Raw genomic sequence first — 57,671 nt, forward strand, 5'->3', positions numbered from 1 at the left:
AAGACCCAGTTCGCCGTCGTCTTCGGCGAAAGGTTCGTCAGCCAATGACGAAACCGGCCTCGCGCACAGAATTCCTGACAGTTCCGGCCACGGATATGATAATCCATCAAGAAGTGCTGCAGTGACGCCCGTCGATCCCGGGCTCCTACGCAACATCCATTTCGGGACCATCTCTCTATTATTCTGCAGGCGGACGCGTGCCGGTTCTCAAAGGACGTGTTGAGCGCGCCAATCAGACACTCCAAGATCGGCTTGTGAAGGCACTGCGCCTGCGCGTCATCAGCACGATCAAAGGAGACCAATGCTTATGCACCTGAGTTCATGGCGGACTTCAACGCTCGCTTTGGCAAGGACGATCCTGCCGGTGGCTTCGGCGAAGCGCCGGGCCGGTGATCTGAACATTCCCCTTTGCGGCGATATCTTCGGCATTCCACGAAACGAACGACGGGAGTTGGATATGAGAACGGAAATGTTGCTCGACGCAAAGGTCTCGCCAAGTCGGCCACAGGGCGAGTGTTCAGGTTCTGAGCAGCAGGCTTGAACTTCTGTACGACAACGAACTCAGCCTGATCATTCTCCCAATTGACTGCCGAAAATGACCGCCTTCTTACAACTAACCGCCAAGCCACATTTGGCACTTGCAACTCGCGCTGGGGGTGTCGACCGCTTCTCTCACGCTCCCCCCATATAGATTTCCATGATCTGCCGGTCGTCGCGCACGTCACGACGCGTCCCCTCGAAGCGCTTTTCGCCGGCCGCCAGGATGTAAAGCTTGTCCGCAATCGGCATCGCCTCGCGGATGTTCTGCTCCACCATCACAATGCCGATGCCGTGCGCGGTGAGGGTGGTAATGCGTTCGAGCGTCTCGATGACCATGGCCGGCGACAATCCGGCGGAAGGCTCGTCCAGCAGAATGAAGCGCGGTTCCGAAACCAGTGCCCGCGCCAGCGCAAGCATTGCCTGCTCGCCGCCCGAAAGCGAACCGGCCGCGGTACGCCGCCGCCGTGCCAAAGAGGGATATTGCTCGATCAGCGCCTCGATGCGCTGCTCGACTAGCCGCCGGTCCGCGATGGCGTAGCCACCCATGCGCAAATTCTCCATCACTGTCAGGCGCGGAAACACACCGCCGCCCTGCGGCATCAACACCAGCCCCTGGCGCACCACCTCATGGACGGCAAGGTTAGAGAGTGTTGATTCGCCCAGGCGCGCCGTACCGCTCCACACCGGCAGCGCGCCGACAATGGCCTTGAGCAGGGTCGACTTGCCACTGCCGTTCGGCCCGAAGATGCAGGTAATCTTGCCAGCTTCCGCGCTCAGCGAGACGCCATGGACGATCTCCTGCTTGCCGTAGCCGGTAACGATGTTGTCGGCGGTGAGCGTGGTGCTCATTGCGGCCGCCCCAGATAGGTCTGCATAACCTCCGAATTGCGAACGATGTCGTTGAAAGGCCCGGTGGCCACGACACGGCCTGCATCCATGACGATGATGCGGTCGCACACGTTCCGCACCATTTCCATGTCGTGCTCGATGACCAGGACAGTGGTGCCGCGCTCGCGCAGCCGCGCGATGGCCTCCACGATGATCTTGCGGATGTTGGGATGCACGCCCGCTGTCACCTCGTCGAGCAGAATGAGCGAGGCCTGGCGCATCACAACGCGCCCGAACTCCAGCAGTTTCTGCTGGCCGCCGGAAAGATCGGATGCGCGGTTGTCGGCGACATGCTCCAGCTTGAGCAGCGCCAGCGTATCGGCCGCCCGTTCGCGCGCGCCCTGCCAGTGGCCCTCGGCCGCAGCCGCCAGCAGGTTTTCGGTGACGCTCATATTGTCGAACATGGCCGGAATCTGGAAGGTGCGAGCAAGCCCCAGCCGCGCGATCGCGTGAGCCTTTCGGCCGCCGATTTCGTGACCGTCGAAGCGGATCTGGCCACGATCCGGCATCACCGTGCCCGATATCAGGTTGAACAGAGTCGACTTGCCAGACCCGTTAGGTCCGATCAGGCCGGCGATCTCGCGCCGACCGACGTCCAGGGAGACACCGTTGACGGCCTTGATGCCGCCGAAATGGCAGTGGAGTTCGCGCACGACGAGAATAGGCTCGCCGGTGCCAGCCGTTTTGCCCTCGGCGGCGCTCAACTGGGCCGTCCCGGGCCGCCGCCGACAAGATTGCCGACCGCCTTGTCCAGCACGGCGCCAGACTTGGCCACGCGCCTCGAAAACATGCCGGCGATGCCGTTCGGCAGGAACAGCACCACCAGCACGATGGCCGCGCCCAATATGGCGATATAGAAGGCGGTGTCACCCCAGTACATCCAGATGATGCGGTTTACGACAAAGAGCGCCACACCGCCCAATGCCGGCCCCCACAGGCTGCCCAGCCCGCCCAGCAGCACCATCACCACCATCTGATCGGTGATGTCGCCGCCGAAGACGCTTTTCGGATTGATGAACGTGACCCAGTAGGCGAAGATCGCGCCGAATACCGAGGCGGTGACGGCACTGAGCACGAAGGTCTGCAGCTTGACCAGCGAAGTATTGATACCGATAGCCTCGGCCGCCGGCTCATGATCGCGCAGTGCCTTGACCTTCAGCCCGAAACGCGAGCGCTCGAACAGCGCCCACGTAATGAGATAGGTGAGCGCAGCCGCGCCGAACATGGCGAAGTAGAAGAAGCGCTCGTCAAGAAAGGGCGGCAGCCCAATGCCGCCGATGCCGCCGGTGAAGTCCATCACCGAGGCGAACTGTATGAGCACCTCGGCGAAGGCCCAGTTGGCTATGGCGAAATAGGCGCCGCGCAGGCGCAGCGTCGGCGCGCCGATGATGATGGCAAACAGCGCCGTCACCACGATACCGGCCGGGAGGGTGGCGAAGAAGGGCCAGGCGAGCCTGTCGCCCATCAGCAGCGCCGTAACATAGGCGCCGAGCCCGAAGAAGGCCGAATGGCCGAAATTGATGTAGCCGGCATAGCCGCCGAGCATGTTCCAGGAGCAGGCCAGCCCCGCCCACATCAGCGCGCCGGTGGCAATGCGCAGCCAGTAGTTGTTGACCAGCATCGGCAGCAGCGCCAGCACAACGATTACGGCGATCAGCAGGAGGAGGACGGCCCAGCGTGGCTTCATGTCCCGCCTCACAAGCCGTGCCGCAGGATCCCGCGCGGAGACACGAGAAGGACGAGGAATAGGGTGCCGAAGATCGCCAGCAGCGAATAGCTCGACCCGACATAGGTCGCGACGAAGGCTTCGATGACGCCGAGCAGCAGCGCGGCGACGAGGGCACCGCCGACGGAGCCCAAGCCGGCAAGCACAGCCACGAAAAATGCGAACAGAGTATAGCGCAGGCCGACTTCCGGGTTCACTGAAAAGATTGCACCCATTAGTACGCCGGCCATGGCAGTGATGCCTGCGTAGAGCCCGTAAACAGTGGCGCTGAGGCGGCGGATGTTGACGCCCATCAGTGCGGCGTTCTGCCGGTTTTCAGCCGTCGCTCTGATCGCCAACCCATAGCGGGTGCGGTAGAGGAACAGGAACAGTCCGCCGGCGATGGCGATCGCGAAGACCGCCGCGGCCACGCGGATCAGTGGCACCGTCACGGGCCCGACGGCGAGGCTCTCGCCGCTCAACACGGTCGGCACGCTGTGGGTATTGAAGCCCCACGCGGTCAGCATGCCGCCGCGCAGCAGTGTGAACAGGCCGAAGGTCAACGCCAGCGCCATCAATTCCGGCCGCGCCGTGCGGCTGTTGCGGACATTGTAGAGGATCGGCCCAATCAGATAGCCGATGGCGCCGAACAGCATGAAGGCCACGGGGATCGCCAGGAATCCGTCGACACCAAGTCCGGCACCCATATAGTAGCCGAGATAGCCGCCCAGCACGACCCAGCCGCCCACCGCGAAATCGATGACATGCAGCACGCCGAAAGCGAGTTGGAAACCGATCGTAAAAGTGGCGATGACGCCGCCGATCAGAAGGCCGTTCAGCAAGGTCTGTAGGAATAGATCCAACGCGGGAACCGTCCGTCAGCCAACGAAAGAGCGGAGTGCCGCGGCAAAGCGGCCGTACACACGATAGCATGGTCCGTCATTTTCCGAGCACGCGCAACCACCGTCATTGCGCCGGGCAAGGGTGATGGCGACGAGGCCGCCCCCACCCTGTCCAGAACCGGCTATTTCCAAGCTGGCAGCGGGTAGGTGAGGTCCGCTGCCGCGGCCTCTTTCGGCCCCACCGCTACGGTCTTGCCACCCTGAATCTGGATCAGCACCGGCACGGGCTGGACGTTGTCGTGGTAGTGGTTGCCTTCCTTCTCGAACTTGATCGGTCCGTAGAAGGTCTGGATGTCGGTCGCGGCTATCGCGTCCTTAAGAGCCACCCTGTCTTCAGGCGTGAGCCCCGGCTTCTTGCCAAGCCGCTTGACGGCATCGCCGAAAACGAGACCGCTGGCCGCGCAGGCCGCTTCGGTATAGTCGGGCTCGTGCCCGGACTTCTTTTGCGCCATCTCGGCAAACTCCTTTGCGGTGCCGAAGAGGTCGTCCTTATATGGAACTGACGGCAGCCACACGGAGACGCCGCAGGTGCCGTCGGCGTCCGCGGCGAGCGCCTGGGCGAAGGCCGGGTCGGTGACGCCATAGTGCATTATCAGCGCCTTGGGCCGGAAGTTCAGCGACTTGGAGGTCTTGACGACATTGATCAGCGGCTCCTCATGGCCGCCGACGGCGAGGATATCGGGATTGAGCGCTGCGATCTTAGAGATGACGGGGGTAAGGTCGCCAGAGGCCGGCACCAATTCGTAGGCGACGACTTCCAATCCGGCCTCCTTGGCCCCGTCGCGAAAACCTTCGCCGGTTTCCTTCGAGAAGGGTTCGTTGACGCCGATCACAGCAATCGTCTTGGCCATGGGATTAGACAGTTTCGCCAGCACGGCCAGCGATTTACCCGCAGTGGTGTCCACAGCCGGGATGATGCCGAAGTTGAATTCCGGCTTGGCCTTCCAGACGTTTGGGGATTCAGCGGAGCCGGAAATCATCGGCACCTGGTACTTCTGGCAGATCGGCTGCACGGCGATAGTCGAACCGCTGGTGTAAGGGCCGAATAGCACGTCGACCTCATTCTGGACGATCAGGCGCTCGGCGGCATCGGCGCCGGTCGCGGGGTTGCTTTGGTCGTCACCGTAGAACATGTCGACCTTGAAGCGCTCGCCGGCGACTTCAACCCCGCCCTTGGCGTTGATGGCCTCCGCCCATAGGTCGTAACCGCGTTTGGTCAGGTTGCCGCCGAGGATGTTCTCGCCGGACAGCGAGGTGATAACGCCGGCCTTGAATGTCGTCACCTGCGCGCGTGCCGCTCGCACAAACGGGCCCAACGGGCCGGCTGCGAAGGCGCCGGCGCTGACGCCGAGGAACCGACGGCGCGAAAAACGTTTGCTGTTCGTGAACATCACTCAACTCCCTTCATCCGGTTGTCAGATTGGAGACCGACGATATCTCTTGTTTATACCACTGTATGCCTTTTGTGCGGACAGAGAAGATATGCCTGAGTCAACAGGCAATGCGTAAGGCGGCTTCGGGTCATCAACGCGTAGAGGCACCGCAGGCTGTGGATGCTCAATGCCTCGCCGTGCACCAGCTTCGTCGACGAATGCCTTTTGGGCGCCATTGGCGCCGCGAGCAGTTGCAGACGCGGCTCCTATTCTGCACCTAGACAAGTTTGCGAGGCATCAAGGAACGAAGGTCTAGTCATTAAGGCATTTATTTTTCTATTGATTTCTGTGTCTCGCGACGCTCCGTCGCATGGTAGACAAACCACTTTTTGAGAGGCACCAGGCGCGAGATAGCCCTTCGGGTCATGGCCGCGAAGGGGTGGGATTCGCCGATCATGGCCTCGTCGCCAAGATGATACCTTCGGCAGCCTTTTGATTTCTTTAAAACGGTCGCCGCAGTTTCGAGAATGGAGCCCCACGGAACCAAATCTGTCCACTCGCGTCCGGGTTGGCTGGGGAAAGCCGGCCCGGCGCCCGAAGGGGCAGGCCGAAGCGGACAAGCGTGGCAACAATGCTTTCATTCCAAATTGGGTTACTCGGGCCGTTCTGCGACAAAGAGAGTATCGGAGAGAAGCCCAAGCCGTTCGCGATCCGCGGCGGGTATACGATCTGAATTTATTCGGGTGACCGTAAAGCCAGCGTCCTCGATACGCTCCTTGATATCCGGTCCGTAGGCTCGCACGTGATCCGATCCACCAAAGCGCTCGTCCCGCTCGCTCAGTGACATAGATGGCGTCGCTTCGATCGTTTGGCGATAAATAAGCGGCACCTGGATCCAGACCTGCCCTCGGGGCTTAAGAGATGACCAAAGTTGCCGAAACACATGCCGATCGTCAGGTACATGTTCCATGACATGACTTAAGACGACGATATCGAGATCGCCGGTGCGACGCATGTTCATCAGGTCAATTTTCACGGTATCCGGCCCGTACCGTCCCGGCTCGAAATCGGCTTTGATTAGGTTGCCCGCTTGAGAGAGTCTCTTTGAAAGACCCTTCTCGCTTGGCGCAATCTGGAGAATTTCAAGCTGCCCCGCCGGCAACTTGATAAGCCTATGGTCTAGAGCACAAATCAAAAACCGCTCACGATCCACGGCATGACAAAGCGGGCAGATAAGAGTGTACGCTCCGAAACGGTAAAAAGCCGCTACATCGCGATCGCAGGCGTTGCAGTGATGAGCCTTGCTCGTCGGGAGGAGCGTCAGGGCAAACGCTCTGAGCCAATCTCGGTACGAATGAAGTTTGCGTGTGACCCGCCGCACTGTGATACGATCACCATAGCTGCGAAAAAGAGATAGAAGTCGGCTCTCTCGAACATTGTTCTTCCTTGATGGTTTCAGCATGTCGCCTCTAAGGTTTTTTCACCCAAGGGGACGATAATTAGCGCCAGCTGATATGAAGTCGAGTCTGCGGAGCAGCCCGTGCTCCCGATCGGTCGCTGACGATGGAGGGCGTGGGAGCCAGGCCCTCGCGCTAACGCTGGCACGGCGGCCAGCGGGACACGCGCTGGCGGGCTGCTGGTCCTATTGTCCTATTCGACAACCCAGCCTTTGAAGAGAAAATTCGATCATCGTCATTGCTGCGCCTTGTCCGGGCTTCTCGACAATGGCCCGCATCGTCAAATTCGCCGGCCACTCGCTGCGCGCTGGCCTCGCCTCGTCGGCCGAGGTCGACGAACGCGATGTGCAAAAACAGCTCGGCCATGCCTCCTCGGAGATGACCCGCCGCTATCAGCGCCGCAGACATCGCTTCCGCATCAACCTGACCAGGGCTTCCGGCCTCTAAGGAGGCAAAAACCCCTCCTCTGCCGTTATTCCGCCGCTCAGGTTCACGCGAACGCCTTCACCCTGAGCGTCAAGAGACTGGTTTTCTGCCATTCGGGCAGCCCCGGAGCCTCCGGGCCTGTTTCATCGCCAGGACAGCTGGTCTTTCGGCAGCTGACCGCTCGGATCGAACACGTTCACTTTGTGCGGAAGATCGCCAGTCCCACAGCACCAAATTGCGGTCTTCCGTCTCCGCGCCCGGACCAAAACTCGGCACCAGAATTCCAGCAATGCCTTCAGGCCGCAGCCGGTCGTAGATGGACCAGGATGCAGGTCGCTCTCCGTTGCCGAGAGCCGTGGCCCAGGCGCTGCCCATGTTCGCAAGCGTGCCAGAAGATTCTCCCCTGCTTGGTTGACAGATCAGTGATGTCCTCGCAGTCCACCTCATAAGAGCACAGCACGCAGGGATCGATGCGATGCGCGAAGCCCTGGTTGGCTTCCTTGACAGTCGTCATGACCGTCAGCGCCAAATATAGCGCGGGCACACCTTTGGGATTGAATCGAGCGCCCCTGATCGCCGCTCCATCACCGGAACTCGGCTTGAATGCCCAACGTGGATCATGCGTCCTGTAGCAGGTCCCGACAAGCCTCAAGCAAAGCCACCCAGGGCCATGTGATCGAGGTAGTCGCGAATAGCAGCGGCCTTGCCGTCCTTGATGATCCCGCGCTAATTCGGCAGCGGCATGGTCGGCCTTCAAAGTCCTTGGCCGGGAAGTCGGTACGGAATCAGGCAACACCCGTTTCCGAACTGGATTTTGAAGCCGTGGATAAGCGGCTATGATGAGCGTGCCGAATGCAAGTAAGGTCGAGGAGGCCTCGAACAATCGGCTTTAGAGGAGACTAAGTCGATGACGAACGTGCGTGCCCTTGTCCTTGAACGCCAGCACGAACTCAAGCTGCGTGACATCGATCTGCCACAGACCGTAGGCCCGGGCGAAGTTCGCATCAAGATCCATACGGTAGGCATCTGCGGCTCTGACGTGCACTACTACACGCATGGCCGCATCGGCCCGTTCGTGGTCGAGGCGCCGATGGTCTTGGGTCACGAAGCCGCTGGCACCGTCGTCGAAACAGGCGAAGGCGTCGAGCATCTAAAGGTCGGAGACCGCGTCTGCATGGAGCCGGGTATTCCCGATCCCAATTCGCGAGCGAGCCGGCTCGGTCTCTACAACATTGACCCGGCTGTCAGATTCTGGGCAACGCCGCCGATCCACGGCGTGTTGACACCCTATGTCGTTCACCCCGCCAACTACACGTTCAAACTGCCCGACAACGTCAGCTTCGCCGAAGGCGCCATGGTGGAGCCTTTCGCTGTCGGCATGCAGGCGGCTGCCAAAGCAAAGATCGCGCCGGGCGACACGGCGGTGGTGATTGGCGCAGGGCCGATTGGCACGATGGTGGCGATCGCTGCACTCGCCGGCGGCTGTGCCCGCGCCATTGTTGCAGATCTCGCCCAACCCAAGCTCGACATTGCCGGCGGCTATCAAGGCGTGATCCCGGTCAACGTCCGCGACAAGAACCTGGCGGCGGAGGTAAAGCGCCTGACCGATGGCTGGGGCGCCGACGTCGTATTTGAATGCTCGGGCTCGTCCAAGGCATGGGAGACCCTGCTCGATCTGCCGCGGCCCGGTGGCGTGGTGGTGGTGGTCGGCCTGCCGGTGGCGCCGATCGCATTCGATGTCGCCACCGCCTCGACCAAGGAAGTCCGCATCGAGACTGTGTTCCGATATGCCCACCAATATGAGCGGGCGATCGCCCTGATGGCGTCGGGCCGGGTCGACCTGAAGCCACTCATTTCGGCGACCTTCCCCTTCGAAGACTCCATCACTGCCTTCGACCGCGCAGTCGAAGCCCGGCCGGCGGACGTGAAGCTCCAGATCAGACTGCCGGATTGAGGCGAGTTCCCAAGAAGCCCGGGCGGTCCTCCCGAGCTCCTGGACGCGTTCCGTAGTTTCTTGGGCCGCCAAGTTGGCGGCGGCCCTGGTGCTTTTTATGCTGGTACACAGCATTGCCAGCGGCGTTCTACAAAAAGAACTCCATATCCGGCGATGACGGCGTCCCGTGGGACCGCGAGCAATCCCTTGAGCACTGATGGAACCGACTTGACAAATCGGCGGCCGTCCGACACGTTCTTAACAAAAGGCACAACAAACTTACAAAAGTTCAAGTTGGCACAATCTGGCCGATAGGGAGAAGGCCGATGCATCTCTGTCACCGAACGGAGATTTGCGCGTGAGCACCACAACCCTCACGCGGCCGAGTTCCAGGTGGGCCCTGCCCCGGTTCATGACGGCCGAGCATCCGTTTCCCTGGCTTGCGCCAATCACGGTGATGCTTCTCGTTTTCGGCATCTATCCTCTGGCTTATTCGGTCTGGCTGTCGTTTCACAAACGCAACGTCGTTTCCCGGCAGCTCGACTTTGCCGGGCTCCACCAATGGACGCGCGCATTCTCGGACGCGCGGATGTGGCATTCGCTGGAAACCACGCTGATCTACACCTTCGTCGCGCTTGCCGTTCAGCTTGCGCTCGGCATCCTTATCGCGCTTCTGCTTGACACCGACCGCAAAGGCTACGGGGTGCTGCGGGCACTGATGACACTGCCGCTGGTGGTGCCGCCTGCCGTGACCGGAATGATGTTCCTGCTGATGCAGGACGGCTCTTTCGGCGTCCTGTCGTTCTACCTCTATGCCCTCGATCTGATCTCGCCGGCACAGCCGATCCTGACGCAGCCGGGAACCGCATTGGCGGCGATCCTGCTGGCCGACATATGGCAATGGACGCCGTTCATGGTGCTCATCATCCTGGCAGGGCTCAGGGCACTGCCGAAGGAACCTTTCGAAGCCGCGGCGATCGACGGCGCCAATGGCATCCAGACGTTCTGGCGGCTCACATTGCCGATGCTGCGCAAGGTGATAGCGGTCGCGGTGCTGATCCGCGGCGTCGATCTCTTTCGCATCTACGACTACGTCTACATCATCACCGCCGGCGGGCCAGGCACGGCTACCGAGACGCTTTCATTCTACGCGGGTCGAATCTACTTCACCGGAGACTTCCCCTATGCCGCGACCCTGTCGCTGATCGTGCTCGTCGTCTTGATCGTCGTGTCGAACGTCTTCGTCAGGCTGTTCAAGGTGAGGTTCTGATGGAACCGTCGCGCGCCCAAACGATCGCCCGTGACGTGCTCGCCATCCTGGTGGTGGCGATCTTCATGTTCCCGATCGCGTGGTGGGCTCTGTCGTCTATCAAACCCTATTCGGCGATCTTCGATCGCAGTGGACCGGTTTACACCGGTTTCGCGCCGACGCCGGACAATTACCGCGTGACGTTGCTTGGCGTTTCGCGCGTCGACATCGGCATGGAACAGGGCGGCGAGGCGGCGGGGGTGATCAAGGGCGGCGCCAGCTCCTACGATTCGCGCCAGTCGTTGCTCGACAGCGCCATCATAGCCGTCGGATCGACGGCGCTGACGCTGCTGCTGGCCACTCTGGCCGCCTATTGCCTGTCGCGAATGCAGTTCAGCGGCCAGCAGTCCTTCCTGTTCTGGATTCTCTCGCAGCGCTTCATGCCGCCAATCGCGATCGTCATTCCGATCGTTTTCATGTTCCGGGATCTCGGCTTGCGCGATACCTATACGGGGCTCATCCTCGTTCACAGTTTGATTAACCTGCCGCTGGCGGTTTTGCTTTTGAAGTCGTTCTTCGACGATGTTCCGCGCGAGGTTGATGAGGCGGCGCTGATTGACGGAGCGACGCGCTGGCAGACGTTCCGACGCGTGGTCCTTCCCATGGTCAAGGGCGGCATCGCTGCGACGGCTGTGCTGTGCTTCATCTTTTCGTGGACCGAGTTCCTGCTCTCACTGTTCCTGACAACGTCGATCCGCACTGTGCCGGTGAAGATCTCGACCTTTGTCACCTCGACCGCGACCGAGTGGGGCTACATCACAGCGCTCGGCACGTCCGCGATCATACCCAGCTTCATCTTTATCCTGCTGGTTCAACGGCATCTGGTCCGCGGCCTCACCCTCGGATCCCTGAAGGAGTGAGGCGCAGACGAGAAGAACGACGACAAAAACGCAACGGAGGAACGATCATGAGCTTCAGTGAACACGACAAGAAGACATTCGTCACCGATACCTGCAATGACTTTACGGCGCGCCGAATAACCAAACGCGACTTCATGAGGAAGATGGCGCTCGCTGGTGTCGGCTTTTCCGCCTTCGGATCGGCCATGCTAGGTGGCGGCCGCACCAATCGGGGTATGCTGGGGCTCGGGGTTGAAGAAGCCCGCGCCCAGGACGCCGATATGCTGAAGTGGCTGGCCGATGTCGGCAAGCCATATGCCGGCACCAAAATCCGCTACACTTCAGAAGCGACGCCGCCAACGATCGTGGCCAACCAGCTTGTCGCGGGTGAATTCACCAAGGCAACCGGCATTGAGGTGGAAGTCGAGATCGTGCCGCTGGAGCAGGTTCTCGCCAAGGCTACGCAAGACGTACAGGGCCAGTTGGGCACCTACGACGTCTACTATCTCGACCAGTCCTGGATGGCGACATTTGCACAGGATGTCGTCGATCCTCGCGAGTATTATGACCAGAACAAAGCACTGGCGATGCCCAACTTCGACTGGGACGATTTCTCCAAGCCGCTGGTCGACGGCATTGCCATGTACAACGGCAAACAGTGCGGAATTCCATTCGATATTCCGATCTTCATCCTGATGTACCGCAAGGATCTTTTCGACAAACACAATATCGCGCTGCCGACAGACCTCGACGCCTATCTCAAGGCCGTGCAGGCGCTCACAGAGGCAGAAAAAAGCAACGGCATCTTCGGCACCGCGTGCCAGGCCAAGTCCGGCCATTATTCGCTGGAATGCGACTGGACCTTCGCTCTGTGGGGCCATGGCGGTTCGATCTTCAACAAAGACAAGAAGTTTGTCGGCAATGACGAGCGCGGCGTGGCCGGGCTGCAATTCTATCAGGAGTTGGTCAAGAACTCACCGCCGTCTGCAACGACTTGGACCTGGGACGGTCAGGGGCAGGCGCTGACACAGGGTCAGGCCGCCATGGCAATCACCTGGGGCGAAGATTTCCCCGGCTTCGACGCCAACGATTCCAAGGTCAAAGGCCTGTTCGAGGCCTTGCCGGCGCCCAAGGAGGTTCCTGGCCGTCGCGCCGCCGCCGATTGCGGCTTCAACGAAATCCCGGCCGTCGGCCACCAGGGTGGCTCAACGATTTCGTTGTCGCAATATTCCAAGAACAAGGAAGCGGCATGGCTGTTCATGCAGTGGGTCTGCTCGAAGGATGTGATGGCGCGCGTGTCGACGCTCGGCGGCGGGGCCTCGCCGATGCGCAATTCCTCTTTTACAGATCCTCGGGTCAAGGCGAAGGCCGTTGTCGGGCCCGGAACGACACGCCATTTCGAGGCGATCAAATACACTATCGACAACCAGATGGGATCGGAGCCGGACATGCCGATCTGGGCGGATCTGTCGAACAACGACATCCCGGTTGAACTCGGCAAATTGCTTACGGGCCAAGACTATGGCGGCGACGCCAAGGCATGCCTGGATGCCATTGCCGGCATTGTCGACGGCAAAGTCAAGGATGCCGGTCTTTAGCGGGTAGTCGGTGATTTGGGCGAAGGCGGCTTCGACCGCCCTCGCCCTTTGGCAATGTGGCGGCAATGGTTCCTGATCTCGTCATCGGCATTGATTCCTCGACCTCGGCAACCAAGGCGATCGCCTGGGACCGCAATGGTCTGGCCGTGGCTGAAGGTCGTGCACCGCTTGCGATGTCGAACCCGCGTTCGGGCTATTTCGAGCAGGATCCGGCCGAGTGGTGGACCTCGACGGTCGCAGCGCTGCGGGTCGTGGCGTCGACGGTTCCGCCGGCACGCATTGCCGCCCTTGCCATTGCCAACCAGCGCGAAAGCTTCGGACTTTTCGATGAGCAGGGCCAGGCAGTCGGGCCCGCAACGCTCTGGCTCGATGAGCGCGCCCGGCGGAAGGCACGCCGCTTCGGCGAGAGCTTCGGCGCGGCACGCGTCCACGCAATATCCGGCAAGCCGCTGGACGTCATTCCTTGCCTTTACCGCATGATCTGGTTTCGCGAGGAAGAGCCCGAGATTTTTGCCCGGGTGGAGCGAATGGCCGAAGTCCACGGCTACCTGGTGTTTCGGTTGAGCGGCCTGTGGGTGACGTCCACCGCATCCGCCGACCCGATGGGCATACTCGATATGCGAGCTATGGACTGGTCGAACGATATACTGAACGCGGCAGGCGTCCCCCGGCGCATGATGCTGGACCTGGCGCGGCCCGGCGCCGTGCTGGGCCAACTAACGTCGGAAGCGGCCATGCTGACGGGCTTGCGGGAGGGCACGCCGATCGTCGCCGGCGGCGGCGACGGTCAATGCGCCGGCACGGGCGCGGGTGTGTTGCAGCCGCGATGCGCCTACATCAACCTCGGTACGGCAGTCGTCTCTGGCAGCTTCGGCATCGACTACGTGCATGATTTGGCCTTCCGCACCGAAACGGCGGTCGCCGATGATGGCTATATCTACGAGACGTGCCTTCGCGCCGGTACTTTTCTTGTCGACTGGATGGCGCGCGAAATGCTTGGCGTCGATCTGCATGGCGCAAGCGACGCCCTGGAGGCGCTCGAGGCCGAAGCCGCTACCAGCCGGATCGGCGCAGGCGGCATAATGCTCCTGCCCTACTGGCAGGGCGTCATGGATCCGCACTGGGATAGTGCTGCCCATGGTGTCATTGCCGGGCTTTCCGGGTCGAGCCGCCGCGGCGACATCTATCGCGCCGTGCTGGAAGGCATAGCGCTGCATCAGGCCGCGACAAGTCAGCGGGCCGCTGCGGCTGCCGCCCAGACCATCGACCAGTTCATAGCCATCGGCGGAGGAGCGAAGTCCGACCTGTGGATGCAGATTCTGGCCGATGCACTCGACCGTCCCGTAATGCGTTCGACGACAGTGGAAGCCTCTTCCCTCGGCGCGGCGATGGCAGCGGCCAAGGGCGTGGGCTGGTTTTCCACCATCGCCGAAGCGTCGCTCGCAATGGCCAGCAAGCCGGCCAAAACCTTCGAACCGGACGCGAAACGGGCCGAGCTCTACGCCGAGCTTCTTGCGATCCATGCCGATCTTTGGCCTACGCTTTCAGCCTGGAACCAGCGACTCGCGGCCTTCATGGAGACCGATCATGGCTGAAACGACCAACTGGAACGCGTTGATCGAGGACGTTGTCGCGGAACGCTGGAAAGATCCTGAGACAGGCGCGGCTGCCGTCCTGCCGTTCCAGACGATCGAATTGCTGGAGACGACGGAGGGCCGCGAGGCGGATCTCGTTGCGCCCCTGGGGCTCGGCCGTCGCATCGCTGTTGTGTCCGATGTCAACACCGTCGATGTGATGGGCCGGCGCGTCGCGAAGGCGCTGCGCGCCATCGCCGACATCAGTGAAATCGTTCTGCCTGACGGCCTCGACTGCGACGAGGCAACGATCCAGATGGTCAGAGAGAAGACGCGTCATGCCGACGGGGTCGTGGCCGTCGGGTCCGGCGTCCTCAACGACAGCTGCAAGCATGCAACCTTCCTCGACGAGCGGCCCTATGCCGTCTTCGGCACGGCCGCCTCAATGAATGGCTACGGCGCCTCGACAGCGTCGGTGACGTTGGCTTCAGGGCTCAAGATCTCGCTGCCCTCGCACGCTCCGCGGGGCATCTTTCTGGATCTTGGTGTATCGGCCGCAGCACCCGCCTGGCTCAGCGCCGCTGGGCTCGGCGACAGCCTCTGTCGTCCCACCGCCCAGATCGATTGGTGGGCTTCGCATCGGCTGTTCGACACCTACTATTCTGCCGTGCCCTACCTGCTGCAGGCGGGCGATGAGGAACCGATGCTGGCCCATGCGCCTGGTCTTGCCAGGCATGACGTCACCGCTGTCGGGCATCTCCAGCGCGTCTTGACGCTGTGCTCGATGGGTGTGTGCTTCGCCGGCGTTTCCCATCCTGGATCCATGGGAGAGCACCAGATTTCCCATTGGGTCGACATGTTCGCGCAAGACCATCATCCCGGCACCACGCACGGTCAGCAGGTCGGGGTTGCCTCGCTGGTCATGGCGCGTCTGCAAGCGCGGCTGCTGGACAGGAAAGAGCCGCCGCAGGTGAAGCCGACCGCCATCGACGAGGCGGCGATGCTGGCCCGCTACGGGGCACAACTTGGACCACTTTGCATTGCCGAGATGAAGAAGACGGCACTCGACGCCAGCCAGACGGAAAGCTTCAACCGCAGGCTTGCGGAAATCTGGCCGGCCCTGCGCCAGGAGGTTCGGCCCATGGCAATGCCGATTGCACGCATGGAGGCAGCACTCAAGGCTGCCGGGGGGCCGGTCACTGGCGCGGAACTAGGCCTGCCGCGCGCGCTTTGGCACGACGCCATCCGCTATTCGCGAGAAATCCGCGGCCGATGGTCCTTTGTCAATCTGGCCGCCGATGCAGGGCTGCTGGAGGAGTTTCTGGAGAGCGAATGGTGAGAGCGCATCCGATCGCCAATGGCTCGCATGGCGACGTGGAACCCAACCGGCAAGAGCAATCGAAGGATAACAATTTATGGCGTCTGTCACCATCAGCAACATAAAGAAGGACTATGGCGCCCTCTCGATTATCCATGGACTCGATCTCTCTATCGAGGATGGCCAGTTCGTCGTTCTGTTGGGGCCGTCCGGCTGCGGCAAGTCCACACTGTTGCGCATGATAGCCGGTCTCGAGCCCATCACGTCCGGTGAGATCACGATAGGAGACAGGGTCGTCAACACGCTTCATCCCAAAGACCGCAACATCGCAATGGTCTTCCAGAATTACGCGCTTTACGCGCACATGACCGTCTTCGACAACATGGCGTTTTCCATGCAGTTGAAGAAACGCCCCAACGAAGAAATCAAACAGAAGGTGGGATGGGCGGCGTCGATCCTCAATCTGACGCCCTATCTGGAACGGTACCCTCGCCAGCTTTCGGGCGGCCAGCGGCAACGCGTCGCCATGGGTCGCGCCATCGTGCGAGACCCAACTGTCTTCCTGTTCGACGAGCCGCTGTCCAACCTCGACGCCAAGCTGCGCGTGCAAATGCGGACGGAAATCAAGGAGCTCCACCAGCGGCTGAAGACCACCACAGTCTATGTCACGCATGACCAAATCGAGGCCATGACCATGGCCGATGTCATCGTCATCATGCGCGACGGCCACATCGAGCAGATCGGGCGCCCGCTCGATGTCTACGATCGCCCGGCAAACCTCTTCGTCGCCTCCTTCATCGGCTCGCCCGCAATGAACATGTTCCATGGCGAGGTGGCTTCCGAGCGCGACGCCTGGGTGGTGCGGACCGACGAGCTATCCCTCCCGCTTCCGCCAGAGGCCGCGGTCCGGCCCGGCCAAAAGGTGATCTATGGCATTCGGCCCGAACATCTTCGACCTGTGGCAGACGGGCGCGGCATCCCGGCGAGGATTACGGTTGTCGAGCCGACTGGCCCCGAAATCCATATCTTTGCCGCCATGGGCAACATTGCGATCTGCTCGGTGCTGCATGATCGCATGGAGCTCTCTCCTGGAGCTGTGATCCACCTGGAGCCAGCGCCTGAGCGAATCCACCTGTTCGACCAAGGCAGCGGCGAGCGGCTGGACAAGGAAAGAAGCTGAATGGCGCAGATCATTATCCTCGGCGCTGGCGTCATGGGCTCCGCCATGACGCTTCCGGCCGCTCACGCCGGTAACCGCATCACTCTTGTCGGCACCCATCTCGACGAGGAGATCGTCAGCTCTGTGGCCGACACAGGTCATCACCCTCGCCTCAACATCACTCTGCCTGACGCGGTGGCCGCCTGTTCCTGGACCGAATTCGGGACGGCGATGAACGATGGAGCCGACCTGCTTGTACTCGGCGTCTCGTCGGCCGGCGTTCCTTGGGCGATCGACCGCATTGCTGAAAGCATCAAGTCGCCCGTGCCGATACTGATGATTACGAAAGGACTCGCCGCGAGCGACGAAGGCATCGAAATCCTGCCGCATCTGCTTGCCCGCGAGATTGAGCAACGTACTGGCTTGTCGATCCCGGTAATGGCCGTCGGCGGACCTTGCATTGCCGGCGAACTGGCCGCACAGCGCGATACCTCGGTGATCGTGGCCGGACACGATCCCGACCAGGTGGCCGCGGCGTCACGCATTCTGCGCGCGCCTTTCTATCATGCGCGACCATCATCCGATCTCATTGGCGTCGAGATCTGCGCCGCTTTCAAGAACTTCTATACACTCGCCGTTGGGGCTCCCGTCGGGCTGCTTGAGCGCGACGGCAAGGCGCCCAACGGTGCGCTCATGCACAACCTTGCCTCGTCGCTTTTCTCGCAGTCCCTCGCCGAGATGGCGATTCTGGTCGAAGCTCTGGGTGGAAAAATCGAAACAGTGCTGGGGCTGGCCGGCTCCGGCGATCTTTATGTGACCTGCCAGGCGGGCCGTAACGGTCGCATGGGACGCCTGCTCGGCCGCGGCCTGCCCTATTCCGTGGCGAAGCGCGAACATATGAGTTCGGACACGGTCGAGGGGGCGCAACTGGCGCTGGACCTTGGTCAGGCTTTGAAGAATATGATGGGCCGGGGTGTACTTCCCGATGATCGCCTGCCGCTGACGACTGCCATCATCGACGCGATTTGCCATGATGCTCCGCTGGTTTTGTCCTTCGACCGCTATCATCGAGGCTAGCGGAGCCGGGGAAACTCGATTGATGCCTCATATCGATGAGCACATGGCTCGGCCGAGCCCGCTCTGGACCCGCTGCCGCGGAGTGGACAGGATGATCTGATGGAGAAACCAGCACGAAAGAAACGCGACGGCCGCCAAGCCGTAACGAGTTCCGTCACGGCCGATCGCGAGGAAGGGCTGCTCGTGCGCGCCGCCTGGCTTGCTTATGTCGGTGACCTCACCCAGGCGCAAATCGCCAAGTCTCTTGGCCTGACCCGCCTCCGCGTCAACCGGATGCTGGCGCATGCGCGCCAGCGGGGGATCGTTCAGATTCGCATCAATTCCAAGGTGGCGAACTGCATCGAGTTGGAGAACCGGCTGCGGGACGCCTATGGTGTCTCGGATCCAATCGTGGTCCCGACACCGCCGGATCCTGCTCTGGTGCCACAGGTCATCGCAGCCGCCGCCGGCGAAGCCCTGTCGCTTAGAATCCGTGACGGGATATCGGTAGGCGTGGGATGGGGGCGGACGCTCCAGCTCAGTCTGCGGTCGGTGACCGTGCGCCCGGTCAAAGGAATGTCGATCGTTTCCCTGCTTGGCGGGCTCACACGTGGATCGGCGATCAACATCTACGAGATCGCTTCCCGGCTCGCGGCGCTCTTCGACGCGGAATGCTTCTACATCGCAGCACCGGTGTTCACGGATACCGAGGCCACACGCGATCTGCTTATGCGCCAGTCTATTCTGGAAGACGCCTTCACTCATGCCCGCGACGTTGACGCCGCTTTCGTTTCGGTGGGCGCGGTGCACAAGGACGCCACCATCTTTCGGATCGGACTGGTAGGAGACGATGATCTCAGATCACTCCGCGAAGCCGGAGCGGTCGGCGATATTTGCGGCCATTGGATCGGCGCCGACGGACAACTCGTCGATCATCCGCTAAACAGCCGCGTCATCGGCCTCGCCCCCGAACATCTGCGCGACGTCGACACTGTGATCCTGCCCTCCGGCGGCCTCGACAAGGTTCCGGTGCTGCGCGCCGTGTTGCGTCTGGGAGTCGTCGATGTGCTGATCACCGACGAGAAAACCGCTGAGGCTATTCTTGCGGAAAAGTCGTAGCGCAGACTGATCTCCACCAGCAGAGTGGCTCGCGAGTGATTGCTTCTTCACGTCACAGCACCTCGTGGATTTCCTCGATCGAAGTCTCGCCGATCGGCTTGTCCAGAACGATCTCTCCGCGCGCCATCGCCACGACCCGGTCACAGCATTCGAAAACATGATGCATGTTGTGGCTGATGAAGACGCTAGTGATGTTCTGGGCCTTGAGGCCACGAACGAAGCCGATCACCTTTCGCGTCTCCTTCACCGAGAGATGGTTGGTTGGCTCGTCGAGAATCATGACTTTCGACTTGAAATGCATGGCCCGGGCGATCGCCACGCCTTGGCGCTGGCCGCCCGACAGTTCGCCGACCAGCGCGTCGGGCGACCGCAGATGCAGGTCGACATCGGCGATCGCCTTGACGCTTTCGTCACGCATGCGCTTCTGGTCCAGGATGCCGATACCGAAAACCGAACCCTTCACCGGCTCGCGTCCGATGAAAACGTTGCGGGCGATGGTCATGGTCGGGACCATGGAATTGTACTGGTAGATCGTCTCGATGCCGCGTTCCATGGCATCGCGCGGGTTAGAGAAGCGGACCGGTTCACCTTCGATCCTGATCTCGCCGCCATCGGGCTTTTGGGTGCCTGAGAGGATGTTGATCAGCGTCGATTTGCCGGCGCCATTGTCGCCGACGAGGCCCAGTGCCTCGTCGGGATAGATATCCAGCGTAACGTTTTTCAAGGCGTGGACGCCGGAATACCATTTCTGGAGTCCCTTGATCGCGATGATGGGGGCCGCCATGATCAGGTCTCCACCTTCATTGCCCTGCCCCGCTTTCGAAGCCATGCGTTCATGACGACCGCGAAGATAGTCAGAAAGCCGATCGCCATCTTGAACCAGTTGGCGTCAACCTGGCTCAGCACCAGTCCGTTGTCGATGACGCGGATAAGAGCAGCCCCGATGATGCCGCCGAAGATGGTGCCGATGCCACCAGCCAGCGAGGCGCCACCGATGACGGCGGCCGACACGGCCTGCAGCTCCAGCCCCTCGCCGATCGACGGCAGCGGGGCGCCGAGCCGCATCACCTGAATGGTACCGGCAAAGCCGGCGAGCACCGAACAGATCATGAAGCAGGCGACCTTCACCCGGGCCGTCGGGATGCCCATCGATTGCGCGGCGGGCAGAAAGCCGCCGGTGGCGCGCACCCAGTTGCCGAAATTCGTGTGCGACAGGAGCACGGTCACCAGGATTGCCACGGCGAGAAACCAGAAGAACGACATGCGAAAGAGGTCGCCCGGTCCCACATAGACCGTAAACAGCCATTTGGGCAGAGCGTTAGCTGGTATGACAGGAGGGAAGCCGCCGGAGATTACCACCGTCAGCGAACGCGCGATGAACAGCATACCAAGCGTGGTGATGAAGCTTGGTATCGCGAAACGAATCGTTATGAACCCGTTGAAGAAGCCGATGAGGGCAGCGATCGCGAGGCCGGCGGCAAAGGCCGGCGCGAACGGAACGCCTGCCGCGAGCATCACCGCCATGGTCATCGGGGTCAGCGCAAAGACCGAGCCCACCGAAAGATCAAACTCACCGCATATCATCAGCAGGGTCACGCCGATCGCGACCAGCCCCATTTCGGGCAGCAGCCCAAGCATTCCGCGAAGGTTCTGTGTGTTCAAAAATACGCCGTTCGAGCGAATCTGAAAGACAATGAGGAGCAGGAGCAGGAACACGACCGCCGCAAGCTCCGGCTTCTCCAGATAAATCTTCATCAAACGCTTCATCATTCGCTCCGGCTCGGGATCGTTTCCGCTGGTTATCGCATCGGCAAAGGGGATGGCGGCAGTCTGTCTTCTACCGCCCTTGACGGGGAGATGCCGCTGGAGGATGGGGACGGAGCCAACGCCCAAGACCGTGTTGGCTGGCCCTCCCCCTTGTCCAGCCGACCTCTCCCCGTATGAACGAGGAGAGGACGCCGGCTTCGTGCCTACCGCACGCCCTTTGCGGCCAGTTCCTTGAGCTTTGGCACGTCTTCCTTGACGATGATGCCCTTGCCGGTGTCGATGTCTGCCGGCAGCAGACCGATGTTCTTGGCGAGATAGGCTTCCATCACCGGCATGAAGCCTTGCATGTAGGGCTGCTGGTCGACTTGGACCTGGATGTAACCCGCTTCCATCTGTTGCAGGACTTCCGAGACGATATCGAAGCCGCCCATCAGCACCTTGCCCGGCTCGATGCCGCGATCGATCAGCACCTGGGCGACGTAGGCATGCCAAAGGCCGGTGTCGAAATACACCGTGGTGTCGGGGTGGGCAGACAGATAGGCGCCAACACGATCGGCGACGACGGCGCCATCTGTGCCGGTGTCGAGCCGTTCAATGACCACTTCGCGTCCGCCATTCGCGGCCTTGTATTCCTCAAGGAACTTCATGACGCCGGCAGCGCGCTGTTCCGACCAGTTCTGACCGGGCGCGGAGACGCCGACGAGCGCCCTGATCTTGCCTTCCTTGGGGAAGAACTCGGACATCTTCTTGCCGAGTTCGTAGCCGGCGGGAATGAAGCCCTGGCCGATGAAAGCCTGGCGGGCATTGCCGGCTGCTCCCTCGGTGTCGTCGACATTGGACGCGATGACCGTGACGCCGGCAGCGCGGGCGTCGGCGATGATCTGGTCGAAGGCATTGTTGTCGACGATCGAGGTGATCAGCGCGTCCGGGTTTGCCGCGAGCGCCGCCTGCATGTTGGCCGATTGTTGCTCGATCGAGCCTTCGGTCTGCGTGAAGACCATCTGGCAATTGGCCTGGATCTTGGCGCAGGCGTCGTCAAACCCCTTCTTCACAGCTTGCCAGAACGGGTTTGACGCCGACGAATGATGTGTGAAGACGATTTTCATCGGCTCCTGCGCGCGTGAGCCGATTGCCGAGCCTCCAGCCAGTACTGCTCCCAAGACTGCCGAGATAAGTAGCTTCTTCATGGTTCTCCTCCTCCGTAGAAAGCTGCTTCAGGTTCATTTTCAGAGAGTCGATGCGTCAGTCACCCGTCGAAGCGCCGTGAAGGCGCAATCGATCTCCGGGTTCAGTTCCATGCCGAGGCCCGGTCCGGGAGGCACGGTGATCATGCCGTTCTTCACCTGCGGCAAAGCGGTCACAAGATCGCGGTACCAGGTCTTGTAGAAGGCCCTGACACTCTCCTGGACAAGTGCGTTCGGCGCATTCAGCGACAGGTGGGTCGATGCGCCGAGCACAACTGGACCGGTGCAGTCGTGCGGCGCGACCGGCAGGTGCCATGCTTCAGCCATGGCAGCGATCTTGCGCGCCTCCGAGAGCCCGCCGCACCAGCTGATATCGAGCATAATGACGCCGGCCGCCCCGGTCTCGAGAAGGTCACGGAAGGCCCACCGAGAACCGAGCGTCTCCGAAGCCGATATCGGCGCCAGCGAAGCCTCGGCATAGCGTTTCAGGCTGGACAGGCTGTCCATCCTGATCGGATCTTCGTGCCAGAAGGTCTTGTAGGGGGCAAGCTCGCGGGCGATCTGCATGGCCGGCAGCAGCTGCCACATTGAATGGAATTCAACCATGATGTCCATCTTGTCGCCGACCGCATTGCGGATTTTCTCGAATGGCGCCAGCGCGGAATTCAAATCGGGCTGCGAAATATACAAGCCGCGCGTTCTCTCGCCGGCCATGTCGAAGGGCCAGATCTTCATGGCCGTGATGCCTTCCTCCAACAACGAATGCGCCAGTTCGTCGGCGCGGTGAAGGAAGCCGTTCAGATCATCATAGGCGTCGCCGGCCTTATCCAGCCCGTAATTGGCCGTCGTCTGGCCCGTGGCCTTCTTGATGTATTCGGTTCCAGCACACGTGTTGTAGGTCCTGACCTCGTGCCGGGTGAACCCGCCGAGGAGTTGTGCGATCGGCTGACCCGTGGCCTTTCCGAACAGATCCCAAAGCGCGATGTCGAAAGCGGAGTTGCCCCTGACTTCCGCGCCCGTCGATCGGAAACCGAGGTAGCCGACGAGATCGGCGGCAAGCAGGTCGATCTGCAAGGGGTCGCGCCCGATCACGCGCGGTGCGACATACTCGTGCAAATACGTCTCGATGGTTTCGGCCATGAAGAAGGTCTCGCCCAGCCCGACGAGACCTTCGTCCGTGTGAACCAGAACCCAGAGAAGGTTCGGCCGCTCCTTGAGCCGCAGCGTTTCCAGTTTCGTGATCTTCATTGCGCGCCCCGCTCCTCAGGCGATGCCGGCCGCCAGCAGGGCCTTGACGCTCTCGTCAAAATGCCTCGCCATCAGGTCACGAGCGGACTGGGGATCACCGGTCGCGATTGCTTCGGCGAGCTCGATATGGATCTGGATCATCGCCAACTGCTCGGCATCCGAAGGGCGGCTCCGCCAGCCGATCGGCCAGGTCTGCCGCGATACGCGCTCGAACGCGCCGACGATGAGGCTGAAAACCGGATTCTTTGCAGCCTTGGCGATTTCGATGTGAAAGGCGAGATCGTGCTCCATGACCTGTTCGGGCTGCTGGAAATTCTCGCGCATGGCGAGCGCGTGCGTCCTGATCCTTTCCACTTCGTCGGCTGTTCTGCGCAAGGCCGCCAGCATGGCGGTGCGGGTCTCAATCGTGCGGCGCACGTCGTAGATTTGCTGCACCGTGATCTGTTCCGTGTGGACGCCATGCTCGATCACCAGTGACATGGCGCCATAATCCAGCTCGGCGACGGTAGCTCGTCTGCCTGCCCTCAGGTCGATAAGCCGCATGGCAGCGAGCGAGCTGAAGGCCTCGCGAACCACGGTACGCGAGACGCTCAATTGTCTCGAAAGCGCTGGGCAGCCGGTCGCCGGGCCCGAGTTCATGCGCGCGAATATGGCGCGTGATCTCGCCGATCGTATTGCTGACCAGGCTCGCTGCGTCGGAATGTTTTGCGGATACGGCCGTGCTCACGCGATCACAGTTCAGAAGGGCAAACCTGTATAGTTCAGAAGGGCAAACCTGTATGGCAGGTTTTCCATATGTGTTGATAGTATGCAAGAAAGATGTATGTCAAGATCAGGCGGGCCGGCGTCGTCGCCAGGAGACCGATGGCAAGAGGCTTGCACGAAAGATGCTCTTGACGCGCCGGTCGGCCGGGTGCAGGAGCCCACGCGGTCGAGCAGGTGATCGTCTGCTTGGCGCGCTCGACATTCTCGTGAACAGCGGCGGGCCGCCGACCATGTCGTTCGAATTTTCTCGGCGGACGATTCACTGATATTTCGATCGACGCACCCCATATGGGTGGACAGAGTGTCACTTGAGGACTTGCCTATGTTGATTTCGCGTTGGGGACGGTTTGCAGTTTTGTTTGCGGGATTGTTCCTGGCATTTTCCATGGTCGCTGTGGATCACGCCGATGCGCGCCGTGGCGGCAGCTTCGGCAGTCGCGGCATGCGCACTTTCCAGCCGGTCCCGCCGACCAGGACGGCGCCACAGCCTGCCGCACCGGTCGAGCGCTCGATGACGCCCAATGCGGCAACGAACAATGCGGCCCGCCAGCCGCAGGTATTCCAGCGCCCAGGCTTCTTCAACGGTCTCGGTGGATCGATGATGCGGGGGCTGCTGCTCGGCGGCTTGATCGGCGTTCTACTGGGCCATGGGTTCGGCGGCCTGGCCGGCATGTTGGGTCTTTTGCTCCAAGTACTGGTGATCGGCGGCGCGATCATGCTGGCGATCCGCTTTTTCCGCTCGCAGGCGGCGCAAAGCCCGGCGCCCGCTATGGCCGGTGCCTCGCGGGGCACCGGGACCTTTGGGCGAAGTGCTGCAGCCCGGCCCGAGTCGAGCAACGCCACAGCTTTCGCCATGCCAGGCATTGGGTCAGGATTTGGCGGAACGAGCCAAGCCAATCCTTCCCAAGCCAATGCTGCCGATGAGATCACACTCACCCAAACCGACCTCGACACGTTCCAGCAAAGGCTGACGGAAGTTCAGGACGCATTCGGACGCGAAGATCATGTTGCTTTGCGCCGGTTGGCGACGCCCGAGATGGTGTCCTATCTGTCCGAGGAACTTGCCGACAATGCCAAAAAGGGCGTCAGGAACGACGTGTCGGACGTCAGCCTGTTGGAGGCCGATATTGCGGAAAGTTGGCAGGAGGGTGATCGCGACTACGCGACGGCTGCTTTGCGCTATGAGTCTCGCGACGTGACCCGCGATCGTATCAGCGACAAGATCATTGAGGGCCAGGCCGATCGGCCGACGGAGACGACCGAACTGTGGACCTTTACGCGCCAGAACGGCGCAGAGTGGAAGCTCGCCGCGATACAGCAGCCTGGCTGATGTGCTTGCCTTGATTGAAATGTCTGCCCAGAGGTTGTTCAGGTTTGCCGCTATCACTCGAAGGCCAAGCCGCCCTTTCCGGCGCTTGATCTTGGGTAGGGTCACGGTCAGACCACCGTATTTGTGAGCAGCATTGACCTTGTCTTCGCGTTCAATCCGTCACGGACTGATGCGGTAGCTCAGTAGGGCGCGTCGTCGCCGCGTCGGGCGGGTCAGTCAATCGATTCTTCAGCACATCAATGAGGCTGATGGTGATGGCGATCGCCGCGGGGCCGAGGACAAGGCCGGATGCACCGAACAAGACAATGCCGCCGACCGAGCCGATGAAGGCCACCACCGTGTGGAGGCGCAACCGATTCCCGACAAGCATCGGATAGAGCAGATTGTCGATGCCCCCGACAATTACGCCACCCCAGACGGTCAATATCGCCGCGCTGGCCCAAGCCCCCTCCAGTGCGAGATAGACCGCCGCGGGCACCCAGATCACAAACGCCCCGAGCACCGGCACGATGGCAAGAAGCCCCATGACAAGGCCCCAAAAGACCGGGGTGGACAGGCCGAGCCACCAGAACATCAGGCCACCCAATGTTCCCTGGACGGCGGCGACGAACACGGTGCCGAGCAGTGTCGCATGGACGGTCTCCGCAAAGCGGGACAAGATGTATGCTGTCTCCGGAGCGCGCAGGGGAGAAAGGCCCGCGACGGCGTTCAGGGCATGTTGGCGATCGCGCAGAAAATAGAACAGAAGATAAAATGTCAGGCCGAACATCGCGACCTGATAGATGGAGCCACGCAACAGCGATGTGCTTTGTCCCGTCAGCCATTGTACGAATGCTGCGACGGAGCCGGCTGGATCGAATTGGTTCTCAATCCATTGGGCAACAGCCGAAAGCGTGGGATAGCCAGAGATGAAGCCGTCTGCGTCCCAATCACGGACGACCTCCTCCAGATAAGTGGCTCCGTTTACCGCCTCGCGAACGAGCTGCTGTGCGACGAGTACCAGCGGCAGGCCGGCGGCAATCGCCGCGACGGTCACCGATATCAGCGCGGCCAAGTTTCGATTTCCGACCCGTCGCTCAACCCAGCGATGAGCCGGAGACAGGATGATTGCCAGGACGAGCGCCCAGGTCAAGGCGGGCAAAAAAGGCCACGCCAGCAGATAGCAGACATATAGACCGATCGCCGTCGCTGCCAGGACGCGGAGCAATCTCAATTGTTTCACGTCCGGCATCTGTTTCAGATCGGGCACCTCTCGCTGTCTCGCAAGCCCAGCGAGCCTAATGAGTTTCTTGAAAAAAGGGCAGCGTCGGCTGCGGTACTCCTGCGGTGAGGCTGCCGAGGAGGCGCCAATCTTATCGCCGTGCCGACGGCCCTGCCGCAACCGACCATGCCGCCGCTTCCGTTAGCCCTGTGCGCCGCCACCAATCTCGCGTAGACATGCCTGCCCGCATCCAGCGCTGCGACGTGAGAAACCCATGCGAATATTGCTGCATACCCTCTTCCTTTTCCTCGACCTCGCCGCCGCAGGCCTGTCCTCCGCCCGGGCCGCGGCGGGCGATTGCGGCGATGCCGCCGCCCTGGTGCAGCAGGCCTATCCCAAGGCTCGAAAGAGCGCCGACGGCACCTCGTTCACGCTTGAACCGCATACCAGCATCGCCTCAACGCTCCCGGAGAGCGAAGCGCCATTTGGCCTGGTCTGCAAGATCTGGCCAGCCCATGACGACCTGCTGTTGGTCGCGGTGCCACTGATCGACAGCGGTAACGGCGACCACCTGCATGTCGGCGATATCGAGCTTCTGGTCGTCGACAGGAAGAGCCTGCGGGTGCGCCAGCGTCTGCTCCAGCCCGGTCTGATGACCGATGATGCAATTGTCATCAGCAAGGTGGAATTCGACACCGGCCGTTATGCTCTGGCCCCCGATGTCACCGCATTCGGCCTACGCATCGAAATGGAACACCATTCGCTGACCGCTCCCTTCACTGAAACCGACCTGCGGCTCTACGCTCTCGCCCGCGGTGAACTCCACGTGGTGCTCGACGGCCTCGTGGTGGCCGGCTCTGGCGGCGACAGCAATGGTAGTTGCGCCGGATTCTTTCATTCCAGCCGGATCAGCCTGGCTATGAGCCCGGCGAGCCATCATGGCTATCACGACATTACCGCGGTTGAGCGGACAGATACCGACAATCCCTCCCCCGACCAGGATGGCGAATGCCAATCCCATCCCGGCAAGCCTGTGAAACGGACCTACAGCCTGCGCTACGACGGCAACCGCTATCCGGTTCCCACGGCACTCAAAGTGATGGGGTTGTGACGAGGCCGCGTCCTTGCCTTAAGTCGTCACTGCCATCAATTCCGGTTGAAAGGTATCGGCCATCAATTCTCTCGTGGTAGGGGCGCTCAAGAAAGCATCTTGCGGATGGATTTCGCGCCAATGCCGTCGACATTTGAGGTTCGCGGCTGCGGTGTTCTCTGCCACTGCCTTAACAGACTGGATGCGCCCGTTGGCGTAGGTGACGAAGACGAATTTGGCCGCACGGCGAGAGCACTGGCCGTCCCGCCTGCGGTCAGCGCGCCGCCGGTACCGAAATTCAGCCATGTGCGCTATCAGCTTAGGCGCCCGTCCAGCGCTCTGGCTCATGGCGCCGGGTGGGTGAACAGGGTTCGGAATAGCTCCTCCGCACGCCGCAGCCCTTCATCTGTCAGAACCACTGACTTCGCCTTGTTTGCTGGATTCGCGATCAGCCCCTTCCCGTGCAAGCGATCCAGAGCATCCCAATCCAACTCCTTCCAGGCGCGCCTCTCGTCATGCAGTGTCAGCCAAAGCAGGCCCAAAACAGTATCGTCAATGTTGTCGGTGTCGATCTCCATGCAAGCAGTCTAACACGCGAAGGCGTCTCTGCCACGGGCCACACCGGATGGTTACTCCTTGCCGCGAGGGTTCGGCTGAAAATAAGTGCTTCACTTAGGCGTCGCGTGTGCGACAGCGTCACTTGCGGGGCGACGAGTCGGGATCGGAGTTGATCATCGTGCCTAAGCGGCCGTGGCAGCCTTGCCGCTGGCAATGAAATGCGGATTGGCGAAATCCTCGTCATCGCTCTGGTTGCGCTTGCCGTAGGCGAGCGGCTTACCGTCCAGCGTACGCGTCATGCCGCCGGCAGCGCGTAGCACTGCGTCACCCGCGGCAGTGTCCCATTCCATGGTGCGGCCGAAGCGTGGATAGACGTCCGCCTCGGCGCCGGCGACAAGGCAGAATTTCAGCGATGAGCCGACCGAGACGATCTCGGCAGCGCCCAAGGCCCGGATATAGGCCTCGGTCTCAGGCGTGTTGTGGGACCGGCTGGCTACGACGGTCAGCGGCGCCACACCGGCCCTTGCCGAAATCGGCTGGCGATCGACGATCTCGTAGTCGTCATTGATCTCGATCGCTTCCGCCTTGCCCGGCCGGCCGGAAAAGAAGCGCCCGGTGCAAGGCGCAAAAACGACGCCAATCTCCGGCACGCCATGGCGAACCAGCGCGATGTTGACGGTGAAATCGGTGCGACGGTTGACGAATTCCTTGGTGCCGTCGAGCGGATCGATCAGGAAGAAGGCATCGCCGAGATCCGGCGCCATGATGCCGGCCGAAGCTTCTTCCTCGGCCACGCATGGAATCTCCGGAAATGCGGCGCGCAGCCCGGTAAGGATCATCTTTTCACTCTCGCGATCCGCCTCCGTCACCGGCGAACTGTCCGACTTGCTGTCGACCGCGCAGCCGGCATGAAACACGCGCATCACCTCGCGCCCCGCCGCTAAGGCAAGGCGCTCGAAGACGGCGAGCATCGCTTCGTCGTCAGATGCCGCCGCCGCTATCATATTGGTCTTCGGCAATGTCACGCTCGATCAGCCAGTGTTCCAGGGCCTCCACCATCTCCTCGGCTGATCTGCCGAGTGTCTTGAGGTGGATTTCGGGTTTTTCCGGCGCCTCATATGGTGAATCGACGCCGGTGAAATTCTTGATCTCGCCATTCAATGCCCGCGCATAAAGACCCTTCGGATCGCGCCTGGCGCATTCCTCGAAGGGGGTGTCGACAAACACCTCGACGAATTCGCCGTCGGCCATCAATTCGCGCGCCATGCGCCGCTCGGCGCTGAACGGCGAAATGAACGACACGATGACGATCAGCCCGGCGTCGGCCATCAGACGCGCCACTTCGGCGACGCGGCGAATGTTTTCGACACGATCGGCGTCGGTGAAGCCGAGATCGCGGTTGAGGCCGTGACGGACGTTGTCGCCATCCAGAATGTAGGTATGGCGCCCGGTGGCGAAGAGCTTCTTTTCAAAGAGGTTGGCGATGGTCGACTTGCCCGAGCCCGAAAGCCCGGTGAACCAGAACACCGCCGGCCGCTGGTTCTTCATATCGGCGCGGGCGCGCTTGCCGACATCGAGCGACTGCCAATGGATGTTTTCGGCGCGGCGCAGCGTGTGCAGGATCATGCCGGCGCCGACCGTGGCATTGGTGATGCGGTCGATCAGGATGAAGGCGCCTGTGGTACGGTTTTCGGCAAACGGATCGAAGGCGATCGGCGACCGCGTCGAGATGTTGCAGATGCCGACTTCGTTCATTTCAAGCGACTTGGCCGCCTCATGGGCAAAGTCGTTGACGTTGACCCGGTATTTCAGGTCGGTGACGGTGGCGCTGGTCTGGTCGGTCTCGGTGCGCAGGATGTAGGAGCGGCCGGGCAGCAATGCATGTTCGTCGAACCACACGATGTTGGCGGCGAACTGGTCGGCGACCTGCGGCCGCGCTGCCGGCGACACCAGCATATTGCCGCGCGAGACCTCGACCTCGTCGTCGAGGACGAGGGTGATGGCCTGGCCGGCGACAGCCTGCTGAAGGTCGCCGCCATGCGAAACGATGCGCCTGACACGGGAGGACTTGCCCGATTTCGCGACGACAACCTCGTCGCCGGGCGCAACCGAGCCGGAGGCGATGGTGCCGGCGAAACCGCGAAAATCGAGATTGGGACGGTTCACATATTGGACAGGAAACCGGAATGGCAATTCGACCGCGGCCTCGTCGACCGAGACAGTTTCGAGATGTTCGATCAGAGTCGGGCCGGAATACCAGTCCGTCCTATCGGAACGGCCAGTAACGTTGTCGCCGTAGCGGGCCGACATCGGAATGGGCACGATCGTCTGGAAGCCGAGTTCACGTGAGAACTGCCCGTAATCCGCGACGATCCGTTTAAAGACCGCCTCGTCGAAGCCGACAAGATCGATCTTGTTGACGGCGAGCACGATGTGGCGAATGCCCAGAAGCGAGGCAATGATCGAATGCCGCCTTGTCTGGCGCAGTACGCCCTGGCGGGCATCGATCAGCACGATGGCGAGATCGGCGGTCGATGCACCTGTCGCCATGTTGCGGGTATACTGTTCGTGGCCGGGCGTGTCGGCGACGATGAACTTGCGCTTTGGCGTGGCGAAGAAGCGATAGGCGACGTCGATAGTAATGCCTTGCTCGCGCTCGGCCTCGAGGCCGTCGACCAGCAGCGCGAAGTCGACGTCGTCGCCGGTCGTGCCATGCTTGCGCGAATCGCGCTCGAGCGTGGCCAGCTGGTCCTCGAAAATCTGCTTGGTATCGGAAAGCAGACGCCCGATCAGCGTCGACTTGCCGTCGTCGACCGAGCCGCAGGTCAGGAAGCGCAGCAGTGACTTTCGTTCCTGCGCCGCCAGATAGTCGCGGACGCCGTCGGTCGGGGCGAGGCTCTTGGCCATGATGTGGCGCATACTCAGAAATACCCCTCGCGCTTCTTCTTTTCCATCGAGCCGGCCTCGTCGCGGTCGATCAGGCGACCTTGCCGCTCGGAAGTGCGCGCCGTGAGCATTTCGCCGACTATCGCCTCCAGAGTGTCGGCTTCCGAGTCGATCGCGCCGGTCAGCGGATAGCAGCCGAGCGTGCGGAACCGCACCATCCGGTTCTCCACAGTCTCGCCGGGCCGCAATTGCATGCGCTCGTCATCCCTCAGGATAAGCATGCCGTCGCGCTCGACGACCGGCCGCTCCTTGGCCAAGTACAGCGGTACGATCGGGATGTCTTCCTGGAGAATGTACTGCCAGATGTCGAGCTCGGTCCAATTCGACAGCGGAAACACCCGGATCGATTCACCGGCAGCGATGCGGGTGTTGAAAATCTTCCACATCTCCGGCCGCTGGTTCTTCGGATCCCAGACGTGCTGGGCGTTACGGAACGAGAAGATCCGCTCCTTGGCGCGCGACTTCTCCTCGTCGCGACGGGCGCCGCCGAAGGCTGCGTCAAACCCGTATTTGTCGAGCGCCTGCCGCAGCGCCACCGTCTTCATCACATGCGTATGGGTGTTGGAGCCGTGGTCGAACGGATTGATGTCGTCACGCACGCCGTCTTCATTGACATGGACCAGGAGATCGAAGCCGAGCTTTTGCTGCATCTGGTCGCGAAAAGCGATCATCTCGCGGAACTTCCAGGTCGTGTCGACATGGAGAAAGGGAAAGGGTGGCTTGGCCGGATAAAACGCCTTGATCGCCAGGTGCATGAGCACGGACGAATCCTTGCCGACCGAATAGAGCATGACCGGCTTGGCGAAAGCCGCGGCCACCTCGCGAAAAATATGAATAGACTCGGCCTCGAGCCGCTGAAGGTGCGTAAGCGCGATGTTCATGGACTGTGAGCGTTCTTTCGTACCCATTTACGGAAGGGCCTGTATCGTCAACGGAGGCGACCTTTAGCCGCCCGGTTCAAGCTGCACTTCCGTATAATCTATTCTCGTGCAGGCGTTCTAGCAGATCGTTCCTGCCCAGACCAATGCAAGACAAGCCTGCGGCCGAATGGTTCGGGAATGAATTTTCCATACAGCCGGCAAAATCGGGAAATTCCTGCTCAGCGACGGATGCCGCTTAGGAGGTGCCGGAAAATATTGGCTAAAGCGCGTCGCGTTCGATCGGCCTCATGCGACGCGCTTTAAAGGCTCTTGTTTTCATGCAGGTCGTTATCGCAAAACCGCTGCACACTTTTGCGCGACATGCATTAGGCTTGGGAGGGTTGAGAGGCAGGAGCCGGCGGTCAGGGTGCTCGCCTGACAGTCGTCCGCCTCATTCAGCCAACGGCCAGCAGCGGCGACGAGATGGCTAAGACGAAGTTCCGATGGGAACAAGTAGCTTGTCACCGTTGTGGTCGATCTCGATCATCTCGCTCTTGCGGCCCAAGCGTTCCGCAAATCCTTTGTGAAAGATGATGGCGTTCATATAGGCAAAGGTCATCGCCAACGCCTCGGTTCGCAGCGGATAGTCGACCAGAGAATGAATGAGAAGAAACGATACCGAGAGGAATGCCGCCTTCTGAAGCGGGTCGCGGCGAACCCTGGCCAATGCAGCAAAAAGCAGTGCGAAATAGCCTACCATAAGTAAGATAGCAGGAATTCCGCCTTCGAAGGCTAGTTCAAGGTATTCATTGTGGGCATGATTTACGTATTGCTTGAAAATCATGCCCTCTCTTTCGTATATTTGGTAGGATTTTTGAAAATTCCCGAATCCGACACCCGTCGCCCAATTATCCTTGATCCCCTCGATTGTGGTTCGCGCAAATTCGCCTCGCCCGAACGCCGGGTCGAGCGCCTGTGCATCCAGCTTGGTCCAAACGCTCATCGTGTAGATCGAAAGCCCGATAAAAATCAGGAGAACGCTGAACCCACTCACCCTTGAACGAGCTGAGAGAAAGATCACGGATAATATTGTGATCGCCAGCCCGATCAGAACACCGGCGCGGGAACCGGCCGCCAAAAGAAGCAGCAAAAGCGCGATCAAACCGAAAGATCCAGACAAAAGATGTCCGCGGAACAGACCGTAATAGACGACGAAGGGGATAGACACAAAAAGCAACGCCGAAAAATGATTCACATTGGCAAAAAGCCCGGCATTGATCGTAAAAGGCAACAGTCCGACGATAGCGACGTCGTCTGAGAGCGAATATTGGATCGCTCCTGCCAAACCATTGCAGATAACCCCCATGAAGAGAAACGGAAGAAGCGCACTGACCTGCTCGGCACGCAGCCGCAATACGGCTAAAAAAAACGCTGCTGCGGCTAAGAGATAGAGCAGACTTTCGACCGTGCGGCCGACCCCAACGCTGATAAAGCGAAATCGGCTTTCTCCGACCCAGGGATCTCCGAGCAGCAGTTCCGGCCGCAACCCGTTGAATATGGCCGCGGGCAGTGGGACAATTTGCAAAAGGATCAACGCCACAGCGAAGACCAGCAGCCACAGGACGGGCCGGGGGATTCTCTGGTCGGGGGTTTGCGAGAAGACAGCCGCGGCCGAAACTATTGCCGCGATCTCGATCAGAGTGTCTGTGTAAAGACCGCTTGCAGTACCACCGCCGATCAGCAGCGATACAAACAGGACCGTGCCAAGGAGATATTTATCCCATTCCGACGGCCGGTCGTTCAAGATGGAAGTCTCTCAATGTTCAATTTGTGCATTACCAGAGTGCCGACATATCGAAATCGCCAGCTCTCGGCAATGGCGGCGGTATCCAGCTTCAACAATTGCATGGGGCAGGCAACCGGTCCGACCGAAAAATCCTGGCTAAAGGTCTGACGATTGAACGTGCCCTCCGGTATATTAAAGCGAGCTATTTCGTTCACCTGATCAACGCATCGGATCGACCAGAATAACTCTTTTGGAAGCTTCAGGTTTCTCGCGGAAGCAATCAACGATATTTTATACGAACCAGGGGGGAGTTCAATATATTGCCCGAGCGCCGCACTCTTGACCGGTGTGTTTAGAAACCGGACGGTCGCGCCCCCCTCGCCCTCGACCGCATCGCGAGACGTTGCAAACGAGATCTCCACCCCGGACTGATTGTTGATCTGCCAATCGAAAGGTTTGTGGCTGGACACCGGCTCGAAAGCACTATTGAAAATATATCCTGCCAGTTTCCGTTCTTCATCGGTAAGGCTGAAAAGAAATAGTCGATATGCTGGCTGATACTCCTTCTGGCTTATATAACCTTTGATCACGGCAGACAATTCGCTTGATGTCGGCGGTGCGCTTGACCCGGTCAAATCGAGCAGCAGCCGATTTGCCAAGTCGAGCCCACCGGGAGTTTTATCAAGGACGTCAAACACACTGGCTCGCCAAGGCGCCTCTGCCTCTATGGCCGTCAGCACGGCCCGGTACCCGTCAGGGTTTGAAAGAATTGCCGGAATGCCTGCGGCGATTGCCGAAAATTGGTCCGGCCATCGCCGCAACAATACGTCGATCTCGCCAACGGCCTTCGGCAAATCACCTGCTTCGATATTGCGGCTAATGGATCTCTGCAGCGCGTGGATCTCTGTTTTGGACAATTTTCGGGCTTGATCGAAAAGCATATAGGCTTCGTCTTTTTCGCCCTGTTGGTATTTGATCTCGCCAATCAGGCTATAGAGACGCGCATCCGCCAGATTGAAGGCGAGCGCGCCTCTGGCCCTGGCAAGCAATGCATCAAGATCGGGAGCATTGTTCGTATCGTTCAGGTCGCTGGTGATTTCAGCTATCAAGGCGTCGACGTTGAACGGATCCAGCGCAAGAGAGACGGTTGGCGTTTCGGTTTCAAGAAATCGACTTAGCCCGATCGAGGAAGCCACCAACACCAGAACGGATGCGACGAACCAAACGCTTGAACGCCGCAGATTTTGCATAAGCGGGCTGGCCTGCTCCATCATCGACTTTGCCCTCAATCTTCGGAGTACTCGTGTCCGTGCCGTAGTTGTAGTACTGATAGTTCATGTATTTGTAGGCGTAGTTGTAGTCGAATTTGTTCACCGCAAACTTTGACATCGCGGCTCCCACTACGTTTGCGCCGGCAGATCGCAGGCGCTTCAGCGCGGTCTTGGCCGACTTGCGTGTCACCTGATTGGTCGAGATGACCATCAACGTGCCCTCAGCGAGCCGGCTGAGAATAGGAGCATCGGAAAGACCGACGACCGGCGGCGCATCGATAATGACAAGATCGAAACGCTTGCCGAGATTGGTTATGATCAGAGCCATCTTCGGTGAGGAGAGCAGATCCGCAGGGTTTGGCGGGATCGTCCCAGAGGTCAAAACGGTCACATTGGGATATTTCGTTGCCCTGAAGATATTCGTCAGATCTTCCTTGCGAACGGTATTTGTCAGCAGATTGCTGAGCCCGATCGTGTTGTCGAGACCAAACAGGCGATGAAGGTTCGGCTTCCGAAGATCGCCGTCGACAATGAGAACTCTTGCGCCAAGAGCCGCAAAATCCTGCCCAAGCTTGAACGATGTGGTCGACTTGCCTTCCGACGGCTCCGAACTCGTGACGACCAGCGATCGTGGCGCGCCTTCCGCACCGGAAAATTGCAGCGACGTTCTAAGCGAGCGATAGGCCTCCGACAGCCCGGACTTCTGATCGGCAATGCTGGCTGAGAGCTCCCGATCGTCGACGAGGGGCAAGATACCCAGCATCGCCAACCCAAGCTCCTTTTCGATCTGCTCAGGACTGGTAAAGGTGTTGTTCAGCAGCTCGATGACATAAATGATCGATGCGCTCAGCGCCAAGAACAGAGCCATCGCGATCGCAAGATTGATGGTCAAGCGCGGCGAGTATGGGCGATCCGGCACCGCCGCGAAATCGACGATTGCCGCACTTTGCGTCTTGAGCTCGGAGCTGACACCAACCTCGTTCAGCTTGGCAATAAGGTTGTCATATTGTGACCTGTTCGAATCGACCTCGCGCTTGAGGATTGTGTATTTGATGTTCTTGTCGTTGAAAATAACCTGCTGCTTTTCCATCTCAGCAAGTTTTGACTTGAGGTCGGCCTCCTTGTTCTGCGCCTCCTGATATTTCAGCCGCAGTGAATCTGTAATGGCAAGCACGCCGTTGTTATAGAGCCGTTGCAACTCCTTGATCTGTGACTGAAGCTGCTGCATTTCGGGAAAACCGGGCTTAAGAATGCCCAGCTTCTGCTGATACTGGCTGGTCAAATCCGCCAGCTTTTCACTGAGCTTTTGCAGACCTTCGCTTTCCAGGACGGGGGCCAAGCTCGAACCGCGGCCTTTATCTATCTGGTCCACCACACGTCCAGCATCGAGACGATCCTGAATCGCAGTCGCAAGTGCGGTGTTCAGCGCCTCGATGTTCGATCCGATCAGCGACTTGTCGTCACCGGTTATCGTGATGCCGGCATCCTTCGCATACGCGACCAGTTCTTCTTCCGACTTCTGAAGCTTCTGCTTCACCTGCAGGACCTGTTCCTGGATGAACTGTCGTGCCAAATCGGATGTTTCGCTGGTCTGGTCGAGGCGTTGGTCAATAAAGCTTTGCGCGACCTGGTTGGCGATGTCGCTGGCATATTTCGGATTCTGATCAACAAAGGTGATCGAAAGCAGGCTGGTGTTGGTGACCAGACTGACCGCGAGGTCGTTTAGAATGCGCTTGATCGCAATCTCTTCACGCTCCTCCGGCGTTTTCTCCTGAATGGAAGGTGACTTGGAAATTCCGAAAGCGCGATACAAGATATTGCCGAGCGAGAAGTTCGGCGTAGGGAAGAGGAAATCCGGTTTTTCGCTCAGGCCAAGCTGGAAGGCAACACGCTGCGCCAGCGCACGGCTTTTAAGCTTTTCACGTGCGGTGAGAAAGGCACGTAGGTCGCTGTTTTCAGAAACCACCTCGATGTCTTGAAATATCTTGGCCGAAGGGACCAGCACTTCCAACTGCGTCGTTGCCTGGTATTTCGGCGTCTGCATCATCGTGATGATGACACCGGCGACAAGCCCGGCTGCCGCCATGATGACGAACAGCCACCGATACTGGACGACGTAAAAGAACAGCTTGAGCGGATTGAAACCCTGTTCCTGCTCCGAATAATCGCGACCGTAGGGGCTGTAGTTTTGCCCGCCGTCATAATAAAGGTCGGCGGACAAGGCTTGGCCATGTCCTGGACCTGCAATTTGATGCTGCCTGTTGCGATCGAGCATGGTGCGAAGTGATCCTATTCGACTGACCGGCTGCGGGCTATATCCCTGGGATGACGGCAATTCGCGCGGCACTGGAGGCTATGCCTAGCGCGTCCTTGAGATTGTTGACCGCAATCTTCGTTTTTGAGGCAAAGACGACAACCTTGTCACCACCGTAGATCCGCGGGTTACGGGCCTTGCCGGCACGAATTTCCTCCACGTTGTAATTTGCAACCAAGGTATTCTGGCCGATATTGCGATAGACGAAGACCTTGCTTGCATCCCCAACCGGGCTGAAATTTCCTGCCAGAGCAATCGCGTCAAGAAGCGAGGAGTTACTCGTCACTGGAAAGATACCGGCTCTGTTGACTTCGCCATCGACGGTTATGCGCTGCCCAATTGACTCCTTGACGAAAATCGTCACATCAGGCGACTGCAGGTAATTGGCGCCGTAGGCCGTCTCGATCTCTTGCTCCAGCTGACGGACGGTTTTTCCTGCCGCGGTAATGGTTCCGATAAGCGGAAGCGATATCTGGCCGCTAGAGTCGACTTGAACCGTTCTGCTCAAATTGTCGACCTGGAATACATTCACTTCGAGCACATCGTTCGGAGACAAAGGCTGCTCGCTGCCGTTCTGGGTATTTTGCGGTGCAGGCAGATCCTTCACTACCTTCAGCGCGCCGCCGCCCGAAAGTGGCGTCGATGACGACGTCAATTGCAGCGCATCGACCGAACTCGAGGAAGCAGATGTCGTCGACGAGGTGCTCGTGCATGCCGACATTGCAAGCGAAGCCAGCAAGACGAGTGTTGTGCCTATGTGGCTTTTTGTGAAATGAAAAATGCCCATCACGCTGTTCCGCCCTTGAATAGGCGGCCCAATCCTCCAAAACGGCCGGCGTTGCCGGCGGTTGGGTTCTTTGGACGTGCTTTGCCGACCGGCTCGATGGGACGGTTCGCCAATATTTCGCCTGGACGTTTCAATACCATGTTGCGGGCCTCGTCTTCCCCACATCGCTTGGCAGCAGCGGCAACCGCCTGTGAAAGCCCAGGGCGCCGGCGCGTGGCGCTATGAGTGTCCGACGCGATGATATCCACCCTGCCCTCGTCAATCAGCTTTTCCGAATAGTAAAGCGCCGTGCGTCCAAAAGCACCAACAATCGAGTCTGCGGTAAGCTGGATAAGGCAGCCGACCGCATTCAACCTCTCGATAACGTCGTAATTCGTTTTGATCCAGGTCAAACGCTCTGGATGAGTAAGAATCGGGATGAAACCGGCGTTTATGAGGCGTAGAGCAAGATCCTCCATTCGTGGAGGCAAGACATGATGCGGCGGTTCGAACAGAAAATAGCGGGACCTGTTCAAGGTCGGCACGCTGCCCGCCGCCAATTGGTCCGGAAGATCCGGCGCTATGTGAACATCGGCGCCGACGTAGAGAGCAAGTGGTATGGCGGCGCTACGCAGCGCCTGGTGCAACTCTTGAACCGCCCGGACAATGTTCGATGTTCCGTTCTCGTAAACGCCCGGCGTCACGTGCGGCGTGCACGCCATGTGGGTCGTTCCGTCGGCCACCGCCAGCCGGGCCATTTCCAGCGATTCGGCGAGGCTGGGCGAGCCGTCGTCGAGACCGGGCAAGATATGGGAATGCAGATCGATCATGGGCGTTTGTGACTGCAGGGAAGCAACGTAGCGACGGCATCCCCCAAAAAGATAAATGCGTCATTCGCAAGACAGCGAGTGACGCATTTGTCAAGTTCATGCGACGCGATGGATGCCAGGTCCCGGCTACCGGCGGACAGAGTTGTCGTCATCATGCAGGCCGATGATCAGCGCCAGATCGGCGGCAAAAGCTGCGCCTGATGTATCGAGCGTTACACACATGCCGCCCTCCCCAGGATTGACTTTGATCGTCGCGTTTACCGGACGGCGTATCTGAAACTTGCACCAACACGAAGCAGCGAAGCAAAGATTGCGAGTCGGCCATGATGCCTGGATGACCGGCACTTCGCCCTTCATCCCGGCATTCGCTAGCCTCAGACATCCGCTTGTCGCCTTGGCCTATGCGATCCAACTGATACGCCGGCTACGACACCAGCATACAGGCCAAGGCCATTCCGTCGCCAGAAACAGACACACAGCAGAAGCGCCATGCGCCTCTGCTGCTGTTGCCCTATCTACGGTCAGTTTAGTCGCTAACGGGTTGGCCGTGGTCATCATCCTGCGATAGACCCAGGCCAAGAGCGCCGAGAGCTACGCCGCCAAACACAATGGCCGGCGTGTAGTTGGTGGTGCTACCGCCGCCCGTTTGGGCGGTGTGCTCAGAACCGAGGACATTGAGGCAAATCTTGTTGTCGACGCGGGAGATGTCGAGGGTCGAATTGGCCGGCACGCTCAAATTGCAGCTGCCGACTTTAACCGAAGCAGACCCCTTGCCGCCAACCACGACGCGGCTGCCGAAATCAAGAGCGCCTCCCGCTTGCGCCGGACCATAGCCAGCCACCTGCGAGATCATCACATCACCATTGACATTCCCGATCGACCCGATCGGATTTACGCCCGTATAGGCAGTTGCACAGGTGCACGATCCATCCTGCGCGAAAGACGACACCGGGGCGAAGCCGGCCAACACAACAACTCCGGCCAACGCACTCTTCAAAACTAGGTTCATCCGCATCAATCCTTCTGTCCCACGTTACCTGAGGCCCACCCAACCATCAAGATAGTCAAATGCGCGTAACAGCTTTTCGCGTCAATTCCAACCCGTTTCGCAGATGCGAGATAATTTTTGGTTTCGGTGTGGTTGATTGAACACACCATTAGTGCATCGAAATGTATCATCTTTACTGCCGGCCGCAATAGAGCGGGTTGCCAACGAGCAATCCGGCGTTCCTCGCAATCGCTCCGAGGCCTTGCACAGGCCGCGGCCGACAACGTCCTGATGTCGTCCACCGGGCCTTTCGTCCGAAGGCAGGAGCTACGAGCCTGGCGCGCAAGACTTGTAGGTCGAGCCCGCCTGCGCGGGCTGCCCGCACAGAATGCCGGCCTCGACGAGCTTTGCGGCCAGATCCGTGCCGTCGGAGGTGAGGCACTGCACGACGACGGCGTCACGGAATTTCGGCGCGACGTTGCCGTCGCATGGCGTCCCCAAGCCTACGGGTTTGCATGTCAAGGCGAGTCCTTGATAGTCCCGGCGCATGGCCTCGGCGACCATGGCGCGCAGTGACTGGGGCTTGGTAAATGCGACGCCGCACAGCACGATCTTGCGGCCGGCGACCCGCAGATCGTCGATTGATTGGATGGCAAGCTTGCCACCGAACGATGTGAGGACTTCCACGGGCTCCGGCGCGGGTGTGCGAATGTTTGTTCCCTTGTTGATAACGACAAAAAGGAAGCCGCCCGCAAATGCCAGCGCGATGAATGCAAGTGCGGCTATCTTCCCGATCGACAATTCCCACTCCCCGATTGAACAATCAACGCGCGCAAACGCGCGGCGGTTTCGGTCTCAGGGCGTCCGTACTGTCCGGCTCGAAGAGCAGCGTCTGGAGCCTGCTCGCGATGCCGCCGAATGTCGGACAGCAACATCGGCACGCCAAGCGCGGCTTCGCCTCTTCAACAGTGGTCGGCGACCCCTCAAGAGGGGACGGGATCTCGGCGCGGCAGCAAGCGCCATATCAAATCAGCCCTTCCCTTGCTTATGGCAAAGGAAAGAAACCAGGCGCCCCGGCCGGCGGTCAAGCAGTGCGGCTACCGCGGCCACGGCGCCGAAGGGCACGGGAGACAAAGTCAGGCGCGCGAGCCCCGAAAGCGGGCCGAAGGCCGCGGCGAGCTTCTCGCGAATTTCGGATGCCGTCATCGGATCGTAATTCATGACCGATTGGAAAGAGTTCATTTCGCGATCGATCGTCAACCCCGCCTCTTGTAGCGCAGCGCGGTAGGCCGTCAGCGTGAAAGCATTCTCTCCGCCATAGAGCTGATGCAGCGGATGAGAGCGCAAAAATGGTTCGAGCTGATTCGGCCCGGATATCACATGGTCGCGCAAGGACAGGAACGTCGCGCCGTCCCGGGAGAGGCGCGCAACTTCGCGGCAGAACGCCGAAAGATCATGCGCATGATGCAGCACTTGCCTGGCAACGACCAGATCATAGCCGGCGGCGCTCAACGGGATAGCTTCGCCGAAGGCTTCGAGCACATCGATGTGCGTGCCTGTCCTTTCGGCAAGCGTCCGGATTGCGGCGGCACCGACAAGCGCGCTGGGATCGGGCTCGACAGCGGTAACCGACCAACCCTCGCGCGCCAGGGCATAAGAGAGGATGCCGTTGCCGGCGCCGAGATCGAGAGCGCGGCCGGCCTTGCGCGGGATCATGCTGCGAACCGCCTGAAACTCCGCACTTTCGTGGTAGCGCCGCGCCGCGGCAACCGGATCATCGAAATAGGCGGCGCGGGCCAGATCTTTCATCGACGGCTCGCTCATGCACCAGCGAACGGCGTCTTCCCATGTCATGGCTGTTTCAGGCATCGGAAAAACCCATCTGCCCGAGCACCCGCGCCCGATTTGCTGCAGCAACTACGCAAGGTGGCACGTTCTTGGTCGCAACCGAACCCGCTCCTGTCATGAAGCCTTCACCAATCTCGCTCTTAAACTCTTAAACACCATTGCCGCTGCCGATCGAATTCTGCGCAAGCCTTCGCTCAAAGAAGATTGAAAAATCTCCTTAGCTGTTGCTCCTTGCTGTATTCGGTGCGGATCATCGCGTGACCGTCCACCGCAATACCCTTCCAGGAGCCATCGCCAAGGGTCCGCTCAATGAGAGCGACGGCGCTTTCGGCATCGTCATAGACTCGCATGGTGTGCCCGTCCACCATTCCAGGCGGATAATTTCCGGCGTCGGTGAGAAGCAGCGCTCGCGCCCCCATAGCCTCAAAGCAGCGCATATTGCCGCGATCGGCTCCCGCCATATCGATGGCGGCATTGATAACGATCTTGGCGCGGCCGAGCTGTTCGTACATCTTCCGTCCAAAAACAGGTGCATTAGCTACGCGTCTTATCGATTTTGGCTGCCGCACGGCCGCAAGCGGCCCGAACCAACCCAAGGGCGTGGCCGCGAGTCTCGAATAGCGCGACTCTTCCAGATGAAACACGACTCGATGCCGTGTTCCAAGTTTCGAAACGGCATCAAGAATGTCGCGGCGGCGTTGATGATGCCGACTGAACCCGCCGAAAAAAAGAACATCTATGTCACGCTCCGGATTGCCGGCGTAAGCGTCCAGCTCAGGGTCGTGAGCCGGAAAGAACTCGGCGGTGCGAATCCCCATGTTCTCGTAGCTGGCCCGGATGGACGGGAAATTCGACACGATAAGGTCATAGGCAAGCAGATCTGCTTTGCCTGGCGCAGCGCGCCAGGCAATTGTTTTTTTGACGTGGTCCGGCAATCGTTTCAGGAACGCGCTGTCATAACGAATTGGATCGAGGTTGTAGAAGACCTCGGTGCGATTTGCTTCAATCTGCGCGAGCAGGATGTCGGCCAGCGTCGTATCGTTGCGAAGGCCATTTTCGTTCGCCCAAGCACGCTGCAAACGCTCATTATCGCCATTCGTAAAGAAAACACCCGGTGCGTTATCCAATACCGGCTTTAATAAATGAGAGGCACCATATCTGTCGCGCAAAAAAACCTCCCTTTGCGCCTCAAATCGATCCTCCGGTTTGGTCAGCAAAGCGAGCCGGGAACTATAGCTCGGAGTCGTGCCAAAATTCTGGAATAGCCTCATGTGCTTCCTCTTTTGAGGTCTTGAAAATGGCACTGGTGGACAAAAGTCTTGATGCCTTGCTCAGGCACATTGGTGGTCGAGGCGATCGCACATCGCAGAGGAATTGTCTCGCAGCGAAGCGGCCTCAATGAAACTGCCACCACGGCAGGCAAGCGGAACTCATAGGATGGAACCGGATGCGGCTAAGCGAACGCCTTTAGTGCATCGGCGACAGCTTCTATCTGGTCTGCCGTCATCTCCGGGAAAATCGGCAGAGACAGGATGCGAGACTGCATTCGGTGCACTACCGGATAATCCTCTGGTTTACCATCAAGATGCGCATAGCACGGCAGAAAGGGCAGACCGCGCGGATAGTTGATTACTGTTTGAATGCCGCGGGATTTGAGGAAAACGGCCAGTTCGTCGCGCCGATCATGGCTTATGACGTAGAGGTGCCAGACAGGATCGCGGTCGTTGCCAATATGGGGAAGGTCGAACCCCGGCAGATCGGCAAGCTTGTGTTGATATTGCGCCGCTATGGCGCGGCGCGCGTCGGTCCAGCCGGCAAGTCGCTTCAACTTCACCGACAATACCGCGGCTTGCAATCCGTCGAGGCGGCTGTTGATGCCTTCGATCTGGTGATCGCCTTTGACGAGGCCGCCATGGCGGGCAAACATTGCCATCCGATCGGCCAACGACTTGTCGGAGGTGACGATCGCGCCGGCATCGCCCATCGCTCCGAGATTTTTCCCAGGATAAAAAGAGAAGCTCGCCGCGACCCCAAACGTACCGACCTGACGGCCTTTGAAGGTAGCGAGATGGGCCTGAGCACAATCCTCAATCACCCATAAGCCATGTTTGGCCGCAACCGCCATTACACCATCCATATCGGCCGGCTGGCCATAAAGATGAACCGGAATGATGCCGACCGTCCGATGCGTGACCTTGTCGGCTAATTTTGCGACATCGATGGTGTATGTGGAAGGATCGACATCGCAGAAGACAATTTTCGCGCCGGCCTGCGTCACGGTTTCGCTGGTCGATATCCATGACATCGCCGGCACGATCACCTCATCTCCCGGTTTCAGCCCGAGGGCCACCATGGCGATGTACAAGGCGTCTGTTCCGTTCGCACAGGACACGCAATGTGGAACACCTATCGCTTCGGCAAACTCTTGCTCGAATTTCTCGACGAAAGGCCCTCGAATGAATGCTGACTGGGAAATGACACTTGCGATCGCAGCATCGATCTCTGGCTTGATGGTAAGATACTGCGCATGCAGATCGGCAAACGGTACATGTGTCGTCGATATTTCCACCGCGTCCATGATGTCTAATCCTGTTCTACTGATCTGAGAAAACGGGCGGGATTTCCTGCATAGATCCCGGGTTTGTCTATGTTTCGGGTGACCACGGCACCGGCGCCAATCACCACATCGTCGCAAATCGAGACCGGCAGGATGGTGGCATTCGAACCGATCGAGACGCTGTTGCCAATGACTGTTTTCTTCCACAATTCCCGACGCCCGCGCGCGGGGCCGCCAACGGAGAACAGGTCGTTCACGAAGACTACACCGTGGCCGACAAAACAATCGGTGCCGATCGTCACCAATTCACAAACAAAGGCATGGGATTGTATCCTTGTTCGAGCCCCAACCGAAACGTTTGCCTGAATTTCCACGAATGGACCTACGAAGACACCATCACCGATCGTACAGCCATAGAGGTTTACCGGTTGCACTACTGTGACATGCTCGCCGAAGGTCACACCTTTGATGCCGACCGATCGAATATCGGACGGTTCGGTAACGGGGGCGCCGGTCACGCCGCGCTCTCTGAGGGCCGCCCAAGACGGCAACGCTGAGGGCGAAAGCGGAGCGGCACCTCTTGGCCGGTCTCGACGGACTCATAGATGGCGGAAATGAGCTCCAGGCTTTTGCGGCCCTGCAGGCCGTCGACCAGGTGTTGTTTGCCGCTGCTGATCGTTTCGACAACATGTTCGTAATAGGCTTGATGACCGAAGCCGTAGACGTTCGGGGGATTGACCGAAAATTTCGTCAAAACCTCGGCGTCGTCGGTTCTGGGCTCCACAAAGTTCCATACTTTCATCTCGTTTACGGCAAAGCCGCCGATCTCCACCGATCCCTTCTCGCCGAGGATAGAGATGGAACCTTCGAGATCCTTCGGCCTTGCGGCTGTGGTAGCTTCGATTATCCCGAGAGCGCCGTTGGTGAACCGCAAGGCAACCACCGCGGTATCTTCAGCCTCGATATTCACCAATGCCGTTCGCGTCATGGCAAAGACGCTCTCGACGTCGCCCATCATCCATTCGAGCAGATCGACGTGATGGCTCGCCTGGTTGGTAAGCACGCCACCATCGAGCGCCCAGGTGCCGCGCCAGGAATCTTGGTCATAATAGGACTGGGGGCGGCACCAGCGGACCCTGACGGTCCCCATGACAAGCTTGCCGAAGCGACCGGCGCCAAGAGCTTCTCGCAATTTGACGACCGGCACGTTGAACCGGTTCTGCTTCACAATGAAAAGCTTGATGCCAGCGACGTCACATGCACGGATCATCGCGTCTGCGTCGGCAAGCGTCAGCGCCATCGGTTTTTCGACGATCAGGTGCTTGCCATAATGCGCGAGTGCAATGGCATCACGAGCATGATTGCCACTTTCCGTCAGGATGACGGCGACGTCCGGCGACTCACGTTCCATCATCTCGTGCATGTCGGCGTAGGCTGGAACACCGTACCTTGCGGCCGTCACCTTCGCCTTGTTGATGTCGACATCGCAAACTGCCGCCAGCTTGGCTCCGGATATCGCGTTCTCTCCCAGCAGTTGAGCGTGGCGAACGGATATTCGCCCGCATCCAACCAGCGCAAATCTCAGCATATTTTCATGTTCCCGTTTTCGTTCAGCGCAATTGCTCGCTCACTGAAGTTTGAAGTTGGCCAAATTTTTGAGGGAAGCCCCGTTTCAAACCGGTGCTGACCCAATGCTTCGTCTGAATCGCGGATCATGCACACATCCCCAGCATCATTAACGAACCACGTGGACACGGTGCAATACTCTAGTCGGCGGGCTTTGAGGCGCTGATGACGAAACCCGAACTGAACACGCTCCAATTCAGCACCGAGCAGAGGTTCTCGAACAATGCGACGCCAAGATAGGCGGGCAAAAAGAACGCAAAATAATCGCTGGCGCGATAAAACGGCATGACGTCGACCTTCTCGAATCCCTGCTGGCGAAATATCTTTGCCATATCCGAGGGAGAGCAGTGGTCAAAAAAGGCGGGGTAGCCGGTAACACCAACTGCAGCCGGTCTAATGTACGAAATCAGCCGTTTCTGCAGGACTGGTCCGACGAGCCGCAGCGCGATCGAATACGGATGCCACTTCGAGGGCATATAGTGATGCATCACACCACCGGGCTTTAGCACCAAAAACATCGAACGCGCTGCCGCCTTATTGTCCGGCACATGCTCCATCAATGTGATCGAAATGAGCATGTCTGCCTCGACGTTGACCGGCTGCTCGATCGACTGCACGATAAATCGATCGTAGACGGTATAGCAGTCGGGCCTCTCCTCGATATCGAGGCCAATATAGCTAAAGCCGTGGCCGCGCTGCAAAAGTGGCCGATCGATCCCGCCGACCTCGAGGACCGAGGAAGGACTGAGGCGCGTAATGTCGTCAGCGATACGCCGTTCGAGCTCCGCTTTGTAGGACGCGGCCCCGAAAACCTTGGGAAAGCGGCGTTCCAACCACGCGGCGGCGTTCCTGTTCCAGCCAATGAACTTCTTGAGAATCACCCCACTCCTTTTCGTACCAGAGGTTCCTACCAGAGGTTTTTACTTATTCGAGCGGCCAGCGCCACACCTCGATAGACCGGCGACCCGCAACCCAGGCACATCGCGACCCGCGTTAACACCTAAGGACGAACTGGATGCGCCTTTAGTGCAGGGTGATCGCGTCGCTGCTTATCTGTGCCAGCGTGGCGTGGCGGCCGTTCGCCGTCAGCGGATAAGTGCGCCCCTGGCATTCCACATTGGCCGTGGAGACGTCGCTTTCTGCCTGCCAGGGGTTGATTACCAGCGCTACGCAGCCCTCCTTGCCGACATCGAACACACGCACCAGCGGACGTTTCTCCCGCCAAAGCACGTTGGCAGGCTCCCCCGGAACGAGGTGCCCCCTGCCGATCAGTCCGGATACCGACGACAGGCGGGACAGAGTATGGGTGAACAATGGCAGTTGCGAATATGGCAAGGGATCGCCCGGTTTGACGGCAAGCTCATGACCCCACAACACAACGGCGCGAGCCCCGCTGAAATAAGGGACCAGCGTCATGGCTTCGACAAGGTACGGATCCACCAAGGGCGTGGTTTGCCGCCAGTCTGGGCCGTAGTAGCGCAGCCATAGATAGGCAAAAATCGGTTTGCCGCTCATTTGCTCCGATCGATAATAATTTTGCTCAATGTGCGTCGCTATGTAAAACATTGAATCCGGCTTCGCGTCCGGAAGATATGCTTCGGTAACAATAAAATCAACGTAAGGATCTATGCTCTTCCACATTTTTAGATCGAAACTATGCTTCTCGGCGAAGTCCTTGGCAGTGTAATCTCTAATCTTGGCCGTCTCTTTGGAAAATGGCTGAGGCCCGAAGATGCCAATGACTGCGTCTTTGTAACGCTCGCGGGTCCACTTGACCGGCAGCGCGAACCACGTCGCCCATTCCTTCCAGTACGCGTCCTCGAACTCGGCAAACAATGGGAAACGTTGCCCGTCGATAGCGTTGAATATCCAGGCCTTCAATGCCGACCGCTGAAATACAAATTCTATGTCGTGAACGTAAATTCCACCGGGAGAAGGAGGGTTAATATCGATGTTCCGCCTGACGATACGCTCGAAGAAGTCAGGCTTTCGCCAGGGGTTCGCATTCAGTTTCCCCAGAAACGCGTCGATGTTCTTCCGCTGCTGCCCGGGATAATCGGCGAACGTGTTCTGGATCGTCACCGGCAGAAATCCGTGGCAGAGCGCCGCCGCGGCATGGATACCGCCACCGCTGTCGTAAACGTTCCAGTACGCCTTCAACTCACCTTCCAGCTTAAATGCCTGAACGTGGTCCCACCCGGGCGCAGCCGGGCACTGTGGCGCCGATCGGGCCTGCGGTGCGTGCACCACCGTCAGCCATGTCGAAAGCACAGCGACGGCTAAACCAATCTTCAAAAACCCACTCATCCTTGGCCTATCCGTCCACAGATGCTGATCGACAACGCCGCGAGGGGTTCCAGCCTACAGAGCGTTGCTGCGGCCCAAATCGACAAGTTGGCCGCGCGCATATCTACGGACTGGGTACTCGTACACAGCGACCCGGAGATCGCCCACAAGCCGGGAAACTACGCCGCCTTTCCTGTACTCTCTCGTGACGCTCATATTGTAGGAATCCACACATTCTTCGCCCCGGAGGCTGGTCTATCCGTGATCCGCGCCAACATATTGATGCCGACGATTTTCAAATATTATAACCCCAAATGTTAGCCACACCATTGGGTCGAAAAAGAACAACTTCAGTACAAGAAACGGAAAAAACAACAAAACAAAAATCCCTCCCCAACGCCGGAATAGCTGAATAATTGACGCGAGCAATATTAATATGGACGGTATTATTCCCAAAAAGAAGAACATATTGAATATAAGGCCAAGGTCTTGTGGCGACAAACAGTAATCGCAAAAAGTTTTTGTTATCGGAGAGCCAATAAGCATCCCCTCACCCGCGGAATCTTTCCAGGCATCAAATGCCTGGCCTTTATAATAGCCGGATCCTCCCTTTTCTTCGACAGTGAAGCGGCTACTGAAGTATTCTACATACTGAGATTCAAAAAGCTGCGGCGCTATCAGCGGTACTGAGATGGTGAGCAGCGACACCGAAAACAATACTAACGAGACGCGGAGAATTTTTGGAACGTGACGATTGAGCATCGTGAACTCAATTGCAAAACAAGCGATATAGACCGCGGCACCGACTACTGCCCATGCAGCTAAGGTCGCTACCGTGCTGAGCATTGCGAACAAATCTAAGAAGTTAACGATCCGTCGCCTGAAGAGACATCTCAACAAGACGAGTACATAGATAATGTTCGAGTAAGTTCCGGGCTCTATCTGAAATCCAGAAAGACGAACCTGGTTCATCATCACGCCGGCGCGAGAAGCACTGAATGGAAATACAATTCCATGCAAATCGATGATTTTTCCGAACAGAAGAGAAATGGCGAGAGCCACAACCAAGCCGGCAACGTTGAACACAAGATAGGCTCGGATCAGGAATTCCAACCGTTCGCGCCAGGCAGTACGAGTAACCACGCCGAACGCCACGCCCCAGATCATGAAAGCGATGGCCATTAGGGAAGTTCGTGAAAAGCCGCCGATATTAATGAGGAGGACATAGAGAAAGAACCCAGAAGCCACTGCAATATTGCCGTGATAGGCAGACATCCCAAAGCGACCGACCATTAAACAAAGGAACATCACCGCGGCCAGCGAACGAATGAAGAATGCAACACCTCCCGCACTTGGATCGCTGCTGATCTCAAGCGAGGTGGCGATCAGGGTGAAGAGAGGAAAAAGAAGGAGCCAATCGAACGGGCCAACCGCTTCGAAGCTGGCACTCCCACGGTAGCCGCCCAACGTCGGATATGGTTTCGACACACCTAGCAAGACCGCGCCTGCATCGAATGGAGAAGGTCGATCAGTTCGCCGGCGTTCGAAGCTGAGCCAAAGCGGGTCCGCCAAGTCTCACGTGGAGAGGCGCGCGCCAAATCGCCGCCAGGCGAAAGCGCCTGAATCACGCGCAGGCCCAGGGACTCTGGATCGAGTGCTTCGTCTGCAGAGACAAGCAGTCCTGTCTTGCCGTCTATCACCGCTTCCGAAGTGCCGCCGACGGCGGTTGCGACCACTGGTATGCCGAACGAAATAGCTTCCATGATCGACACCGGAATGCCCTCGGACGAACTCAAGTTGATGAACACGTCGACGTGGTTCTCCCGGTAGAAACTCATCACGTCCGAGTTAGCGGTTTGCCCCCACAACTTGACGTGAAGATTACGGCTTTTGTTTTTCAGGGCGGCATTGACCTCCGTGAGATCCCCGCCACCAAAATGGTGCCACGAAACTTTCCTGTGCTCTGCCAGGACGCCAACCAGCGCAGCGATGAGATGCACCCTCTTCAGCGGTATGACGCTGGAGCAGCTGACTATTGTCAAGGACGTATCTTCAGCCGTGCGCAGTGGAGTTTGACCGCTGTCCGGCACACCGAGACGATTGAGGGCAAAATTGGAGGTAAGCGCGCCTGGCCATTTCGACTTGAAATATGCCAAGCCATGCTCGGAGATGAAAAGATTTACAGCGGCGGACGACGCGATCTTCTCCCGCCACGGAAAACATCGCGCATTCCTATACAGATATGCCCCAGTTTCTGCCGCATGTTCGTAAAGATCCGACCCGTGATACCGGACTGCGCAGGGAACACCCGCTTGTGCCAGCAGAGGGATTGCCAGGGAGGGAACGTGGCCCCAGTAGCTGTAGGCAACCGTTTCGGACGGCGCATCGAGAGCCTTTTTTACCGCGGGAGACCGCTCGAGCGCCGCGCGGTACATGGCGTACAAAAGAATGCGGTATGCCTGCGCTATATGAAATCGCCCTTGGCGGCGGGGCAGAGATGCAAGTTCCGAGCAGAAGAATGACCATGTTCGGAATTTCAGGAGTTGCAACAGGTAAAATGTTAATCGCGACCGCTGCGAGCCCCAGAGCGGGGTCTCAACGGTGACGTTCTCCGGCACTTTCCGCTTTGCCCCGACGCCGCCTATTGGAACAATTGAAATGCGCTCAAAACTTTGGCTGAGAAAGGGCATCTCCGGACCAATGAAAGGCTCAATATGGTCGTAAGGGTACTTGATCGTAAAAAGAAGGAGATGTTTTCTCACAGATCAAGCCCTTCGGCGCTGGGAAAGCGATTCGTGCCGGCGATGGGAAATGATCCAGGGGTTCGCGACATCACAAAAAACAGAACTATAAGACAGATCATGTAAGGCATTGAAATATATATCGAGGTGGAAACAGCGCTCCCCAACGGCATTCCGAGCCAGGCGGGTACAAAAAAACCACCAACGAAAAGAACGTTCTGAATGACAGAAAGGATCAAGGCTAATTTCTGTTGGCCCGCAACGACGGGCACCGGCGCAAGAGATGATAACACGAGATGAACCGCGACATACGGCGCAAATAACTCAGCCAACTGGCCCGACGGCAACCACTGCGATCCAAGTACGAGAGAAAATAAATCGGCGCCGAAAAACAACAAAGTTAAGAGCAATATTGCCCCAATTGTGACTTGCACTACTATCACTCGAAAAACAACACCATCAAATCTGCCCGCTTTTTTCAATTGTTGATGGGCCTCAAGAAACAGAACTTGCGAAATAGCCGCGCTGATAATCCCGGCGGGCAGCATAACAATACGCTGCATCATGAAATATTGCCCAGCTTCTACTGAAGAGAACCTTGCACCGATAATTGCGATCAGGGTAAATCCACTAAGGCTATTAATCAAAAAATGCGGCAAGCCAAACTTCGGGAACAAATGATACCGGCTAGCAACTAACAAGAGAGCTTGCCTCGATCTTCTATTAAAAAAGTTTAGTCGAAGATCCGATATATATAGCCACCGGCGAGATGACAGAAGTATCGCTGCGGCAAGGCCTGCTGCAATAGTTTCTCCGATTATCAGGCCCCATGCTCCAGGCAAGATGGTCAAGCCCAAAGCGACTTGTATCAGAATTGCGATCATTGCCTTGCAAAAGCGACTGACTGAGACATCCCTGTAATTCTGCCTCCGTGAGGCCAACATCGAGAATGTAACGGCAAGAGAGACAAAAAACGCCGTAATGCATGTCATTGGCCACGCAAGACCGAGCGATGCGCCGAAGGCAAGGTCCAAGTCATGCGCGAATACCGCCAATACGAGCGCACCGACCAAAGCAGAAAAAGCGGCCAGGCCGACACACAGGGCCGTAAGCGGACGAATATGCCTTTCCTCGGCGACCATGATCGCCTGCTCATAGCGCGCGGCGAAGCACGTCCCGAGCAATTGGCTGCCAAGAAAGAATATGGCGAACAGGCCAAAGTCTCGTGCGTCGAAAACATGCGCCAGAACCGGTACAGCCATGATCCCAAGGAGCTGCGCCGAAGCGGCACCCAGGCCCAAGGTCATCGTGTTCCTGAGCAGTTTCAGATTCGAGTTCATGCTGGAATTGCGTCGAATCTGCGAGACCACGACGGACAGCAGCCCGGCCGCACGTACAGCCTGGTCATCCTCGCCTAACCTCGCCGCGCGAAAACGAACTGCCGGATTTTCCGCGCCGGTTTCGCAATAAGCGCGTAGTCGACGGGGCCGGATCCGAGCCAACGGCGCCTGGCACGCAACGCTTCGAGGTTGTGCCCGATATGCGAACGGAAGCTCCTTGTGCTGGCTCCCCCGATCATCATGTCGACGAGGACCTGATCGATTGTCGCTATCCTGAATCCGTGCAGCTCGACGGCCCTCAGCATCCAGTCGTAGTCGGAGGAGACTTTCAGCGTCAGATCGAACGGCCCGTTCTTTTCGGCAACGGCGCGCCGGACATAAAAGGTCGGGTGGGCAGGCATCCAGCCGGAGCGGAACCCATCTTGCGGCCTCGGCTCCGCCCGCCACCGGCGAACGACCCGCTTGCTTTGGTGATTTTCGACGAAATCGAGGTGACCGTGGACAATGTCGCTTTCGGCAAGCGCCTCGCTGATCCGGCCGAGCACGGAAGCGTCATGAAACGCGTCGTCCGCGTTAAGGGCGCCGATTGCCTCGCCGGTGCAAAGCGCAAGTCCCTTGTTCAGCGCGTCGTACATGCCGCGGTCGGGCTCGCTGATGATCTGCAGTCCTTGCCCGGCATAGGAGCGGACAATCGCCAGCGTTTCGTCGGTCGAGGCTCCGTCGATGACGATCAGTTCCTTGTCCTGGTGATCCTGGGCAAAGAAACTGTCGAGCGTATGACGGATTGTTGCCGCCGAGTTCCAGCAGACCGTTAGAACGGAAATCTTCATGTTCGCGGGACTTTTCGCAGCTACCGGGCCGCTTTGCGGTTGTGCTCTTCGTCAAGCCGGCGATGCTCGAATTCGCGCGCCACCACCTTGAGGTCGGACTGCACCATCTCGCGCACCATCTCATCAAGCGACGTCGTCGCCTTCCAGCCGAGGACCCGCTCCGCCTTCGAAGGGTCACCGAGCAGCAGGTCGACCTCGGTCGGCCTGAAGTAGCGTGGATCGACCTCGACCAATATCTTGCCGGACTTGGTGTCGACGCCCTTTTCGGCGACGCCCGAACCGTTCCACTGGATGCGAACCCCAACCTCGGCGAAGGCGAGTTCGACAAATTTCCGAACGGAGTTCTTGATCCCTGTGGCCAGCACGTAGTCGTCCGGGGCTTGCTGCTGGAGGATCCTCCACATGCCTTCGACATAGTCGCGTGCATGTCCCCAATCGCGCTCGGCGGAAAGGTTGCCGAGATAGAGCTTGTCCTGAAGGCCCAGGCTGATGGCAGCGGCGGCTCGGGTGATCTTGCGGGTCACGAATGTCTCGCCCCGCATCGGGCTTTCGTGGTTGAACAGAATTCCGTTGGAGGCGTGAATGCCATAGGCCTCGCGGTAGTTCACCGTGATCCAGTAGCCATAGATCTTTGCCGCCGCATAGGGCGAACGAGGGTAAAAAGGCGTCGTTTCGCTCTGCGGGACTTCCTGCACCTTGCCATAGAGCTCGGAGGTCGACGCCTGATAGAAACGCGTCTTTTTTGTCAGGCCAAGCAGCCGGATGGCTTCCAGAAGGCGCAATGTACCGATCGCGTCGGCATTCGCCGTATATTCCGCGGTCTCGAAGCTCACCTGGACATGCGATTGAGCGGCGAGATTGTAGATCTCGTCCGGCTGCACTTCCTGGATTATGCGGATCAGGTTCGTCGCATCCGTCATGTCGCCATAGTGCAGTGAAAAATTGACGCCGGTTTCATGCGGGTCTTGATAGAGATGATCGATACGGCCCGTATTGAAAGACGACGACCGCCGCTTGATGCCGTGGACTGCGTATCCCTTGGCGAGCAGGAGGTCGGCGAGATAAGCACCGTCTTGGCCGGTAATGCCCGTAATTAGCGCGGTTTTTCGGCTCATTTCATACCCTTCGGCAGCTTCAGAAACATGACCGCCAAGCACTGTCCTGGCGCTGTGTTCGACAGCTAAATTTCGATGGAGGCAAAATTCAGAACGGTCTCTATCGAGATCCGAACCCACTTAGCAGAGTTTTCAGCGTTCTCAGCACGATAACGAAATCAAGCCACGGCGAGAAATTCTTGATGTAATAGAAGTCATAGTGCAGCTTCTCGGTCTCGTCGTCATCTTCCGACACATACCCTTGATTCACCTGAGCCCACCCGGAAATTCCGGGGCGGACGATATTTCGGTAGCGATAGAATGGCAACGCCACCGAATAGTGGGATGACAACACTGTCGCCTCAGGGCGAGGCCCGATCCAGCTCATTTCCGAACGAACGATGTTTATCAACTGCGGCAGCTCGTCAATTCTGCTTCGGCGAAGGAAGCGGCCGAGCCGGGTCACCCTGCTGTCACCCGGCTTGGTGACGGCGAGACTGCGAACGTTTGCCGCCTCTGGTTCACTGACGGTCATCGTCCGGAACTTGTAGACCGTGAAGGATTTTCCGCCGAAACCGAGGCGCTCCTGGCGAAATATGGCGGGTCCAGGAGACTCCAGCCTGATCATCAGCGCGATCAACAACAGCAAGGGCGCCAGCACAATCAGCGCCAACAGCGCACAGACCCAGTCGATCGCCTGTTTGATCTTGATATAAGCCTGGTTGGGATTGATTGAGCCCAGCGTGTTTTCGGACAAATGCTCGATTTCGACGCGACCAGTCAGCGATTCGGTGATTTGCTTGACATGGTAGACCGGTACTCCCGCAAGCGCCCGGTCGGCAATGTAGCGCTCCCAATCGTCGGACAGATCGGCGCGCAGATCGGCAACCACGCCGTTGACGCGATCAATGATCATGTCAGGGGAGACAAGCCAATGCCAGTTCACCCCGCCTATCTCGTCTAGACGACCAACGGCGCCGCCTGGAACCACAGCAAGACTGTAAGGATCAAGGCGCCGGCTTACGATAGTCAGAACAAAGTACCAGAGAATTGACAACGTCAAGCTGCTAGCCGCCTGGAAGCCGCTATATTCAATTCGAGATAAGAAAATGACTAAATAAACGAACCCATATGACAATGCAAATGTCGGAAATATGTATCCCGAAGCTGCAATACCCGGGAAATTACCTATCCGCCGAAAGGAGAAGTAACCTATTGTATGCGCGACAATACCCGCAAAGATCGTAATCTGGAGGTTTGTGTAATATGCAAGGGATGGGTCAACGAGAATCCGGATCAGCGCGGGAAGCAGGATTGCGAACGCCAAACCGCCCAGGAGTTGAAACCTGACCCTGTGCACAAGGTGCCGCTGTCTCGGCCGATTCATCATGGCTATGTTCAAGTTAAAACGCTCTCTTGCGGACTACCAGATGTTCTCTGCAGAACCCTGGCAATTCGAACTCCAGGTTGCTGGACATTTACTGGACAGGATGCCGCTCTCGGCCAACGCTTGAATAGGCTATGCCTTCCTTCACGACGTCCTCGCCGCGGTAGACGTTTCGCAGGTCGACCATCACCGGCGTCGCCATGAGCGCACGGAGCCGCTTGAGATCCAGCGACCGAAACGCATTCCACTCGGTGACGACGACGATAGCATGCGCGCCGTCAGCCACCGCATAGGCGCTTTCCCCGAATTCAATGCCCTCGATCATCTTGCGCGCCTGCTCCATGCCCACCGGATCATAGGCCTTGATCGAAGCGCCTGCGTCCTGGAGTGCCTGAATGATGGCCAATGAGGGGGCATCGCGCATGTCGTCGGTGTTCGGCTTGAAGGTAAGGCCGAGAATACCGATGGTCTTGCCGCGAACCGATCCGCCGCAGGCCTCGACCACCTTGCGCGCCATCGCCCGTTTGCGCTGGTCGTTTATCGAGACCGTCGTTTCAATAAGCCGCACGGGGCTTGCCGCGTCCTGCGCGGTCTTGACCAGCGCCAGCGTATCCTTCGGGAAACAGGAGCCACCGTAGCCCGGCCCGGCATGAAGAAACTTTGCGCCGATGCGGTTGTCCATGCCGATGCCGCGCGCAACGTCCTGCACATCGGCTCCCAACCGCTCGCAGAGATCGGCAATTTCGTTGATGAAGGTGATCTTCATGGCCAGAAACGCGTTGCCGGCATATTTGGTAAGCTCCGCCGTACGCCGGCTCGTATAGAATATCGGCGCGACATTCAACGAGAGCGGACGGTAGATCTCGCCCATGACGGCTTTGGCCCGTTCTGCATCGGTCCCGACAATGATGCGGTCGGGCCGCTTGAAATCCTCGATGGCCGATCCTTCGCGAAGAAATTCCGGATTGGAGACCACCGCAAAATCGGCGGCTGGATTTTGCTCGCGAATGATCCGTTCCACTTCATCGCCGGTACCGACAGGAACGGTCGATTTCGTCACCACGACCGTGAACCCCTTGAGTGCGCGACCGACTTCGGCGGCCGCGTCGTAGACGAAGGACAGATCGGCATGGCCGTCGCCACGCCGCGACGGCGTCCCCACGGCAATGAATACGACATCCGACTGGGAAACGGCATCCGCCAGATTGTCGTCGAAACGCAGGCGACCTTGCGCAGTGTTGGTTGTAACGAGGTCGTCGAGGCCAGGCTCGTAGATCGGTATCTTGCCGAGCTTGAGCATGGCAAGCTTTTCCGCATCACGATCGACGCAGCAGACCTGATGGCCAAAGTCGGCGAAACAGGCGCCCGAGACGAGCCCTACATAGCCGGCGCCAATCATTGTTATTCGCATATCGCGTTTCTCATTCAGCGCCGATGAGACGATCTCGCCGGACAGCCTATTACCAAAGGACGGCTACCGCACTCCCGGGTGAAAACCCGAGAGCCCATCCTACAACAATTTGCATCGCCTCGCCGCAACTAGACGTTGGCGATTTATGCGATTGCTACGAGATCCCTGGCATCAAGGTCGACAGGGATCTCGCCATTCATGATGGCCACCAGAACCCGAGCCCTTCCGGCTGGATCGAGCCGGTCAAGGCGACCGATCATTTCCGCGAAAGGGCCGGAAAGGATCCGGACCGAAGCACCGGCTGCGAGGCCGCCGCTGAAATCGAGCAGGCCGTGCCTGCCGGTTAACGCAACGAAGCGCTCTACCAGACCCGAGGGGACCGGCAAAGGCCGGTCGCCTTGCGTGACGAGGGAGCGCACACCGAATGTTCCGTTGACGGAGCGCCAACGTT

General features: G+C 59.0%; 53 protein-coding genes and 4 pseudogenes (1 of these 57 running past the window's edge). 15 read left to right on the forward strand and 42 right to left on the reverse strand.

Features of this window, described 5'->3' with window-relative positions:
* Window positions 1-200 precede the first annotated feature (200 nt).
* Together NKI01_RS24935 and NKI01_RS24940 are read left to right on the forward strand one after the other, a co-directional pair.
* Window positions 201-351: pseudogene (locus tag NKI01_RS24935) on the forward strand (ISNCY family transposase); the annotation flags it as partial.
* Complete coding sequence (locus NKI01_RS24940) at window positions 302-541, forward strand: hypothetical protein (RefSeq protein WP_198030586.1); 240 nt, start codon at window positions 302-304, stop codon at window positions 539-541. The pseudogene NKI01_RS24935 and the gene NKI01_RS24940, both read left to right, overlap by 50 nt.
* Window positions 542-672: 131 nt before the next feature.
* Here NKI01_RS24940 and NKI01_RS24945 read toward each other — a convergent pair whose 3' ends face one another.
* The 6 genes from NKI01_RS24945 to NKI01_RS24970 form a co-directional block, all read right to left on the reverse strand.
* On the reverse strand, window positions 673-1,389 hold the full coding sequence (locus NKI01_RS24945) for an ABC transporter ATP-binding protein (RefSeq protein WP_023723177.1): 717 nt from the start codon (window positions 1,387-1,389) through the stop codon (window positions 673-675).
* Complete coding sequence (locus NKI01_RS24950; RefSeq protein WP_352859548.1) at window positions 1,386-2,132, reverse strand: ABC transporter ATP-binding protein; 747 nt, start codon at window positions 2,130-2,132, stop codon at window positions 1,386-1,388. Before NKI01_RS24950 ends, NKI01_RS24945 begins: the two co-directional genes overlap by 4 nt.
* Window positions 2,129-3,115: a branched-chain amino acid ABC transporter permease gene (locus tag NKI01_RS24955; RefSeq protein ID WP_352965046.1), complete on the reverse strand. Its 987-nt coding sequence runs from the start codon at window positions 3,113-3,115 to the stop codon at window positions 2,129-2,131. Before NKI01_RS24955 ends, NKI01_RS24950 begins: the two co-directional genes overlap by 4 nt.
* Window positions 3,116-3,123: 8 nt before the next feature.
* On the reverse strand, window positions 3,124-3,996 hold the full coding sequence (locus NKI01_RS24960) for a branched-chain amino acid ABC transporter permease (RefSeq protein ID WP_352496556.1): 873 nt from the start codon (window positions 3,994-3,996) through the stop codon (window positions 3,124-3,126).
* Between the two features lie 161 nt (window positions 3,997-4,157).
* Window positions 4,158-5,426, reverse strand: a complete 1,269-nt coding sequence (locus NKI01_RS24965; protein ID WP_352919059.1) for an amino acid ABC transporter substrate-binding protein — start codon at window positions 5,424-5,426, stop codon at window positions 4,158-4,160.
* A 634-nt stretch (window positions 5,427-6,060) separates the two neighbouring features.
* Window positions 6,061-6,870: a class I SAM-dependent methyltransferase gene (locus tag NKI01_RS24970; RefSeq protein WP_352965048.1), complete on the reverse strand. Its 810-nt coding sequence runs from the start codon at window positions 6,868-6,870 to the stop codon at window positions 6,061-6,063.
* Between the two features lie 268 nt (window positions 6,871-7,138).
* On the opposite strand from NKI01_RS24970, the pseudogene NKI01_RS24975 reads away from it, so the two are divergent.
* Window positions 7,139-7,312: pseudogene (locus NKI01_RS24975) on the forward strand (tyrosine-type recombinase/integrase); the annotation flags it as partial.
* A gap of 69 nt (window positions 7,313-7,381) precedes the next feature.
* Here NKI01_RS24975 and NKI01_RS24980 read toward each other — a convergent pair.
* The 3 genes and pseudogenes from NKI01_RS24980 to NKI01_RS24990 form a co-directional block, all read right to left on the reverse strand.
* Complete coding sequence (locus tag NKI01_RS24980) at window positions 7,382-7,666, reverse strand: RES domain-containing protein (RefSeq protein ID WP_352965050.1); 285 nt, start codon at window positions 7,664-7,666, stop codon at window positions 7,382-7,384.
* Window positions 7,587-7,943 (reverse strand): RES family NAD+ phosphorylase, encoded by a 357-nt coding sequence (locus NKI01_RS24985; RefSeq protein ID WP_352965052.1) that lies wholly within the window; start codon window positions 7,941-7,943, stop codon window positions 7,587-7,589. The genes NKI01_RS24980 and NKI01_RS24985 overlap by 80 nt, the downstream gene beginning before the upstream one ends.
* Window positions 7,940-8,011, reverse strand: a pseudogene (locus NKI01_RS24990) (XRE family transcriptional regulator); the annotation flags it as partial. The pseudogene NKI01_RS24990 and the gene NKI01_RS24985, both read right to left, overlap by 4 nt.
* Window positions 8,012-8,198: 187 nt before the next feature.
* On the opposite strand from NKI01_RS24990, the gene NKI01_RS24995 reads away from it, so the two are divergent.
* From NKI01_RS24995 to NKI01_RS25035, 9 genes are all read left to right on the forward strand, one after another.
* A complete protein-coding gene (locus tag NKI01_RS24995) occupies window positions 8,199-9,245 on the forward strand; it encodes an NAD(P)-dependent alcohol dehydrogenase (RefSeq protein WP_352919063.1) in 1,047 nt (348 codons plus the stop codon).
* A gap of 337 nt (window positions 9,246-9,582) precedes the next feature.
* A complete protein-coding gene (locus tag NKI01_RS25000) occupies window positions 9,583-10,494 on the forward strand; it encodes a carbohydrate ABC transporter permease (protein ID WP_352642010.1) in 912 nt (303 codons plus the stop codon).
* On the forward strand, window positions 10,494-11,393 hold the full coding sequence (locus tag NKI01_RS25005; protein ID WP_352642012.1) for a carbohydrate ABC transporter permease: 900 nt from the start codon (window positions 10,494-10,496) through the stop codon (window positions 11,391-11,393). The genes NKI01_RS25000 and NKI01_RS25005 overlap by 1 nt, the downstream gene beginning before the upstream one ends.
* 47 nt (window positions 11,394-11,440) lie before the next feature.
* Window positions 11,441-12,970, forward strand: a complete 1,530-nt coding sequence (locus tag NKI01_RS25010) for an ABC transporter substrate-binding protein (RefSeq protein WP_352859558.1) — start codon at window positions 11,441-11,443, stop codon at window positions 12,968-12,970.
* A 65-nt stretch (window positions 12,971-13,035) separates the two neighbouring features.
* Window positions 13,036-14,565 carry a xylulokinase gene (locus NKI01_RS25015; protein WP_352919068.1) on the forward strand — a complete coding sequence of 510 codons (1,530 nt, stop codon included), beginning with the start codon at window positions 13,036-13,038 and terminating at the stop codon, window positions 14,563-14,565.
* Window positions 14,558-15,883 carry an iron-containing alcohol dehydrogenase gene (locus tag NKI01_RS25020; protein ID WP_352642018.1) on the forward strand — a complete coding sequence of 442 codons (1,326 nt, stop codon included), beginning with the start codon at window positions 14,558-14,560 and terminating at the stop codon, window positions 15,881-15,883. Before NKI01_RS25015 ends, NKI01_RS25020 begins: the two co-directional genes overlap by 8 nt.
* 76 nt (window positions 15,884-15,959) lie before the next feature.
* Window positions 15,960-17,042, forward strand: coding sequence for an ABC transporter ATP-binding protein (locus NKI01_RS25025; RefSeq protein ID WP_352642019.1), 1,083 nt, complete (start codon window positions 15,960-15,962; stop codon window positions 17,040-17,042).
* On the forward strand, window positions 17,043-18,098 hold the full coding sequence (locus NKI01_RS25030; protein WP_352642021.1) for an NAD(P)H-dependent glycerol-3-phosphate dehydrogenase: 1,056 nt from the start codon (window positions 17,043-17,045) through the stop codon (window positions 18,096-18,098).
* 183 nt (window positions 18,099-18,281) lie between these two features.
* Window positions 18,282-19,196, forward strand: coding sequence for a sugar-binding transcriptional regulator (locus NKI01_RS25035; RefSeq protein ID WP_352484287.1), 915 nt, complete (start codon window positions 18,282-18,284; stop codon window positions 19,194-19,196).
* A 52-nt stretch (window positions 19,197-19,248) separates the two neighbouring features.
* On the opposite strand, the gene NKI01_RS25040 is transcribed toward NKI01_RS25035, so the two are convergent.
* The 5 genes and pseudogenes from NKI01_RS25040 to NKI01_RS25060 all read right to left on the reverse strand — a co-directional run bounded on the left by NKI01_RS25040 (window position 19,249) and on the right by NKI01_RS25060 (window position 24,122).
* The gene (locus NKI01_RS25040; protein WP_031194992.1) at window positions 19,249-19,980 is read right to left on the reverse strand and encodes an ATP-binding cassette domain-containing protein; all 732 of its coding nucleotides are present in this window, start codon (window positions 19,978-19,980) and stop codon (window positions 19,249-19,251) included.
* A 2-nt stretch (window positions 19,981-19,982) separates the two neighbouring features.
* Window positions 19,983-20,963 (reverse strand): ABC transporter permease, encoded by a 981-nt coding sequence (locus NKI01_RS25045; protein WP_031194994.1) that lies wholly within the window; start codon window positions 20,961-20,963, stop codon window positions 19,983-19,985.
* A gap of 203 nt (window positions 20,964-21,166) precedes the next feature.
* Window positions 21,167-22,150 carry a sugar ABC transporter substrate-binding protein gene (locus tag NKI01_RS25050; protein ID WP_502896359.1) on the reverse strand — a complete coding sequence of 328 codons (984 nt, stop codon included), beginning with the start codon at window positions 22,148-22,150 and terminating at the stop codon, window positions 21,167-21,169.
* Window positions 22,151-22,189: 39 nt separating this feature from the next.
* The gene (locus tag NKI01_RS25055) at window positions 22,190-23,395 is read right to left on the reverse strand and encodes a mandelate racemase/muconate lactonizing enzyme family protein (protein ID WP_352965055.1); all 1,206 of its coding nucleotides are present in this window, start codon (window positions 23,393-23,395) and stop codon (window positions 22,190-22,192) included.
* Window positions 23,396-23,410: 15 nt separating this feature from the next.
* Window positions 23,411-24,122: pseudogene (locus NKI01_RS25060) on the reverse strand (FadR/GntR family transcriptional regulator).
* Window positions 24,123-24,485: 363 nt separating this feature from the next.
* On the opposite strand from NKI01_RS25060, the gene NKI01_RS25065 reads away from it, so the two are divergent.
* Entirely contained in the window at window positions 24,486-25,490 is a 1,005-nt protein-coding gene (locus tag NKI01_RS25065; protein WP_352965100.1) for a TIM44-like domain-containing protein, read from the forward strand.
* Between the two features lie 151 nt (window positions 25,491-25,641).
* Here NKI01_RS25065 and NKI01_RS25070 read toward each other — a convergent pair whose 3' ends face one another.
* Window positions 25,642-26,739 (reverse strand): AI-2E family transporter, encoded by a 1,098-nt coding sequence (locus tag NKI01_RS25070; protein WP_352965057.1) that lies wholly within the window; start codon window positions 26,737-26,739, stop codon window positions 25,642-25,644.
* Between the two features lie 226 nt (window positions 26,740-26,965).
* Between NKI01_RS25070 and NKI01_RS25075 the strand changes: the two genes are divergently transcribed.
* Window positions 26,966-27,802 carry a PA3715 family protein gene (locus NKI01_RS25075; protein WP_352919077.1) on the forward strand — a complete coding sequence of 279 codons (837 nt, stop codon included), beginning with the start codon at window positions 26,966-26,968 and terminating at the stop codon, window positions 27,800-27,802.
* A gap of 323 nt (window positions 27,803-28,125) precedes the next feature.
* On the opposite strand, the gene NKI01_RS25080 is transcribed toward NKI01_RS25075, so the two are convergent.
* The 13 genes from NKI01_RS25080 to NKI01_RS25140 form a co-directional block, all read right to left on the reverse strand.
* Window positions 28,126-28,359 (reverse strand): DUF6429 family protein, encoded by a 234-nt coding sequence (locus tag NKI01_RS25080; protein ID WP_352965058.1) that lies wholly within the window; start codon window positions 28,357-28,359, stop codon window positions 28,126-28,128.
* Window positions 28,360-28,521: 162 nt separating this feature from the next.
* Window positions 28,522-29,310: a 3'(2'),5'-bisphosphate nucleotidase CysQ gene (gene cysQ, locus NKI01_RS25085; protein ID WP_352919144.1), complete on the reverse strand. Its 789-nt coding sequence runs from the start codon at window positions 29,308-29,310 to the stop codon at window positions 28,522-28,524.
* A gap of 10 nt (window positions 29,311-29,320) precedes the next feature.
* Window positions 29,321-31,258 carry a sulfate adenylyltransferase subunit CysN gene (cysN, locus tag NKI01_RS25090; protein WP_352919079.1) on the reverse strand — a complete coding sequence of 646 codons (1,938 nt, stop codon included), beginning with the start codon at window positions 31,256-31,258 and terminating at the stop codon, window positions 29,321-29,323.
* Window positions 31,259-31,260: 2 nt separating this feature from the next.
* The gene (gene cysD / locus NKI01_RS25095; protein ID WP_352919081.1) at window positions 31,261-32,166 is read right to left on the reverse strand and encodes a sulfate adenylyltransferase subunit CysD; all 906 of its coding nucleotides are present in this window, start codon (window positions 32,164-32,166) and stop codon (window positions 31,261-31,263) included.
* Between the two features lie 466 nt (window positions 32,167-32,632).
* A complete protein-coding gene (locus NKI01_RS25100) occupies window positions 32,633-33,949 on the reverse strand; it encodes an O-antigen ligase family protein (RefSeq protein ID WP_352965059.1) in 1,317 nt (438 codons plus the stop codon).
* Window positions 33,946-35,205 carry a tetratricopeptide repeat protein gene (locus NKI01_RS25105; RefSeq protein WP_352919085.1) on the reverse strand — a complete coding sequence of 420 codons (1,260 nt, stop codon included), beginning with the start codon at window positions 35,203-35,205 and terminating at the stop codon, window positions 33,946-33,948. The genes NKI01_RS25100 and NKI01_RS25105 overlap by 4 nt, the downstream gene beginning before the upstream one ends.
* Window positions 35,093-37,477: a GumC family protein gene (locus tag NKI01_RS25110; protein ID WP_352919087.1), complete on the reverse strand. Its 2,385-nt coding sequence runs from the start codon at window positions 37,475-37,477 to the stop codon at window positions 35,093-35,095. The genes NKI01_RS25105 and NKI01_RS25110 overlap by 113 nt, the downstream gene beginning before the upstream one ends.
* A 37-nt stretch (window positions 37,478-37,514) precedes the next feature.
* Entirely contained in the window at window positions 37,515-38,303 is a 789-nt protein-coding gene (locus NKI01_RS25115; RefSeq protein ID WP_352919089.1) for a polysaccharide biosynthesis/export family protein, read from the reverse strand.
* The gene (locus NKI01_RS25120; protein ID WP_352895528.1) at window positions 38,303-39,112 is read right to left on the reverse strand and encodes a tyrosine-protein phosphatase; all 810 of its coding nucleotides are present in this window, start codon (window positions 39,110-39,112) and stop codon (window positions 38,303-38,305) included. The genes NKI01_RS25115 and NKI01_RS25120 overlap by 1 nt, the downstream gene beginning before the upstream one ends.
* 126 nt (window positions 39,113-39,238) lie before the next feature.
* A complete protein-coding gene (locus NKI01_RS25125; RefSeq protein WP_352919091.1) occupies window positions 39,239-39,469 on the reverse strand; it encodes a hypothetical protein in 231 nt (76 codons plus the stop codon).
* Between the two features lie 169 nt (window positions 39,470-39,638).
* The gene (locus NKI01_RS25130; RefSeq protein WP_352919093.1) at window positions 39,639-40,121 is read right to left on the reverse strand and encodes a hypothetical protein; all 483 of its coding nucleotides are present in this window, start codon (window positions 40,119-40,121) and stop codon (window positions 39,639-39,641) included.
* Between the two features lie 306 nt (window positions 40,122-40,427).
* Window positions 40,428-40,901, reverse strand: a complete 474-nt coding sequence (locus NKI01_RS25135; RefSeq protein WP_352965060.1) for a hypothetical protein — start codon at window positions 40,899-40,901, stop codon at window positions 40,428-40,430.
* Between the two features lie 228 nt (window positions 40,902-41,129).
* Window positions 41,130-41,909 carry a class I SAM-dependent methyltransferase gene (locus NKI01_RS25140; RefSeq protein WP_352965062.1) on the reverse strand — a complete coding sequence of 260 codons (780 nt, stop codon included), beginning with the start codon at window positions 41,907-41,909 and terminating at the stop codon, window positions 41,130-41,132.
* Between the two features lie 43 nt (window positions 41,910-41,952).
* Between NKI01_RS25140 and NKI01_RS25145 the strand changes: the two genes are divergently transcribed.
* Window positions 41,953-42,156, forward strand: a complete 204-nt coding sequence (locus NKI01_RS25145; protein ID WP_352965063.1) for a hypothetical protein — start codon at window positions 41,953-41,955, stop codon at window positions 42,154-42,156.
* Here NKI01_RS25145 and NKI01_RS25150 read toward each other — a convergent pair.
* The 14 genes from NKI01_RS25150 to nusG all read right to left on the reverse strand — a co-directional run.
* On the reverse strand, window positions 42,143-43,219 hold the full coding sequence (locus NKI01_RS25150; protein ID WP_352965064.1) for a glycosyltransferase family protein: 1,077 nt from the start codon (window positions 43,217-43,219) through the stop codon (window positions 42,143-42,145). The two genes, NKI01_RS25145 and NKI01_RS25150, sit on opposite strands and share 14 nt — an antisense overlap.
* Window positions 43,220-43,401: 182 nt before the next feature.
* On the reverse strand, window positions 43,402-44,526 hold the full coding sequence (locus NKI01_RS25155) for a DegT/DnrJ/EryC1/StrS family aminotransferase (protein WP_352965065.1): 1,125 nt from the start codon (window positions 44,524-44,526) through the stop codon (window positions 43,402-43,404).
* A gap of 5 nt (window positions 44,527-44,531) precedes the next feature.
* A complete protein-coding gene (locus NKI01_RS25160) occupies window positions 44,532-45,023 on the reverse strand; it encodes an acyltransferase (protein WP_352965067.1) in 492 nt (163 codons plus the stop codon).
* Window positions 45,020-46,093: a Gfo/Idh/MocA family protein gene (locus NKI01_RS25165; RefSeq protein WP_352965069.1), complete on the reverse strand. Its 1,074-nt coding sequence runs from the start codon at window positions 46,091-46,093 to the stop codon at window positions 45,020-45,022. The genes NKI01_RS25160 and NKI01_RS25165 overlap by 4 nt, the downstream gene beginning before the upstream one ends.
* A gap of 178 nt (window positions 46,094-46,271) precedes the next feature.
* Entirely contained in the window at window positions 46,272-47,012 is a 741-nt protein-coding gene (locus NKI01_RS25170) for a methyltransferase domain-containing protein (protein WP_352965070.1), read from the reverse strand.
* Window positions 47,013-47,154: 142 nt separating this feature from the next.
* The gene (locus tag NKI01_RS25175) at window positions 47,155-48,438 is read right to left on the reverse strand and encodes a hypothetical protein (protein WP_352965071.1); all 1,284 of its coding nucleotides are present in this window, start codon (window positions 48,436-48,438) and stop codon (window positions 47,155-47,157) included.
* Window positions 48,439-48,672: 234 nt separating this feature from the next.
* Complete coding sequence (locus NKI01_RS25180; RefSeq protein WP_352965072.1) at window positions 48,673-49,989, reverse strand: hypothetical protein; 1,317 nt, start codon at window positions 49,987-49,989, stop codon at window positions 48,673-48,675.
* On the reverse strand, window positions 49,908-51,179 hold the full coding sequence (locus tag NKI01_RS25185; protein WP_352965073.1) for a glycosyltransferase: 1,272 nt from the start codon (window positions 51,177-51,179) through the stop codon (window positions 49,908-49,910). Before NKI01_RS25185 ends, NKI01_RS25180 begins: the two co-directional genes overlap by 82 nt.
* Complete coding sequence (locus NKI01_RS25190; RefSeq protein WP_352965075.1) at window positions 51,176-52,498, reverse strand: oligosaccharide flippase family protein; 1,323 nt, start codon at window positions 52,496-52,498, stop codon at window positions 51,176-51,178. The genes NKI01_RS25185 and NKI01_RS25190 overlap by 4 nt, the downstream gene beginning before the upstream one ends.
* 74 nt (window positions 52,499-52,572) lie before the next feature.
* Entirely contained in the window at window positions 52,573-53,328 is a 756-nt protein-coding gene (locus NKI01_RS25195; RefSeq protein WP_352965076.1) for a glycosyltransferase family 2 protein, read from the reverse strand.
* A 20-nt stretch (window positions 53,329-53,348) separates the two neighbouring features.
* Complete coding sequence (gmd, locus tag NKI01_RS25200) at window positions 53,349-54,443, reverse strand: GDP-mannose 4,6-dehydratase (RefSeq protein WP_352965078.1); 1,095 nt, start codon at window positions 54,441-54,443, stop codon at window positions 53,349-53,351.
* A 100-nt stretch (window positions 54,444-54,543) separates the two neighbouring features.
* Window positions 54,544-55,368, reverse strand: a complete 825-nt coding sequence (locus NKI01_RS25205) for a sugar transferase (protein ID WP_352965080.1) — start codon at window positions 55,366-55,368, stop codon at window positions 54,544-54,546.
* A gap of 532 nt (window positions 55,369-55,900) precedes the next feature.
* Window positions 55,901-57,220 (reverse strand): UDP-glucose dehydrogenase family protein, encoded by a 1,320-nt coding sequence (locus tag NKI01_RS25210; RefSeq protein WP_352965083.1) that lies wholly within the window; start codon window positions 57,218-57,220, stop codon window positions 55,901-55,903.
* 143 nt (window positions 57,221-57,363) lie between these two features.
* Window positions 57,364-57,671, reverse strand: the 3' portion of a protein-coding gene (nusG, locus tag NKI01_RS25215) for a transcription termination/antitermination protein NusG (protein WP_352965086.1). Its footprint extends 295 nt past the window's final position; only the last 308 of its 603 coding nucleotides appear in the window; the start codon falls outside the window, past its right edge; its stop codon occupies window positions 57,364-57,366.

It is taken from the genome of Mesorhizobium sp. M0815 (genome assembly GCF_040319995.1).
Taxonomy (GTDB): domain Bacteria; phylum Pseudomonadota; class Alphaproteobacteria; order Rhizobiales; family Rhizobiaceae; genus Mesorhizobium.

Bases quoted from the DNA above. Each gene is read 5' to 3' on its own strand.
- gmd (WP_352965078.1), bottom strand. From the start codon at position 54,443: ATGAGCCGAAAAACCGCGCTAATTACGGGCATTACCGGCCAAGACGGT.
- NKI01_RS25015 (WP_352919068.1), top strand. From the start codon at position 13,036: ATGGTTCCTGATCTCGTCATCGGCATTGATTCCTCGACCTCGGCAACC.
- NKI01_RS25175 (WP_352965071.1), bottom strand. From the start codon at position 48,438: ATGAGTGGGTTTTTGAAGATTGGTTTAGCCGTCGCTGTGCTTTCGACA.
- NKI01_RS25025 (WP_352642019.1), top strand. From the start codon at position 15,960: ATGGCGTCTGTCACCATCAGCAACATAAAGAAGGACTATGGCGCCCTC.
- NKI01_RS25150 (WP_352965064.1), bottom strand. From the start codon at position 43,219: ATGAGGCTATTCCAGAATTTTGGCACGACTCCGAGCTATAGTTCCCGG.
- cysD (WP_352919081.1), bottom strand. From the start codon at position 32,166: ATGAACATCGCGCTTACGCACCTTCAGCGGCTCGAGGCCGAGTCTATT.
- NKI01_RS24980 (WP_352965050.1), bottom strand. From the start codon at position 7,666: ATGGGCAGCGCCTGGGCCACGGCTCTCGGCAACGGAGAGCGACCTGCA.
- NKI01_RS25125 (WP_352919091.1), bottom strand. From the start codon at position 39,469: ATGAAGGGCGAAGTGCCGGTCATCCAGGCATCATGGCCGACTCGCAAT.
- NKI01_RS25105 (WP_352919085.1), bottom strand. From the start codon at position 35,205: ATGATGGAGCAGGCCAGCCCGCTTATGCAAAATCTGCGGCGTTCAAGC.
- NKI01_RS25055 (WP_352965055.1), bottom strand. From the start codon at position 23,395: ATGAAGATCACGAAACTGGAAACGCTGCGGCTCAAGGAGCGGCCGAAC.
- NKI01_RS25130 (WP_352919093.1), bottom strand. From the start codon at position 40,121: ATGAACCTAGTTTTGAAGAGTGCGTTGGCCGGAGTTGTTGTGTTGGCC.
- NKI01_RS24945 (WP_023723177.1), bottom strand. From the start codon at position 1,389: ATGAGCACCACGCTCACCGCCGACAACATCGTTACCGGCTACGGCAAG.
- NKI01_RS25210 (WP_352965083.1), bottom strand. From the start codon at position 57,220: ATGCGAATAACAATGATTGGCGCCGGCTATGTAGGGCTCGTCTCGGGC.
- NKI01_RS25080 (WP_352965058.1), bottom strand. From the start codon at position 28,359: ATGGAGATCGACACCGACAACATTGACGATACTGTTTTGGGCCTGCTT.
- NKI01_RS25155 (WP_352965065.1), bottom strand. From the start codon at position 44,526: ATGGACGCGGTGGAAATATCGACGACACATGTACCGTTTGCCGATCTG.
- NKI01_RS25050 (WP_502896359.1), bottom strand. From the start codon at position 22,150: ATGAAGAAGCTACTTATCTCGGCAGTCTTGGGAGCAGTACTGGCTGGA.
- cysQ (WP_352919144.1), bottom strand. From the start codon at position 29,310: ATGCTCGCCGTCTTCGAGCGCCTTGCCTTAGCGGCGGGGCGCGAGGTG.
- NKI01_RS24970 (WP_352965048.1), bottom strand. From the start codon at position 6,870: ATGCTGAAACCATCAAGGAAGAACAATGTTCGAGAGAGCCGACTTCTA.
- NKI01_RS25020 (WP_352642018.1), top strand. From the start codon at position 14,558: ATGGCTGAAACGACCAACTGGAACGCGTTGATCGAGGACGTTGTCGCG.
- NKI01_RS24965 (WP_352919059.1), bottom strand. From the start codon at position 5,426: ATGTTCACGAACAGCAAACGTTTTTCGCGCCGTCGGTTCCTCGGCGTC.
- NKI01_RS25010 (WP_352859558.1), top strand. From the start codon at position 11,441: ATGAGCTTCAGTGAACACGACAAGAAGACATTCGTCACCGATACCTGC.
- cysN (WP_352919079.1), bottom strand. From the start codon at position 31,258: ATGCGCCACATCATGGCCAAGAGCCTCGCCCCGACCGACGGCGTCCGC.
- NKI01_RS25030 (WP_352642021.1), top strand. From the start codon at position 17,043: ATGGCGCAGATCATTATCCTCGGCGCTGGCGTCATGGGCTCCGCCATG.
- NKI01_RS25040 (WP_031194992.1), bottom strand. From the start codon at position 19,980: ATGGCGGCCCCCATCATCGCGATCAAGGGACTCCAGAAATGGTATTCC.
- NKI01_RS25195 (WP_352965076.1), bottom strand. From the start codon at position 53,328: ATGAAGATTTCCGTTCTAACGGTCTGCTGGAACTCGGCGGCAACAATC.
- NKI01_RS25190 (WP_352965075.1), bottom strand. From the start codon at position 52,498: ATGAACTCGAATCTGAAACTGCTCAGGAACACGATGACCTTGGGCCTG.
- NKI01_RS25045 (WP_031194994.1), bottom strand. From the start codon at position 20,963: ATGAAGCGTTTGATGAAGATTTATCTGGAGAAGCCGGAGCTTGCGGCG.
- NKI01_RS25120 (WP_352895528.1), bottom strand. From the start codon at position 39,112: ATGATCGATCTGCATTCCCATATCTTGCCCGGTCTCGACGACGGCTCG.
- NKI01_RS25140 (WP_352965062.1), bottom strand. From the start codon at position 41,909: ATGAAAGATCTGGCCCGCGCCGCCTATTTCGATGATCCGGTTGCCGCG.
- NKI01_RS25005 (WP_352642012.1), top strand. From the start codon at position 10,494: ATGGAACCGTCGCGCGCCCAAACGATCGCCCGTGACGTGCTCGCCATC.
- NKI01_RS24995 (WP_352919063.1), top strand. From the start codon at position 8,199: ATGACGAACGTGCGTGCCCTTGTCCTTGAACGCCAGCACGAACTCAAG.
- NKI01_RS25145 (WP_352965063.1), top strand. From the start codon at position 41,953: ATGGCTGTTTCAGGCATCGGAAAAACCCATCTGCCCGAGCACCCGCGC.
- NKI01_RS25110 (WP_352919087.1), bottom strand. From the start codon at position 37,477: ATGCTCGATCGCAACAGGCAGCATCAAATTGCAGGTCCAGGACATGGC.
- NKI01_RS24955 (WP_352965046.1), bottom strand. From the start codon at position 3,115: ATGAAGCCACGCTGGGCCGTCCTCCTCCTGCTGATCGCCGTAATCGTT.
- NKI01_RS25075 (WP_352919077.1), top strand. From the start codon at position 26,966: ATGCGAATATTGCTGCATACCCTCTTCCTTTTCCTCGACCTCGCCGCC.
- NKI01_RS24940 (WP_198030586.1), top strand. From the start codon at position 302: ATGCTTATGCACCTGAGTTCATGGCGGACTTCAACGCTCGCTTTGGCA.
- NKI01_RS25115 (WP_352919089.1), bottom strand. From the start codon at position 38,303: ATGGGCATTTTTCATTTCACAAAAAGCCACATAGGCACAACACTCGTC.
- NKI01_RS25165 (WP_352965069.1), bottom strand. From the start codon at position 46,093: ATGCTGAGATTTGCGCTGGTTGGATGCGGGCGAATATCCGTTCGCCAC.